General features: G+C 60.9%; 65 protein-coding genes (2 of these 65 cut by a window edge). 37 read left to right on the top strand and 28 right to left on the bottom strand.

The features are described 5' to 3' along the window. Positions 1 to 82, bottom strand: the start of a protein-coding gene (gor, locus tag ACR0NB_RS02230; protein ID WP_480774827.1) for a glutathione-disulfide reductase. It extends 1,277 nt beyond the left edge of the window; the window shows 82 of its 1,359 coding nt (coding positions 1-82); the start codon lies at positions 80 to 82; its stop codon lies off the left edge, out of view. A gap of 119 nt (positions 83 to 201) precedes the next feature. Continuing rightward, entirely contained in the window at positions 202 to 987 is a 786-nt protein-coding gene (rpiA, locus tag ACR0NB_RS02225; RefSeq protein ID WP_170438000.1) for a ribose-5-phosphate isomerase RpiA, read from the bottom strand. Positions 988 to 1,229: 242 nt separating this feature from the next. Here rpiA and ACR0NB_RS02220 point away from each other — a divergent pair, with 242 nt between their 5' ends. Genes ACR0NB_RS02220 through ACR0NB_RS02210 form a run of 3 tightly spaced genes read left to right on the top strand, consistent with a single transcriptional unit; the run spans position 1,230 to position 4,005 of the window. Beyond that, positions 1,230 to 2,603 (top strand): L-serine ammonia-lyase, encoded by a 1,374-nt coding sequence (locus ACR0NB_RS02220; protein WP_480774826.1) that lies wholly within the window; start codon positions 1,230 to 1,232, stop codon positions 2,601 to 2,603. Beyond that, positions 2,536 to 3,045 (top strand): GFA family protein, encoded by a 510-nt coding sequence (locus ACR0NB_RS02215; RefSeq protein WP_480774825.1) that lies wholly within the window; start codon positions 2,536 to 2,538, stop codon positions 3,043 to 3,045. The genes ACR0NB_RS02220 and ACR0NB_RS02215 overlap by 68 nt, the downstream gene beginning before the upstream one ends. Positions 3,046 to 3,090: 45 nt before the next feature. Further along, on the top strand, positions 3,091 to 4,005 hold the full coding sequence (locus ACR0NB_RS02210; RefSeq protein ID WP_170372224.1) for a DMT family transporter: 915 nt from the start codon (positions 3,091 to 3,093) through the stop codon (positions 4,003 to 4,005). Here ACR0NB_RS02210 and ACR0NB_RS02205 read toward each other — a convergent pair. Continuing rightward, a complete protein-coding gene (locus ACR0NB_RS02205; RefSeq protein ID WP_170455839.1) occupies positions 3,950 to 4,657 on the bottom strand; it encodes a thiamine diphosphokinase in 708 nt (235 codons plus the stop codon). The genes ACR0NB_RS02210 and ACR0NB_RS02205 overlap by 56 nt on opposite strands. 124 nt (positions 4,658 to 4,781) lie before the next feature. On the opposite strand from ACR0NB_RS02205, the gene ACR0NB_RS02200 reads away from it, so the two are divergent. Next, complete coding sequence (locus tag ACR0NB_RS02200; protein ID WP_480774824.1) at positions 4,782 to 6,545, top strand: hypothetical protein; 1,764 nt, start codon at positions 4,782 to 4,784, stop codon at positions 6,543 to 6,545. Between the two features lie 69 nt (positions 6,546 to 6,614). Here ACR0NB_RS02200 and ACR0NB_RS02195 read toward each other — a convergent pair whose 3' ends face one another. The 6 genes from ACR0NB_RS02195 to nthA form a co-directional block, all read right to left on the bottom strand. After that, a complete protein-coding gene (locus ACR0NB_RS02195) occupies positions 6,615 to 7,328 on the bottom strand; it encodes a porin family protein (protein ID WP_480774823.1) in 714 nt (237 codons plus the stop codon). Positions 7,329 to 7,414: 86 nt separating this feature from the next. After that, positions 7,415 to 7,657 (bottom strand): DUF2842 domain-containing protein, encoded by a 243-nt coding sequence (locus ACR0NB_RS02190; RefSeq protein ID WP_480774822.1) that lies wholly within the window; start codon positions 7,655 to 7,657, stop codon positions 7,415 to 7,417. Then, a complete protein-coding gene (locus tag ACR0NB_RS02185) occupies positions 7,657 to 8,952 on the bottom strand; it encodes an adenylosuccinate synthase (protein ID WP_480774821.1) in 1,296 nt (431 codons plus the stop codon). Before ACR0NB_RS02185 ends, ACR0NB_RS02190 begins: the two co-directional genes overlap by 1 nt. Positions 8,953 to 9,170: 218 nt before the next feature. After that, positions 9,171 to 9,497 (bottom strand): nitrile hydratase accessory protein, encoded by a 327-nt coding sequence (locus ACR0NB_RS02180; RefSeq protein ID WP_170363116.1) that lies wholly within the window; start codon positions 9,495 to 9,497, stop codon positions 9,171 to 9,173. After that, positions 9,494 to 10,171, bottom strand: coding sequence for a nitrile hydratase subunit beta (gene nthB / locus ACR0NB_RS02175; protein ID WP_480774820.1), 678 nt, complete (start codon positions 10,169 to 10,171; stop codon positions 9,494 to 9,496). Before nthB ends, ACR0NB_RS02180 begins: the two co-directional genes overlap by 4 nt. After that, on the bottom strand, positions 10,168 to 10,782 hold the full coding sequence (gene nthA, locus ACR0NB_RS02170; RefSeq protein ID WP_480774819.1) for a nitrile hydratase subunit alpha: 615 nt from the start codon (positions 10,780 to 10,782) through the stop codon (positions 10,168 to 10,170). Before nthA ends, nthB begins: the two co-directional genes overlap by 4 nt. 150 nt (positions 10,783 to 10,932) lie before the next feature. Here nthA and secG point away from each other — a divergent pair, with 150 nt between their 5' ends. From secG to ACR0NB_RS02120, 10 genes are all read left to right on the top strand, one after another. Continuing rightward, positions 10,933 to 11,298 (top strand): preprotein translocase subunit SecG, encoded by a 366-nt coding sequence (gene secG / locus ACR0NB_RS02165; RefSeq protein WP_093962537.1) that lies wholly within the window; start codon positions 10,933 to 10,935, stop codon positions 11,296 to 11,298. 160 nt (positions 11,299 to 11,458) lie between these two features. After that, positions 11,459 to 13,102 (top strand): CTP synthase, encoded by a 1,644-nt coding sequence (locus tag ACR0NB_RS02160; RefSeq protein ID WP_480774818.1) that lies wholly within the window; start codon positions 11,459 to 11,461, stop codon positions 13,100 to 13,102. A gap of 80 nt (positions 13,103 to 13,182) precedes the next feature. Beyond that, positions 13,183 to 13,476 carry a DUF1330 domain-containing protein gene (locus ACR0NB_RS02155; protein WP_170337844.1) on the top strand — a complete coding sequence of 98 codons (294 nt, stop codon included), beginning with the start codon at positions 13,183 to 13,185 and terminating at the stop codon, positions 13,474 to 13,476. A gap of 39 nt (positions 13,477 to 13,515) precedes the next feature. Beyond that, positions 13,516 to 13,965, top strand: a complete 450-nt coding sequence (locus ACR0NB_RS02150; RefSeq protein ID WP_170340012.1) for a tellurite resistance TerB family protein — start codon at positions 13,516 to 13,518, stop codon at positions 13,963 to 13,965. Between the two features lie 20 nt (positions 13,966 to 13,985). Beyond that, positions 13,986 to 14,423 (top strand): tellurite resistance TerB family protein, encoded by a 438-nt coding sequence (locus ACR0NB_RS02145; RefSeq protein WP_093962539.1) that lies wholly within the window; start codon positions 13,986 to 13,988, stop codon positions 14,421 to 14,423. Beyond that, positions 14,420 to 15,175, top strand: coding sequence for a phosphate/phosphite/phosphonate ABC transporter substrate-binding protein (locus tag ACR0NB_RS02140; RefSeq protein WP_480774817.1), 756 nt, complete (start codon positions 14,420 to 14,422; stop codon positions 15,173 to 15,175). Before ACR0NB_RS02145 ends, ACR0NB_RS02140 begins: the two co-directional genes overlap by 4 nt. Before the next feature lie 128 nt (positions 15,176 to 15,303). Beyond that, positions 15,304 to 16,080 carry an ABC transporter ATP-binding protein gene (locus ACR0NB_RS02135; RefSeq protein ID WP_480774816.1) on the top strand — a complete coding sequence of 259 codons (777 nt, stop codon included), beginning with the start codon at positions 15,304 to 15,306 and terminating at the stop codon, positions 16,078 to 16,080. A 32-nt stretch (positions 16,081 to 16,112) separates the two neighbouring features. Continuing rightward, a complete protein-coding gene (locus ACR0NB_RS02130; RefSeq protein WP_093962541.1) occupies positions 16,113 to 16,862 on the top strand; it encodes a transporter substrate-binding domain-containing protein in 750 nt (249 codons plus the stop codon). An 80-nt stretch (positions 16,863 to 16,942) separates the two neighbouring features. Next, complete coding sequence (locus ACR0NB_RS02125) at positions 16,943 to 17,830, top strand: ABC transporter permease (RefSeq protein ID WP_170358530.1); 888 nt, start codon at positions 16,943 to 16,945, stop codon at positions 17,828 to 17,830. Continuing rightward, the gene (locus ACR0NB_RS02120) at positions 17,827 to 18,633 is read left to right on the top strand and encodes an ABC transporter permease (protein WP_170358529.1); all 807 of its coding nucleotides are present in this window, start codon (positions 17,827 to 17,829) and stop codon (positions 18,631 to 18,633) included. The genes ACR0NB_RS02125 and ACR0NB_RS02120 overlap by 4 nt, the downstream gene beginning before the upstream one ends. A gap of 11 nt (positions 18,634 to 18,644) precedes the next feature. On the opposite strand, the gene ACR0NB_RS02115 is transcribed toward ACR0NB_RS02120, so the two are convergent. Further along, the gene (locus ACR0NB_RS02115) at positions 18,645 to 19,034 is read right to left on the bottom strand and encodes a MerR family transcriptional regulator (RefSeq protein ID WP_480774815.1); all 390 of its coding nucleotides are present in this window, start codon (positions 19,032 to 19,034) and stop codon (positions 18,645 to 18,647) included. A 98-nt stretch (positions 19,035 to 19,132) separates the two neighbouring features. On the opposite strand from ACR0NB_RS02115, the gene ACR0NB_RS02110 reads away from it, so the two are divergent. From ACR0NB_RS02110 to ACR0NB_RS02080, 7 genes are all read left to right on the top strand, one after another. Beyond that, the gene (locus ACR0NB_RS02110; RefSeq protein ID WP_170443229.1) at positions 19,133 to 19,456 is read left to right on the top strand and encodes a hypothetical protein; all 324 of its coding nucleotides are present in this window, start codon (positions 19,133 to 19,135) and stop codon (positions 19,454 to 19,456) included. A 4-nt stretch (positions 19,457 to 19,460) separates the two neighbouring features. Then, on the top strand, positions 19,461 to 19,679 hold the full coding sequence (locus ACR0NB_RS02105; RefSeq protein WP_170358525.1) for a GDCCVxC domain-containing (seleno)protein: 219 nt from the start codon (positions 19,461 to 19,463) through the stop codon (positions 19,677 to 19,679). Between the two features lie 70 nt (positions 19,680 to 19,749). Next, positions 19,750 to 21,069 carry a glutamine synthetase family protein gene (locus tag ACR0NB_RS02100; protein ID WP_480774814.1) on the top strand — a complete coding sequence of 440 codons (1,320 nt, stop codon included), beginning with the start codon at positions 19,750 to 19,752 and terminating at the stop codon, positions 21,067 to 21,069. Positions 21,070 to 21,127: 58 nt separating this feature from the next. Further along, the gene (locus tag ACR0NB_RS02095) at positions 21,128 to 21,808 is read left to right on the top strand and encodes a type 1 glutamine amidotransferase (protein ID WP_480774813.1); all 681 of its coding nucleotides are present in this window, start codon (positions 21,128 to 21,130) and stop codon (positions 21,806 to 21,808) included. Next, on the top strand, positions 21,808 to 23,166 hold the full coding sequence (locus tag ACR0NB_RS02090) for a glutamine synthetase family protein (RefSeq protein ID WP_170368725.1): 1,359 nt from the start codon (positions 21,808 to 21,810) through the stop codon (positions 23,164 to 23,166). The genes ACR0NB_RS02095 and ACR0NB_RS02090 overlap by 1 nt, the downstream gene beginning before the upstream one ends. Positions 23,167 to 23,178: 12 nt before the next feature. Beyond that, positions 23,179 to 24,483 carry an NAD(P)/FAD-dependent oxidoreductase gene (locus tag ACR0NB_RS02085; RefSeq protein WP_480774812.1) on the top strand — a complete coding sequence of 435 codons (1,305 nt, stop codon included), beginning with the start codon at positions 23,179 to 23,181 and terminating at the stop codon, positions 24,481 to 24,483. A gap of 111 nt (positions 24,484 to 24,594) precedes the next feature. Next, entirely contained in the window at positions 24,595 to 25,809 is a 1,215-nt protein-coding gene (locus tag ACR0NB_RS02080; protein WP_480774811.1) for a DegT/DnrJ/EryC1/StrS family aminotransferase, read from the top strand. Between the two features lie 48 nt (positions 25,810 to 25,857). On the opposite strand, the gene phaR is transcribed toward ACR0NB_RS02080, so the two are convergent. The 3 genes from phaR to ACR0NB_RS02065 form a co-directional block, all read right to left on the bottom strand. Further along, a complete protein-coding gene (gene phaR, locus ACR0NB_RS02075; protein WP_170337829.1) occupies positions 25,858 to 26,412 on the bottom strand; it encodes a polyhydroxyalkanoate synthesis repressor PhaR in 555 nt (184 codons plus the stop codon). A 136-nt stretch (positions 26,413 to 26,548) separates the two neighbouring features. Next, a complete protein-coding gene (locus ACR0NB_RS02070; protein WP_170338288.1) occupies positions 26,549 to 26,995 on the bottom strand; it encodes a phasin, PhaP in 447 nt (148 codons plus the stop codon). 129 nt (positions 26,996 to 27,124) lie between these two features. Continuing rightward, entirely contained in the window at positions 27,125 to 28,927 is a 1,803-nt protein-coding gene (locus ACR0NB_RS02065) for a PHA/PHB synthase family protein (protein WP_480774810.1), read from the bottom strand. Positions 28,928 to 29,038: 111 nt separating this feature from the next. Between ACR0NB_RS02065 and phaZ the strand changes: the two genes are divergently transcribed. Together phaZ and ACR0NB_RS02055 are read left to right on the top strand one after the other, a co-directional pair. Next, positions 29,039 to 30,310, top strand: coding sequence for a polyhydroxyalkanoate depolymerase (gene phaZ, locus ACR0NB_RS02060; RefSeq protein ID WP_170337826.1), 1,272 nt, complete (start codon positions 29,039 to 29,041; stop codon positions 30,308 to 30,310). Continuing rightward, positions 30,310 to 30,894 (top strand): DUF6151 family protein, encoded by a 585-nt coding sequence (locus ACR0NB_RS02055; RefSeq protein WP_480774809.1) that lies wholly within the window; start codon positions 30,310 to 30,312, stop codon positions 30,892 to 30,894. Before phaZ ends, ACR0NB_RS02055 begins: the two co-directional genes overlap by 1 nt. On the opposite strand, the gene ACR0NB_RS02050 is transcribed toward ACR0NB_RS02055, so the two are convergent. The 5 genes from ACR0NB_RS02050 to ACR0NB_RS02030 form a co-directional block, all read right to left on the bottom strand. After that, positions 30,891 to 31,601 carry an alpha/beta fold hydrolase gene (locus tag ACR0NB_RS02050; protein WP_170358510.1) on the bottom strand — a complete coding sequence of 237 codons (711 nt, stop codon included), beginning with the start codon at positions 31,599 to 31,601 and terminating at the stop codon, positions 30,891 to 30,893. The genes ACR0NB_RS02055 and ACR0NB_RS02050 overlap by 4 nt on opposite strands. 84 nt (positions 31,602 to 31,685) lie before the next feature. Then, on the bottom strand, positions 31,686 to 32,318 hold the full coding sequence (locus ACR0NB_RS02045; protein WP_480774808.1) for a hypothetical protein: 633 nt from the start codon (positions 32,316 to 32,318) through the stop codon (positions 31,686 to 31,688). 2 nt (positions 32,319 to 32,320) lie between these two features. Continuing rightward, positions 32,321 to 32,746, bottom strand: coding sequence for a VOC family protein (locus tag ACR0NB_RS02040; RefSeq protein ID WP_170390722.1), 426 nt, complete (start codon positions 32,744 to 32,746; stop codon positions 32,321 to 32,323). Beyond that, positions 32,746 to 33,738 (bottom strand): alpha/beta hydrolase, encoded by a 993-nt coding sequence (locus ACR0NB_RS02035; RefSeq protein ID WP_480774807.1) that lies wholly within the window; start codon positions 33,736 to 33,738, stop codon positions 32,746 to 32,748. Before ACR0NB_RS02035 ends, ACR0NB_RS02040 begins: the two co-directional genes overlap by 1 nt. Beyond that, a complete protein-coding gene (locus ACR0NB_RS02030; RefSeq protein ID WP_170581183.1) occupies positions 33,738 to 34,487 on the bottom strand; it encodes an alpha/beta fold hydrolase in 750 nt (249 codons plus the stop codon). The genes ACR0NB_RS02035 and ACR0NB_RS02030 overlap by 1 nt, the downstream gene beginning before the upstream one ends. Before the next feature lie 219 nt (positions 34,488 to 34,706). On the opposite strand from ACR0NB_RS02030, the gene thrS reads away from it, so the two are divergent. The 5 genes from thrS (at position 34,707) to ACR0NB_RS02005 (ending at position 39,406) form a co-directional block, all read left to right on the top strand. Beyond that, positions 34,707 to 36,665 carry a threonine--tRNA ligase gene (gene thrS, locus ACR0NB_RS02025; RefSeq protein WP_093962560.1) on the top strand — a complete coding sequence of 653 codons (1,959 nt, stop codon included), beginning with the start codon at positions 34,707 to 34,709 and terminating at the stop codon, positions 36,663 to 36,665. 222 nt (positions 36,666 to 36,887) lie between these two features. Further along, positions 36,888 to 37,190 (top strand): BufA1 family periplasmic bufferin-type metallophore, encoded by a 303-nt coding sequence (locus tag ACR0NB_RS02020; RefSeq protein WP_005982123.1) that lies wholly within the window; start codon positions 36,888 to 36,890, stop codon positions 37,188 to 37,190. A gap of 73 nt (positions 37,191 to 37,263) precedes the next feature. Further along, positions 37,264 to 38,121 carry an MNIO family bufferin maturase gene (gene bufB / locus ACR0NB_RS02015; protein WP_480774806.1) on the top strand — a complete coding sequence of 286 codons (858 nt, stop codon included), beginning with the start codon at positions 37,264 to 37,266 and terminating at the stop codon, positions 38,119 to 38,121. After that, positions 38,118 to 38,882 (top strand): HvfC/BufC family peptide modification chaperone, encoded by a 765-nt coding sequence (locus ACR0NB_RS02010; protein ID WP_480774805.1) that lies wholly within the window; start codon positions 38,118 to 38,120, stop codon positions 38,880 to 38,882. Before bufB ends, ACR0NB_RS02010 begins: the two co-directional genes overlap by 4 nt. Continuing rightward, a complete protein-coding gene (locus ACR0NB_RS02005) occupies positions 38,879 to 39,406 on the top strand; it encodes a DoxX family membrane protein (RefSeq protein ID WP_170366513.1) in 528 nt (175 codons plus the stop codon). Before ACR0NB_RS02010 ends, ACR0NB_RS02005 begins: the two co-directional genes overlap by 4 nt. Before the next feature lies 1 nt (position 39,407). Here ACR0NB_RS02005 and ACR0NB_RS02000 read toward each other — a convergent pair whose 3' ends face one another. Together ACR0NB_RS02000 and ACR0NB_RS01995 are read right to left on the bottom strand one after the other, a co-directional pair. Next, positions 39,408 to 39,776: a hypothetical protein gene (locus ACR0NB_RS02000; protein WP_480774804.1), complete on the bottom strand. Its 369-nt coding sequence runs from the start codon at positions 39,774 to 39,776 to the stop codon at positions 39,408 to 39,410. Between the two features lie 42 nt (positions 39,777 to 39,818). Next, positions 39,819 to 40,136, bottom strand: coding sequence for an ArsC/Spx/MgsR family protein (locus ACR0NB_RS01995; RefSeq protein WP_480774803.1), 318 nt, complete (start codon positions 40,134 to 40,136; stop codon positions 39,819 to 39,821). Positions 40,137 to 40,349: 213 nt separating this feature from the next. Between ACR0NB_RS01995 and ACR0NB_RS01990 the strand changes: the two genes are divergently transcribed. Continuing rightward, complete coding sequence (locus ACR0NB_RS01990; protein WP_008758035.1) at positions 40,350 to 40,556, top strand: cold-shock protein; 207 nt, start codon at positions 40,350 to 40,352, stop codon at positions 40,554 to 40,556. Between the two features lie 82 nt (positions 40,557 to 40,638). Here the strand turns inward: ACR0NB_RS01990 and ACR0NB_RS01985 are convergent, their stop codons facing one another. Together ACR0NB_RS01985 and thyX are read right to left on the bottom strand one after the other, a co-directional pair. Beyond that, positions 40,639 to 40,947 carry a hypothetical protein gene (locus ACR0NB_RS01985; RefSeq protein ID WP_480774802.1) on the bottom strand — a complete coding sequence of 103 codons (309 nt, stop codon included), beginning with the start codon at positions 40,945 to 40,947 and terminating at the stop codon, positions 40,639 to 40,641. Between the two features lie 43 nt (positions 40,948 to 40,990). Further along, positions 40,991 to 41,902: an FAD-dependent thymidylate synthase gene (gene thyX, locus ACR0NB_RS01980; protein ID WP_480774801.1), complete on the bottom strand. Its 912-nt coding sequence runs from the start codon at positions 41,900 to 41,902 to the stop codon at positions 40,991 to 40,993. A 178-nt stretch (positions 41,903 to 42,080) separates the two neighbouring features. Between thyX and ACR0NB_RS01975 the strand changes: the two genes are divergently transcribed. Genes ACR0NB_RS01975 through ACR0NB_RS01965 form a run of 3 tightly spaced genes read left to right on the top strand, consistent with a single transcriptional unit; the run spans position 42,081 to position 43,935 of the window. After that, positions 42,081 to 42,509 (top strand): VOC family protein, encoded by a 429-nt coding sequence (locus tag ACR0NB_RS01975; protein WP_170529062.1) that lies wholly within the window; start codon positions 42,081 to 42,083, stop codon positions 42,507 to 42,509. Next, a complete protein-coding gene (locus ACR0NB_RS01970) occupies positions 42,506 to 43,207 on the top strand; it encodes a DUF1194 domain-containing protein (protein WP_170529065.1) in 702 nt (233 codons plus the stop codon). Before ACR0NB_RS01975 ends, ACR0NB_RS01970 begins: the two co-directional genes overlap by 4 nt. Next, positions 43,204 to 43,935, top strand: a complete 732-nt coding sequence (locus ACR0NB_RS01965) for a DUF1194 domain-containing protein (RefSeq protein ID WP_170529067.1) — start codon at positions 43,204 to 43,206, stop codon at positions 43,933 to 43,935. Before ACR0NB_RS01970 ends, ACR0NB_RS01965 begins: the two co-directional genes overlap by 4 nt. Here ACR0NB_RS01965 and ACR0NB_RS01960 read toward each other — a convergent pair. The 3 genes from ACR0NB_RS01960 to ACR0NB_RS01950 all read right to left on the bottom strand — a co-directional run bounded on the left by ACR0NB_RS01960 (position 43,929) and on the right by ACR0NB_RS01950 (position 45,142). After that, a complete protein-coding gene (locus tag ACR0NB_RS01960; protein ID WP_170363092.1) occupies positions 43,929 to 44,426 on the bottom strand; it encodes a MarR family winged helix-turn-helix transcriptional regulator in 498 nt (165 codons plus the stop codon). The two genes, ACR0NB_RS01965 and ACR0NB_RS01960, sit on opposite strands and share 7 nt — an antisense overlap. A 78-nt stretch (positions 44,427 to 44,504) precedes the next feature. Continuing rightward, positions 44,505 to 44,753: a succinate dehydrogenase assembly factor 2 gene (locus ACR0NB_RS01955; protein WP_170337799.1), complete on the bottom strand. Its 249-nt coding sequence runs from the start codon at positions 44,751 to 44,753 to the stop codon at positions 44,505 to 44,507. After that, positions 44,750 to 45,142 (bottom strand): helix-turn-helix domain-containing protein, encoded by a 393-nt coding sequence (locus tag ACR0NB_RS01950; protein WP_170337797.1) that lies wholly within the window; start codon positions 45,140 to 45,142, stop codon positions 44,750 to 44,752. Before ACR0NB_RS01950 ends, ACR0NB_RS01955 begins: the two co-directional genes overlap by 4 nt. Positions 45,143 to 45,234: 92 nt before the next feature. Between ACR0NB_RS01950 and ACR0NB_RS01945 the strand changes: the two genes are divergently transcribed. Further along, positions 45,235 to 46,437, top strand: a complete 1,203-nt coding sequence (locus tag ACR0NB_RS01945; protein WP_480774800.1) for a pyridoxal phosphate-dependent aminotransferase — start codon at positions 45,235 to 45,237, stop codon at positions 46,435 to 46,437. A gap of 14 nt (positions 46,438 to 46,451) precedes the next feature. After that, a complete protein-coding gene (locus ACR0NB_RS01940; protein WP_170370763.1) occupies positions 46,452 to 46,853 on the top strand; it encodes a hypothetical protein in 402 nt (133 codons plus the stop codon). Between the two features lie 15 nt (positions 46,854 to 46,868). Here the strand turns inward: ACR0NB_RS01940 and ACR0NB_RS01935 are convergent, their stop codons facing one another. After that, a complete protein-coding gene (locus ACR0NB_RS01935) occupies positions 46,869 to 48,221 on the bottom strand; it encodes an MATE family efflux transporter (RefSeq protein WP_170358487.1) in 1,353 nt (450 codons plus the stop codon). A 101-nt stretch (positions 48,222 to 48,322) separates the two neighbouring features. Then, a complete protein-coding gene (gene ppk2, locus ACR0NB_RS01930) occupies positions 48,323 to 49,204 on the bottom strand; it encodes a polyphosphate kinase 2 (RefSeq protein WP_480775616.1) in 882 nt (293 codons plus the stop codon). A gap of 182 nt (positions 49,205 to 49,386) precedes the next feature. Between ppk2 and ACR0NB_RS01925 the strand changes: the two genes are divergently transcribed. Continuing rightward, positions 49,387 to 50,265, top strand: coding sequence for an alpha/beta fold hydrolase (locus tag ACR0NB_RS01925; RefSeq protein ID WP_170338247.1), 879 nt, complete (start codon positions 49,387 to 49,389; stop codon positions 50,263 to 50,265). Positions 50,266 to 50,310: 45 nt separating this feature from the next. Here ACR0NB_RS01925 and ACR0NB_RS01920 read toward each other — a convergent pair whose 3' ends face one another. Continuing rightward, on the bottom strand, positions 50,311 to 50,919 hold the full coding sequence (locus tag ACR0NB_RS01920) for a carboxymuconolactone decarboxylase family protein (protein WP_170358483.1): 609 nt from the start codon (positions 50,917 to 50,919) through the stop codon (positions 50,311 to 50,313). A 156-nt stretch (positions 50,920 to 51,075) separates the two neighbouring features. Between ACR0NB_RS01920 and parE the strand changes: the two genes are divergently transcribed. After that, positions 51,076 to 53,034, top strand: coding sequence for a DNA topoisomerase IV subunit B (gene parE, locus ACR0NB_RS01915; RefSeq protein ID WP_170417968.1), 1,959 nt, complete (start codon positions 51,076 to 51,078; stop codon positions 53,032 to 53,034). Positions 53,035 to 53,049: 15 nt separating this feature from the next. Further along, positions 53,050 to 53,771, top strand: the 5' portion of a protein-coding gene (locus tag ACR0NB_RS01910; RefSeq protein ID WP_480725987.1) for an abortive infection family protein. Its footprint extends 193 nt past the window's final position; 722 of the gene's 915 nt are visible here — the first part of the coding sequence; the start codon lies at positions 53,050 to 53,052; its stop codon lies off the right edge, out of view.

Here is a 53,771-nt window from a genome sequence, read left to right as displayed (position 1 = left end):
CGTTTTCGCCCGCCGCCACACGCGCCGCGCGGACACCGCCCGAGCCGCCTCCAATGACGAAAAGATCATAGTCAAAGCTCATGCCGCGTTCCTTTTGTCAGCCTGCCTGAAATTGCCCTGAGTATTTGGGGGCGTGAATGATCGTGCCAACCCCTTGGCCCGGAAATCGCACACCGCTGTGAAGCCGGGTGCGCGGTTGGCTCAGTCGGCCAGGTCCGAAAACAGGTTGTCGTGTTCGTCGCCCAACCGATCCAGCTCGATCGTACCGCTGTTGAAATCGCGCAGCTCGACCCGGCCGTCGCCGTGGCCGATCACGACCTTGTCGCAGATGTCGATGAACAGCCCGTTTTCGACCACCCCCGGTATCTGGTTCAGCACCAGTGCAAGTTGCCTCGGGTTGCCGATGCGTTGCAGGTGCAGGTCGAGTATGTGATTGCCCTCATCCGTCACGGTCGGCGCCTCGCTGTTCATCCGCAGGGTCGCCGACGTGCCCAGCACGTCCATCGTGTCCAGCAACTCCTCGATCAGGGTGCGCGTGGTCTGCCAGCCAAAGGGAATGACCTCGACCGGCAGCGGGAACGCGCCCAGCGCCTCGACCTCTTTCCCTGCATCGGCGATCACGATCATCTGGTCGCTGGCCGTGGCCACGATCTTTTCCTGCAGCAATGCCGCGCCGCCGCCCTTGATCAGGTTCAGCTCGCCGTCGAACTCGTCGGCGCCATCGATCGTCACGTCCAGCCAACCCGCCTGATCCAGCGAAACAACCTCGATCCCGACCTCGCGCGCAAGCTGCGCCGTAGCCGTCGACGTCGGAACGCCTTTTATCCGCAGACCTTCGTCCCGCACCCGCTCTCCCAGACGACGCACCAACCATGCCGCGGTCGAACCGGTGCCCAGACCCACGCGCATCCCGTCTTCGACCATCTCGGCCGCGCGATAGGCGGCGACACTCTTGGCCCGGTCGATGGGTGACAACTCTGCTGTCATTGCGGCTTCCCCTCAGTTCTTTGGGGAACTTATACGGAAAGCCCTGCCCGACTGCGAGGCCCAAAATCCGCGGGACAGGCGCAATAATCGATACATGAATACGCGTTTCCCATCGGAAACGTCGCAATCAAATCTTCAGTGCTCGGCTCGGTTGTGTAAATAAAGCGCATACAGATTCCCAGCGGTTCGGGCGGTTCAAATCGGCCCGGCCGCCAACTCGCCACAAGGCTCCGCGACCAGACATGTTTCTATCCGTCTTCGATATGTTCAAAGTGGGCGTTGGCCCATCCTCGTCCCACACGATGGGGCCGATGGTGGCGGCCGCGCGGTTCCTCGATCTGATGCGCGCTTCGCCGTTCGAATTTGCCGGCTTGCGCGCTTCGCTGCATGGATCGTTGGCCTTCACCGGCGTCGGCCACGCCACGGACCGCGCCACGATCCTTGGGCTGGCTGGGTTTGTCCCCGACAGCTATGACCACGACCGTGCCGAAGCGGCATTGGCTGCAATTGCCGAAACCGGCACTGTCACACCCGAGGGTCTGTCGACCCTTCAGTTCGATCCAAAGGCCGATCTGGTCTTCGACTACGACAACACCCTTCCCGGCCACGCCAACGGCATGATCCTTATGGCCACCGACGCCCAGGGCGACGTGATCTTGCGGCAGGTCTATTACTCGGTCGGCGGCGGCTTTGTCCTGACCGAAGACGAACTGGCCGAAGGCAAGGACACCAATGACGGCCCGCCCGTGCCCTTCCCGTTCAAGACCGCCGCCGAAATGCTGGAAATGGCGCGCAGCAGCGGCAAGACCATCGCCGAGATGAAACGCGCCAACGAGATCGCGCGTGGTTGCGCCGACAGTTTCGCGAAGGGCACCGCTCGACTGTGGGAGGTGATGAACTCCTGTATCGAGCGCGGATTGCGCACCGAAGGCATCCTGCCCGGCGGCCTCAAGGTGCGGCGCCGGGCCAAGGCGATCCACGATGCACTGATGGCCGAGCGCGGCATGAACCTGAACGCGCCGCACACGATCAACGACTGGATGAGCGTCTATGCGATGGCGGTGAACGAGGAAAACGCCGCCGGCGGTCAGGTCGTCACCGCCCCCACCAACGGCGCTGCGGGCGTACTGCCGGCGGTGCTGCGCTATTACCTCGACCACGTTCCCGGCGCATCGGAAAGCCATATCGAGGATTTCCTGCTGACCGCCGCCGCGATTGGTGGGTTGGTGAAGTACAACGCCTCGATCTCAGGCGCCGAAGCCGGCTGTCAGGCCGAGGTCGGCAGCGCGGCCGCAATGGCCGCGGCGGGTCTTTGCGCAGTGATGGGCGGCACACCAGAACAAGTGGAAAACGCCGCCGAGATCGCACTGGAACATCATTTGGGCATGACCTGCGACCCGGTCGCCGGGCTGGTGCAGGTTCCTTGCATCGAGCGCAACGGGCTGGGCGCGATCAAGGCGGTTTCGGCGGCGTCGCTGGCCCTGCGCGGGGACGGGCAGCATTTCGTGCCGCTGGATGCGGTGATCGAGACCATGCGCCAGACCGGCCATGACATGCACGAAAAGTACAAGGAAACCTCACTGGGCGGACTGGCCGTCAACGTGCCAAACTGCTGAGGGATCAAACCGGGAGGGCAGCTCAATGCGCGGACATTGCCTGTGCGGCAGAATCGGGTTCGAGGTCGACCCTCCGGTCCTGTCTTGTGTTTCCTGCCATTGTGATAGCTGCCGCCGCCAGTGTGCCGCGCCGATGACCACATATTTTGGGGTGCGCGACGGTCAGTGGCGTTGGACCGGAAAGGAACCGAAGCGGTTCAATTCTTCTCCCGGTGTCGAGCGCAGCTTTTGCCCGCATTGCGGAACGCCGATCTCGTTCCGATCCACTACGATGTCCAACGTTTTGCACCTTTATGTAGCGACACTGGAGAACCCCGAAGCCCTGCGGCCAACGCTGCATGTCGCCTATGAAGAGAAACTGACGTGGCTCGAACTGGGTGACGGGCTGCCCACTTGCATCGGTCCGGACTACACAAAGGTTCAGCCTTTGCCCGAGGACTGACGACGGGCCTTTCCCATTCTTCGGGAAACGTCTAGCGTCGCGCCCATGACACAGGATCGTCCCGTCTTCGGCATCGTTTTGATGCTTGGTTTCTGCGTGCTCGCACCGCTGGGCGATGCCTTGGCCAAGCTGTTGGGAGAAACCACTCCGCTTGGCGTTCTTGTGCTGGTGCGTTTTGCGGTGCAGGCGGCCATCCTGATCCCGCTGGTGGCGCTGACGGGTCGGACCTGGCGAATGCGCGGGCGCGTGCTGCGGCTGACCGTGCTGCGCACTCTACTGCACATTGTCGGAATAGCCGCGATGTTCAGTGCGCTGCAATATCTGCCGCTGGCCGATGCCGTCGCCATCGCCTTTGTCATGCCATTCATCATGCTGCTGCTGGGCAAGTATGTGCTGGGTGAAGAAGTCGGGCATCGTCGTCTGATCGCCTGCATTGTCGGTTTTGCTGGCACGTTGCTGGTCATCCAACCCAGCTTTGCCGAGGTTGGTGCTCCGGCCCTTTTGCCGCTGATCGTGGCTGTCGTCTTTGCCCTGTTCATGCTGGTGACCCGGCAGATTGCCAAAGAAACCGATCCAATTGCCCTGCAGGCTGTGTCAGGGCTGCTGGCCACCGCGGTCCTGGCTCCAGTGCTTGCGATCGGGGCCCTGACAGGTCTTCCGGATCTGGCATTGACCCTGCCGCAAGACAACGCTCATTGGTTGCTGTTGGCGATCGGTGTTCTGGGAACCGTGGCACATCTGCTGATGACATGGGCGCTTCGGTTCGCGCCTTCGGCAACGCTGGCGCCGATGCAATATCTGGAGATTCCGGTGGCGACGTTGATCGGCTGGCTCATCTTTCACGATCTGCCAAACGGCCTGGCGGCCCTGGGGATCGCCATCACGATCGCGGCCGGGCTTTATGTCATCCTGCGCGAGCGGGCCAGCGCCCGGTCTGCGCCGACGCAAACGCCCGCATGACAGCATCAAGAGCGTCGCGCGGCACCATGACCAGCAACCCGGGTCCGTCGACCTCGAGGGTAACCTGAGCCAGCGCACGGTTCGATGTTCCGACTCGCCCGTCCGGCTCAAGCACCAGACCGTCGATCGGCCACTCCAACCCCGAACTGCGTCCGGTTACACGCTGAAATGGAAACAATGACACTGTGTCGCCCGGCGTGAGAGACAGTGATACGCTGGGCGGGGCGTGAAAGACCACTTCGCGTGCGCCCAGCAGGACGCACGGCCTGTCTTGGTGGCAAACCAGCGTATTGAGCACCGCCAGTTGGTGGTCCAGCCGACCTCCGAGAAACCCGACGCCCAAGACCAGCGGCGCGCGGATATTGCGTAAGGCCTTGTCGAAATCAGTGCTGTCCTGTTCCCGGATCGGAAACAAACGGTCCTCTGGTATCCGTGCAAGATAGGCGCGTTCCAACGAATCGAAGTCGCCTATTACCGCATCCGGAACGCGCCCCGATTCGATCAACGCGGCGGCCCCGCCATCCGCAGCTACAGCGCCATTGACGCGATTCAGCGCCAGATTCAGGTCATCGGGGCCGATTTCCCCTCCGCCGAACAGGGCAATTGGTCTTTTGGAATGAACAATTTCGCCGTTTTTTCCAAGATTGACCATTTTTCCCGCTTTTGGACACATTGAGACCACAAAATGGTAGGTTCTTTAGAACAGGTTCGAGCTGACAGACGCGCCCAGCGTCGCGCGGGTTGGCTCTGTGTAGTTTGTAGAGGACGTGCGTCTGATGGTACAGAACAACAAGGTATTGACCGTTTCCTACGGAACCTTCTCATGCACTTTGGAAGGCTTTGACGATTCCTTTGAGACGATGAAGGCGATTGCCGAATACTTCCGCGATCTTGCTGCGGATGACAGGTATTTCGGCTCCGAGCCTCCGCAACCAGACGCAGAAATGTTGACCCGTATCGCTCAGCGTGACGCTTCGCGCCGTGTGGAAGCCAAGCAGAACGACACCGGACTGCTGCTGCGCGCCACGGATGAAGCCCATGATGCGGCCCCGCAACAAACCGCACCCGCAGCCAGCACACCGGCGCCCGCCAGCCCTGATCTGAGCGTGGTCGACACGGCACCGGCGGCTGGTGCTGCCGCATTCTTTGCCGATGCCGAGCAGGTCGAATCCGCAGCCCCCCAAGGCGCCGACAGCATCGCCGCCAAGCTGCAGCGCATCCGCGCGGTCGTCTCGCACAATGACCAGACGCCCCCCGCCTACAGCGAAGACGAAGACAGCGGTTTTCTAGCGTCGCCCGAGCCCCAGATTGACGCCATCTCGGCCGCATTCGAAGCCGGAGCGCTCAGCCCCGACGATTTGGATGCAACCGAAGAGTTGACGCAGGAAGATGCTGAAGATGCTCCGGTAGAAGCCACACAACAGCCCACGGACCCGTTTGTCGACCTGGCCGAGGAAGAACCTCAGGCCGCGGTCGAATTCGAAGCGGCAGAAGAATTCCCGGCAGCACCGGAAGTTGAAGCGGAGGCTGAAGTTGAAGCGGAGGCTGATGAAGCTGCCGAGGATGCTCCGGAAGTTGAAGCTGATCTGGAAGAGGCTGAGGAAGCCGCGGCGGAAGAAACGTCCGAAGACGACCAGGCCGCCAGTGATGAAGAAGGCTCGTCCGAGATTCTCTTCGCGGATCTTGAAGAGGACACCGACTCGGAGCCCGAGGCTGACGACATCCTCAACATTCTGGGTGACCAGCCCGAAGATGCCGATGAGGAAGTCTCTGAACTCGCGGAAGACGGCGTCCTGACCGCCGAAGACGAAGAGAGCATCCTGGGTGAGATCTCGGAAATCGAGGCGGAAATGGATGCGCGCTCGAAACGCGACGCAAACAAGCCTCAGGACATGGACTCGGACGTGTTGCGCCTGATGGAGAAGGCCGACGCCCAAATGGACGACCCGGCCACTTCGGACAAGCGGGAAACTTATTCCCACCTGCGCACAGCTGTAGCAGCCACCGAAGCTGAAGGCGGCAAGGCCCGCGATGCGGATGAGGACGAAAACCAGAAATATCGTGGAGACCTGGCCTCGGTCGTCAGCCCCCGTCGCCCCGAAATCCATGTCACCAGCATGCGCCCCGAGTCGGATACGGCCGCGCCGCTCAAGCTGGTTGCCGAGCAGCGCATCGATACGCAGGACGCGGACGCCGGTCCGGTCACCCCACGCCGCGTGACCGCAGCACAAGACGACGACGCATCCGAAGAAGGCGGCTTTGCCCATTTCGCTCAGGAGCAGGGCGCACAATCCCTGCCCGACCTGCTGGAGGCGGCGGCGGCCTACCTGTCTTTCATCGAAGGTCAGGAGCAGTTCTCGCGTCCGCAGCTGATGAACAAGGTGCGGTCACTCAAGCAGGATGAGTTCAACCGCGAAGAAAGCTTGCGTTCGTTCGGCCAGCTTCTGCGCGATGGAAAGATCGAAAAAGCCGGCGGAGGGCGCTTTGCCGCCTCGAACCAGATCGGCTTCCGCCCCGACGACAAGCGCGCCGCGGGCTGACAAGCCCCCCCAACTGCCCAAGACAGGCCGGAGATCCTCTCCGGCCTTTTTTGCATTTTGCGTAAAAGCTCAGAACTTGAACGCCAACGCCACGTACGGGCCGGTCAGTATAAGGTCGACAACGTTGCGGCCGTCCTCAAAATCAACGCTCAGATGACGGTAGCCGGCTGCAACATCGATGGTCTCGGTCCAGCTCCAATTGGCTTGAACCAGGGCTTCCCACTGGAATTTCGACCCATAGCCAAAACCACCGATGTTGCCCATGGCCGCAAGTTTCCACCGCTCATTCAGCGCACGAGAGTATCGCGCCCCGACGATTGGATCTGTCCAGCTTTGGTCAGTGCTTGCCGTGAAACCGGCCACGGTTGTCGACAGATCAAGATCCCAATGGCGCAGCCCGCCCAGCACCTCAATCCGGGACTGGCTGTCCTCTGCCACCGCGTAGCTGCCCGCAAGCGAGGTCATGATCCCGTCCAGCTCCCAGCTCGCGGCGTTGCTGAATGGTCCGATGGAAACGGTGTCGCCCAAATTCAGATAGTTGAACTCGCCTCCGATCGTCCAACGCCCTTTCCGGGCCTCGCCCGCGATCAGGAAAGCACTGTTTAGAATGTCGAAGATGGATTTGCTGCCATCAACCGGAGGGTTCGGCCCAATATCCAGAGAGGTTCTGAAATCCGGTCCCCAGAGGTAAGGTGCAATGACGAACTCCCAATCATCAGCCCAGACGGCGCCTGAACTCAGGGTTGAGAGGCTGGTCAATGTGACCAAAACAGCATTTTTCATCAAGGATCCACCTGCCGAGTTGTGCTTACCGAAACTGTTTTTCGGACAAGCCTGTCACGTCGGCAGGTTTCTTACAACGGTCCGGTCTATTGCTCATCTTGATCCGGGTCTTCTTTGCCAACGCCACGAAACACAAATTTGAATGGCAGCGCCCACAGAACACCCAAAACCACATAGACCAGTAGTTCGACCAAGATTGATGGTCGGTCCAGCCAGTTCACGATGGTGACCACCGCCACAATGTACAGCGGCAGCCCCACCAGCAACAGAACCAGTGACCACCGCCTGCGGGCCTTGTAGCTGAGGCTGGGTTTGTCCGCGCCTGCCATCAGTCGGCAAACGGGTCGGTCACCAGGATGGTGTCGTCCCGCTCCGGGCTGGTAGACAGCAGCGCCACCGGGCATTCGATCAGTTCTTCCACCCGGCGGACATATTTGATGGCGTTTGCCGGCAAGTCTGCCCAGCTGCGCGCGCCTTCGGTGGACTCGCTCCAGCCCGGCAGTTCTTCATAGATCGGTGTGCACCGCGCCTGCTGATCCGCAGCCGTCGGCAAATAGTCCAAACGCTGGCCGTCCAGTTCGTAGGCGACACAGATTTTCAGCGTCTCGAACCCGTCCAGAACATCGAGCTTGGTCAGGGAAATGCCGTTGACGCCGCTTGTGGCGCAGGTTTGCCGCACGAGGCAGGCGTCAAACCAGCCGCAGCGCCGCTTGCGGCCTGTCGTGGTGCCGAATTCATGTCCGCGCTCTCCCAGTCGCTGCCCGTCGGCGTCGTGCAGTTCGGTCGGGAATGGGCCCTCGCCGACGCGAGTGGTATAGGCCTTGACGATACCCAAGACGAAGTCGATCGAGCCCGGGCCGATCCCCACGCCCGTCGCCGCTTGCCCTGCAATCACGTTCGACGAGGTCACAAACGGATACGTGCCGAAATCGATATCCAGCAAGGCTCCCTGAGCGCCTTCGAACAGGATGCGCTTGCCCGCTTTGCGCTTTTCGTTCAGCACTTTCCAGACGGGGGCCGCAAAAGGCAGGATCTGCGGCGCGATTTCCTTCAATTGGGCGATCAGTGCGTCACGATCCACGGCGTCGATACCCAAACCCTTGCGCAGCGGGTCGTGGTGTTGCAACGCCCTATCGACCCGGGCCTCGAGAGTCGCCTCATCCGCAAGATCGGCCACACGCACCGAGCGGCGACCGACCTTGTCTTCATAGGCCGGGCCGATCCCGCGTCCGGTCGTGCCAATCTTGGTGCCCTTGCTCGCTGCTTCCTCGCGTGCGCGGTCCAGCTCGCCGTGGATCGGTAGGATCAAGGGTGTGTTTTCGGCGATCATCAGCGTTTCAGGCGTAATCTCGACGCCTTGCGCACGGATCGTTTCGATCTCTCTCAGCAGATGCCAGGGATCCAGGACAACGCCGTTGCCGATCACGCTCAGCTTGCCACCACGCACCACACCAGACGGCAGTGCATGCAGCTTGTAGACCTCACCATCGATGACCAGCGTATGCCCGGCGTTGTGCCCGCCCTGAAAACGCGCGATCACGTCTGCCCGCTCGCTGAGCCAGTCGACGATCTTGCCTTTTCCTTCGTCACCCCATTGGGCGCCGACAACAACCACATTGGCCATATCCGGTCCTTTTTGCGCTGAATTACCAAACCCGGCTCATATAGCGGGGCGCAGGCAACAGGGAAACCGGTAATTCGCCGCAGCCACCAATCGCGCCGACGCGCAATGCTGTTGTCGGGGATCATGGCCACCGGACGGAGTCCGCGCCGCTGTTCATTTGGCTAAAAAGATGCCGGGATACCCCCCGGAACGGGCAGCACCTTGAAAGCCAACTTGCGCTACAGGCGTACCGGCATTCCGTGAGGCGTCTTCAGATACGCCTCCTCCCAAGCTGCGCGCATTTCGTGGACTTCTTCGGGCAATGCCGTTTCCTGCTCTGCCAAAACCGACTCGAGCGTTTCGAGCCAGGCCATGAAATAGTCATCGCCCCCGTCCAGCTCGCGGTTCAGCCCGTGGCGCCGCAAAGTCTCGGAGAACCGGGCGGCCCAATCGGTCCAGGAAATCCGACCGGCTTCGTTCAACGCCACCGTCACCGCAAACACCTGAGCGTGCCAGGGGTTCTCAAAAACCGGACTTGGGGCGTTGTGATCGGGACAGATGCTCATGCGGGTTCCAGATAGCTTTGCCAGAGATCCAGAATCACCTCGTCATCCGGGTGTTCGGGATTGGCCCACAGTTCCGACGCGGGAAAAGCAACGGCATAAAGCGGCTCGGGCGCTTCACCCAGACCATGCGCGCTGGAGTCCGGCAAGACATGTGTGCCGTGAAACCGCAAAATGCGTCCGGTCGCGCCCGCTCCGTATGCGGGCAGCCGCGTGTGTCCCCCTTCAACAAGACGATTGGCAGAAGGGCGCAGCGTGCGAACGGTCTGGCCGACCTCAAAAGCGACAGGGATGTTCGACGGGCGATCGGCCGGTCCACCTTTGGCCAGAACTCTGGCCACCGCATCTGCCGGCAGCTTTCGCGGAGCGAGTGGATGTGGCCCGTCAACGCCCTGCCCGCGCAGATCCTCGATCCGCAGAACCCCGGTCTCGACCAACAGGTCGGCCAGGGCCGAAATCCATTTCTCGTAATAGCTGTACAGGGCATAGTCCTTGGGGGACAGCCTTTCCCGCGCATGGCGCGAAGTGTCGATGTTCCATTGGCCCAACGCGCCCGCAGCCAGCGTCACGGCAAGGGCCCGCGCGTGCCAGTCTTCTGCGAAAACCGGCGCGTCCTCAGGCTCGGGGCGTACCGGCCCGTCACCGAACCGCCCGCCCATGTCGTGGACACGGGTCATGCCGACACCTTCGGCAAACCCGTGCCGATCATGCTGTCGCGCGTGACCAGCGCGGCCAAGTCCTCTTCGCTCAGACCGTCAGTGCCTTCTGGGCGCATGGGCAAGACCAGATACCGTATTTCGGCGGTCGAATCCCAGACACGAACTGCGGTACCCTTGGGCAGTTCAACTCCGAACTCAGCCAGGACGCGGCGCGGCTCGCGCACAGCTCGGGCGCGGTATGCGTCAGATTTGTACCAACCCGGGGGGATACCCAACAGCGGCCATGGGTAACAGCTGCACAAGGTGCAGACGACCATGTTGTGTGTCTGGGGAGTATTCTCGACCACGACCATATGTTCGCCCTGCCGGCCATAAAACCCCATCTCAGAGAGCGAAGGCGTAGCGTCGTCGAGCAGGGCGCGTTTGAACTCCGGGTCCGACCAAGCTTTGGCAACAACCTTCGCACCGTTCTGCGGACCGATCCGGTTCTGATAGGTGTCGATGATCTCGTCCAGAGCGGCCGGATCGATCAAACCCTTGCGGGTCAGGATCGTCTCAAGCGCTTTGACGCGCAAAGCGGGGTCCGGGGGCAGCAACGCGTGCGGGTGGTCGTGGTCGTCATGTGGCATGGCCGCAGCCTGAGCCAGGCACCGCCGGGTGTCCAGCCCCATTTGGCCTGTTCGGCACAATCCCCTGCGGTGATGGCAACTCGTGGCTTGCCCCCGGCCTCAAACTTGCTTAAGTACCCGGCGATACACGCCACGCCGCACAGGAACACCATGGAAAACGTCGTTCTCATCATCCACCTTCTTTTGGCTTTGGGCCTGATCGCCGTTGTTCTGCTGCAGCGGTCCGAAGGCGGTGGCCTGGGCATGGGTGGCGGCGGTGGTGGCGCCATTGCAGGACGTTCGGCAACGACGGCACTGGCAAAGGTGACCTGGATCCTTGCAGCCTGCTTCATCGTCACCTCGATCACCCTGACGATTCTTGCCGCGGAAAAATCGGCTGGAAGCTCGGTCATCGACCGACTTGGCGTTCCGGCTCAGGACGCGACCGAAGAGAGCACACCTGCTGTTCCCTCGGCCGAGGACCTGCTGCCGCCGGCGCAGGGCGACAACGCGCCGCTGATCCCACAGGCCGACTGATCCACAAAACCTAGAAATCTGAAAGAGAACCACAACAGCATCTTGCGGTTCTCTTGCGCTTTTTGCGCGAATCCTTTATACGTAAAGTCCCGTGATGCTGCGGTTTTTTCGAACCGCCGGGCAGTTGATATTGACGTCTCACGGGGGCAGCCGAAGAAACATGGCACGATTTATTTTCATCACTGGTGGTGTTGTTTCATCCTTGGGCAAAGGGCTGGCGTCCGCTGCTCTGGGTTCGCTTCTGCAGGCTCGGGGATACTCGGTTCGGCTGCGCAAGCTGGATCCCTACCTGAATGTCGATCCCGGCACGATGTCGCCGTTCGAACATGGTGAGGTTTTCGTCACCGACGACGGGGCCGAGACCGACCTGGACCTGGGACACTACGAGCGCTTCACGGGTGTTGCCGCACGAAAGACCGACTCGGTCAGTTCGGGGCGGATCTATTCAAACGTTCTGGAAAAGGAACGCCGCGGCGACTATCTGGGCAAGACCATTCAGGTGATCCCGCACGTGACCAACGAGATCAAGGACTTCATCGCCATCGGCGAGGATGAGGTCGATTTCATGCTGTGCGAGATCGGCGGCACCGTGGGCGACATCGAAGGCCTGCCCTTCTTTGAAGCCATCCGCCAGTTCAGCCAGGACAAACCGCGCGGCCAGTGCATTTTCATGCACCTGACCCTGTTGCCTTACATCAAGGCCTCTGGCGAGCTGAAGACCAAGCCCACCCAGCACTCGGTCAAGGAACTGCGCTCAATCGGCCTGGCGCCCGACATTCTGGTCTGCCGTTCCGAAGGACCGATCCCGCAGAAAGAGCGCGAAAAGCTGGCCCTGTTCTGCAACGTGCGCCCCGACGCGGTAATCGCCGCGCAGGATCTCTCGACCATTTACGACGCGCCGCTGGCCTATCACCGCGAAGGTCTCGATCAGGCCGTGCTTGACGCATTCCAGATCAGCCCGGCGCCCAAGCCAGACCTGTCGAAGTGGGAAGACGTCAGCGACCGAATCCACAACGCCGAGGGCGAAGTGAAGGTCGCGATCGTCGGAAAGTACACCCAGCTGGAAGACGCCTATAAGTCCATAGCCGAGGCGCTGACCCATGGCGGTATGGCCAATCGCGTCCGGGTCAAGGTTGAGTGGGTCGATGCCGAGATCTTCGACACCGAAGACCCCGGCCCGCATCTGGAAGGGTTCCATGCCATTCTGGTGCCGGGCGGTTTTGGCGAGCGCGGCACCGAAGGCAAGATCAAGGCTGCGCAATATGCCCGCGAACACAAGGTGCCGTATCTGGGCATCTGTCTGGGCATGCAGATGGCAGTGATCGAAGCCGCGCGCAACGTGGCCGGCATTTCCGGCGCGGGGTCCGAGGAATTCGACCACGAGGCCGGCAAAAAACGCTTTGAACCGGTGGTCTATCACCTCAAGGAATGGGTCCAGGGCAACGCCAAGATCGAACGCAAGGTTGGTGACGACAAGGGCGGCACCATGCGTCTGGGTGCCTACAACGCGGTTCTGACCGAAGGCTCGAAAGTGGCCGAGGTCTACGGCAGCACCCAGATCGAAGAACGACACCGCCACCGCTATGAGGTGGACACCAAGTATCGCGAACAGCTTGAGAAAGCTGGCCTTAACTTCTCGGGGATGTCACCCGATGGACGCCTGCCCGAGATCGTCGAATGGTCGGATCACCCGTGGTTCATCGGCGTGCAGTACCACCCGGAACTGAAATCCAAACCTTTCGATCCGCACCCGTTGTTCCGCGACTTCGTTCGCGCGGCCAAGGTCACGTCACGTCTGGTCTGAAGCGGACTGTACGGCTTGGTCTTGCTTTGCAAAGCGTTCCGGTTCAGTTTGAGCCGGAACGGACAAAAGGAGCAGACCGCGTGAGCAAAGGATACTGGGTGGCCCATGTCGATGTAGACGACATGGAGACCTACAAGACCTACATCGCTGCCAATGGCGAGGCGTTTGCCGAATACGGTGCCCGTTTTCTGGTACGCGGTGGAGATCGGCAGGTGCGGGAAGGCGCAGCGCGGGCGCGAACCGTCGTTATCGAATTTCCCAGCTACGAGGCCGCCCTGGCCTGCTATGACAGCGACCTGTACCAAAAGGCTAAAGCCTTGCGCGATCCTGTTTCATCCGGTGATCTGGTGATCATCGAAGGGTATGACGCCTAGCACTGACACGGTGACAGAAATACGGATTCCCCAATGCCACTGCTAAAGAACTTCCTGCAGGCTTTGCGCCCTCCTCAGCAGACCACGCTGCCGGACCCTGATGCGGAACTGGCGCTTGGCGCCTTGCTGGTGCGTGTCGCGCAGGCCGACCGCGACTACAAGATCGAGGAAATCAGCCTGATAGACCGCATCCTGGCACGGCTGTACCAGCACAACGCGATCGAGGCCGCCAAGGTCCGCGCCACCTGCGAGAAGCTGCACGCCGCAGCCCCCGACACGGATACGTTCGGCAAACTGATCCGCGAAACGACGGATTTGCACGAACGTCTGGCCGCGATGGAGGCCCTTTGGGAGGTTGTGCTGGCCGACGGCAATTCGGACGAGGGCGAGATCAAGATCGTCGAAGAAGCGCGTATCGCAATGGGCCTCAGCTACAATGACAGCCAGGCCGCGCGCGAACGGGTGCAAAGCCGCTTGGACGCGGGCTGAGTGACGGCTATATCTAGGCCATGTTCAACGCCTTCCTGTCCCGGCTGACCCAGCCGCAACCCGACCCACTGACCGATGACGACGCCCGGCTGGCCTTGGCCGCCCTGCTGGTTCGCCTTGCCCGGTCCGATGATGACTATGCCGATACCGAGATGTCGCGCATCGACAAGGTTCTGGCCGAGCGCTACGGCCTGTCCCCGTTTGAGGCCGCAGGGCTGCGCGCCCAGGCCGAAGATCTGGAGGCCGAGGCCCCTGATACCGTCCGCTTTACCCGTGCGATCAAGGATGCGGTGCCGTACGACCATCGCCTCGGCGTGGTTCAGGCGCTGTGGTCGGTGGCGCTGGCTGACGGTCAGCGCTCGCAGGACGAGGACTCGCTGCTGCGGCTGGTCGTCAGCCTCCTGGGCGTCAGCGACGTGGATTCAGCTCTAGCCCGGCAGAAGGCCGCCAAATCGTGACGGCGATGCTGGGCATGTACGACATGCCCGCATTGCAACCGGCCAACGATCGCTTTTGGAGTTTGATTCGCGCACATTTGGGCGAAGGTCCGAACCATCTGACCCGTGATCGCGATTTCTGGGAGATCTGGCAGGACCCTGACCTTGTCTTTGCCCAGACCTGCGGCATGCCTTATCGCACGCGCCTGCACGGCAAGGTGCATCTGGTCGGCACTCCAGATTATGACCTGCCGGGCTGTCCGCCAGGACACTACTGCTCGGTTTTCGTGGCCCGCGCTGAAGACGCGCGCGATCTGCCTGAACTGGCGGCCGGTTTTTTTGCTTTTAACGAGGCGCTATCCCAATCGGGTTGGGCCGCCCCGGTCACGCATCTGTCCGAACTGGGCCTTGCTCCGGCGCGCCTGCTGGAAACCGGTGGACACGCTTTGTCGGCGCAGGCCGTGGCCGATGGACATGCCGATTTCGCATCGCTGGACGCGCTGACATGGGTGCTGCTGCAAGAGCAGCATACCGATCTGGGCAAGCGCCTGCGCCCGGTGGAAAGCACGCGCCCCACCCCGGCGTTGCCCTACATCACCGCGATCAAGCGCGATCCGGGCCTGGTCGCCTCTGCGGTTCGCGCCGCGATCTCAGACCTTTCCCCGGCTGATCGGGCAGCGCTGCACATCCGCGGGTTGATCGACATTGCAGCTGATCTCTACCTGGCCGTTCCCAACCCGCCATCGCCTGCGGCTTTGCTGCCTGAAAGCTGACCAATTTGACCACTGACCGTGGCCGAATCGGAGGTTTCGGGACTTGAACTTGTCATTTGCGCATTGCATTGCTCTTGTTTTTCGGCCCTAGTACCGCACCAACGCAATCAACAACACCAGGACGACCCGTGACAGACAACACTCCCGTCATCGAGATCAAGAACCTGCACAAAAGCTTTGGCAATCTCGAAGTCCTCAAAGGAGTGGACATCACCGCCCATCGCGGCGACGTGGTGTCGCTGATCGGATCATCCGGGTCGGGCAAGTCCACCCTGCTGCGCTGTTGCAACCTGCTGGAAGACAGCCAGGAGGGCGAGATCCTGTTCAAAGGTGAGCCGGTGCGTTGGACCGGAACCCGCGATCACCGCCGCCCCGCCGATCCCAAACAGGTGCTGCGCATCCGTACCAACCTGTCGATGGTGTTCCAGCAGTTCAACCTTTGGGCCCACATGACCATCTTGCAGAACGTGATGGAAGCCCCGATCACCGTGCTGGGCCGTGACCGGCACGAGGTCGAGGACAGCGCCCGCAAATACCTGGACAAGGTTGGCATCGGCGACAAATGCGACGCCTATCCCGCGCAACTGTCGGGCGGCCAGCAACAGCGCGCCGCGATCGCGCGAGGCCTGTGCATGGAGCCCGAGGCGCTGCTGTTCGACGAGCCGACCTCGGCACTCGATCCCGAGCTGGAACAGGAAGTGATCAAGGTGATCAAGGATCTGGCCGCGGAAGGCCGCACCATGATCATCGTCACGCACGACATGCAGATGGCCGCCGACATCTCAAGCCACGTGGTGTTTCTGCACCAGGGCCTGATTGAAGAAGAAGGCTCGCCCGAAGATATTTTCACTGCTGCCGAATCCGAAAGGCTTCGGGGCTTTCTCTCCGCCACAAAGGCGGCATAAAATCAGGACAGAACCAAACAGGGGAGTTACCAATGAAAAACCTGATTCTGACCACTGCAGCGCTGGCGCTTGGCGCTGGTATGGCCATGGCCGACACGGTCCGCATGGGCACCGAGGGCGCCTATCCTCCGTACAACTTCATCAACGACGCCGGCGAGATCGACGGCTTCGAGCGTGAGGTCGGCGACGAGCTGTGCAAACGCGCCCAGCTGGAATGCGAATGGGTCAAGAACGACTGGGATTCGATCATTCCGAACCTGGTCTCGGGCAACTACGACACCATCATCGCGGGCATGTCGATCACGGCCGAGCGTGATGAGGTCATCGACTTCACCCAGGACTACTATCCGCCGACCGCTTCGGCCTATGTCGCAACCTCGGCGGATGCTGACGTGACCGGCGGCGTCGTCGCCGCACAGACCGCCACCATCCAGGCCGGCCACGTGGCCGAGTCGGGCGCAACTCTGGTTGAGTTCGCGACGCCCGAGGAAACCATCGCCGCCGTGCGCAACGGTGAGGCTGATGCCGTTCTGGCCGACCGCGACTACCTGGTGCCGCTGGTCGAGGAATCGAATGGCGAACTGGTCTTTGTCGGCGATCCGGTTCCGCTGGGCGGTGGCGTCGGCATGGGCCTGCGCGAAAGCGATGCCGAACTGCGCGGCAAGTTCGATGCCGCCATCACCTCGATGAAAGAGGACGGCACCCTGAACGAGATGCTGAAAAAGTGGTTTGGTGAAGACACCGCCACCTACGCACCTGACGGCTCGGTCGTCACCAACTAAGCATCCGGTCCTGCGGTTCGGCGCCACGCGCGCCGAACCCACCCCGGCCCGCGCCGGACCCGACGTTCGAAAGACGCCCCATGTTTTCCTACTGCGCTGATCCCGACACGCTCGGCACGTTCCGCTGGTTTTCATGCTATCTGACCAACGGCGTGCACTGGTCGTTCTACCTGTCGTTCATCAAGGTTCTGGCCTTGCTGGCGGTGACGGCCCCGGTGGCGTTGGCTTTCGGCTTTGCGGGGGCCATGGCGGCGCGGTCGCATGTCCCGCCACTCGGTTGGCTGGGCAAGGGCTATATCGCCATCGTGCGCGGTGTGCCCGACATTGCGTTTTTCCTGTTTTTCGTGATCGCCCTGGACCAGGGGTTCGAGTGGATGCGACATCAGGTGCTGTGTCCCGACTGGACCGATCCGATCCGCCAGGGCAACGATTTCCTCGTCTGCCCCCAGGCCAAGCTGCCGCTGGGCACCGCACCGGAATGGGTGCACGAAACCTACGGCTTTTTCCTGGCCGTCATCACCTTCTCGATCGTGTTTGGTGCCTTCGCCGCCAACGTGCTGTTCGGCGGCATGCGCGCCGTGCCGCTGGCGCAGCTTGAAACCGCCGAGGCCTATGGCATGACGCGCCGCCAGACCTTCTGGCGCATTCTCGTGCCGCAGATGTGGGTCTATGCCCTGCCCGGCCTGTCGAACCTGTGGATGGTGCTGATCAAGGCCACGCCGCTGCTGTTCCTGCTGGGGGTCGAAGACATCGTCTATTGGGCGCGCGAGCTGGGCGGCACCAAGACCTCGAAATTCACCGCCTATCCGCATGGCGACTGGCGCATGTGGTACTTCCTGTTCCTGCTGGTTTTCTACCTTGGCATGACCCGCGTTTCCGAGATCGGCCTCGAACGGCTGATGCGCCGCCTGTCGCATGGCCAGGCCACATCGGGCGGAGAGTTGCTGCGCAAGGAGACCACCGCATGAGCTGCCTGCAGACCATCCAGGACTACGGCCTGCGTTCGATCGGGTTTGGTGAGCGCCTGCTGCCGCGCAGCGATTTCACCCTGTGCGAACAGTTCACCCTGATCGGCTCAGGGATGATCTGGAACATCTATTTCGGCGTGATGGCACTGGCCACCGGGTTCTTCCTGGCCACGGCCGTGGCCCTTGGCAAGGCGTCCAGCCGCAAGTGGCTGCGCAAACCGTCCGAGTGGTTCATCTTCATCTTCCGCGGCTCGCCGCTGTTCATCCAGTTCTTCTTTGCGTACTTCCTGTTCCTGTCGCTCAAAAAGACCTACCCGATGTTCGACGCCTTCACCTCGGCCTGGCTGGGGGCGCTGATCGTGCTGTTCCTGAACACCGCCGCCTATTCGGGCGAGATCTTCTATGGCGCGCTGCGGTCGATCCCCAAGGGTGATATCGAGGCCGCCGATGCCTATGGCATGTCTGGCTGGTCGCGCTTCCGCCGGATCGTGTGGCCCACCATGCTGCGACTGGCCTGGCCCGCCTACACGAACGAGGCGATTTTCCTGTTCCATGCCACCACCCTGGTCTTCTTCTCGGCCTTTCCGGCCTGGCAGCAACGCGGGGACGCGCTGTACTATGCCAGCTATTTCGCCGACAAGACGTTCAACCCGTTCGTTCCCTACCCGATCTTGGCGTTCTATTTCATCCTGCTGACGCTGGTGATCGTGGGCGTGTTCGGCCTGATCAACAAGCGGCTGAACCGGCACCTGCCGGTGGCGCGCAAGGCCAAGATGCGGTTTCGCCTGAACCTGGCGCGCTGAGGCGCCGGGGCTCAGGCCATCCGCAACCGGCCCAGCATCGGGCAGTCCACCGACCCTTCGGCGCAGTTTGCCGTCAGCTCGCTTAGGGCGGCCTCCAGCCGTTGCAGCTCGGCGATCTTGCGGCGGACGCTGTCCATGTGGCGTTGGGCCAATGCACTGACCTCGGCACAATCGGCCGCGCCGCCCTCGGACAGGTCCAACAAGGCCTTTGCATCGCCCAGCGAAAACCCAAGGTCACGGCAGCGTTTCAGAAACCGCAACCGCCCCACATCCTGCGCGGAATACAGCCGCCGATTGTTGGCCGCCCGCGCCGGGCGCGGCACGATGCCTTCACGCTCGTAATACCGGATGGTTTCGATTCCCACGCCGCTTTGACGGGCCGCTTCACCGATCGCAATCATGTGACCTCGTTTCGCTTGATCCTGCAGTGGCTACAGGATTTATACCTCTGCCCACACGCTGCGGCAATGCTGCGGCCCCTGAATGACGGAGGAACAAAATGCGCGGATTTCTCGGCCTCAGCTTTGCCGGATCCCTGTCGGCCCTGGGCGTGGGCGCATGCTGCGTGCTGCCGATGACGATGATGTTGCTGGGCCTTGGCGGCAATTGGCTGGCCGTCTTTGGTCAGATCGCGGCGCTCAGCTACTATGTTCTGGCGGCCTCGACGGTGCTTATCGCGGTGGCGTGGCTGGTGGCCTATCGGCGCGACAAGATGCGCCATCTGAAATGGGGCTTGGCGGCCAGCACCGCGATGACCGCCCTCGCCTGGGTCGTCGTGTTCAACGAGGCCCGCATCAACGAATTTCTGATCCAACAGATGTGAGACCATGACAGACACGCCCGTAACGCTTGAAAGCACTCTGACCTGCCCCGCCTGCGGCCACGCGCAGACCGAGACCATGCCCACCGACGCCTGCCAGTGGTTTTATGAATGCAGCGCCTGTCACACGGTACTGAAACCCAAGCCGGGTGATTGCTGTGTCTATTGCTCGTACGGAACCGTAGCCTGCCCGCCCATTCAGCAAGGCGACAGCTGCTGCGGATAATTTGATCAAATATCGTGACAAGGGCATAAAGCTCGACTAGGTTTGCCGCAGCACAGCTACGGAGCCCCAGATGGACCTTGCCGCCCTGCATACATTTCGCGTCGCCGCCTGTGACCTGAACGGCCAGATGCGCGGCAAACGCGTGCCCCCGTCTTACGCCGACAAGCTGGACAGCGGCGCGGTGCGCATGCCGTTTTCGGCGCTGAACGTCGATCTGTGGGGCGCCGATATCGAGGGCAGCCCACTGGTGTTCGAAACCGGCGACGCCGATGGAGTGCTGCGCCCGACCGAGCGCGGCCCGGTGTCGATGCCCTGGCTGACCACACCCACGGCGCTGGTGCCGATGTGCCTGTACGACGATCACGGCACACCCTTTGCCGGCGATCCCCGCCATGCGCTGGCCGCGGTCCTGTCACGCTATGCCAAGCGCGGATGGAAAGTTGTTGCCGCGACCGAACTAGAATTCACCCTGCTTGATTCCTCGGACGCGCAACCAAAGCCCCCGCATAACCCGGTTACCGGTCGTCGGCTGCGCGGCGAGGCGGTGTTGTCGATGGCCGAAATGGACGCCTTCGACGCCTTCTTCACCGAGCTCTATGACGGGTGCGCCGAAATGGGGATTCCCGCCCAGACGGCAATTTCCGAAAGCGGTATCGGCCAGTTCGAGATCAACCTGAACCATCAGGACGCCATGCGCTGCGCCGATGATACGTGGCTTTTCAAGGCATTGACCCGTGGGCTGGCCCGCAAGCATGGCTTTACCGCAACCTTCATGGCCAAACCCTATGCTGATGATGCGGGGAACGGGATGCATGTGCATTTCTCGGTGCTGGATGGCCAGGGCCGCAACGTCTTTGACAATGGCGGGCGTGAAGGGACCGAAATCCTGCGCTCTGCCGTCGCCGGCTGTCTGGCCGCCATGCCCGGCAGCACGCTGATCTTTGCTCCGCATGGCAATTCGTACACGCGACTCGTGCCCGGTGCCCATGCCCCCACAGGCGCGGCCTGGGCCTATGAGAACCGGACCGCCGCGATCCGCATTCCGGGCGGTGCGCCCGCCGCCCGCCGGATCGAGCACCGCGTGGCCGGCGGCGACATCAACCCCTATCTGATGCTGGCCGCGGTTCTGGGCGCGGCTCTGATCGGCATCGAGGACGGCCTTCAACCCCCGCCCCCGATCACGGGAAATGCCTACGAGATCGAAGGGCTTCCGCAATTGGCAGGGGACTGGGATTCGGCCATTTCGGCATTCGAGACGGACCCGATCATCGCGCGCATCTTCTCCGGGGATCTGATCCGAAACATGGTGATGACCAAAAGGCAGGAATCCGCACGCTTTGCCGACATGGACCCCGACAGTCACTGGTTGAGCTATCTGGAGTCCGTATGATCCTCTTGCCCGTGGATCGAGACTCGGGTAGATTGAATTTGATCAAATTTGGTGACTCATGAAAATCGGCATACTGCAGACCGGCCACGCGCCCGAACCGCTGGAACGATCGTTCGGCGACTACGACCTGATGTTTCAACAGCTTCTGGACGGCAACGATTTCGAGTTCGTGACCTATGCGGTGGTGGATGATGTGTTCCCCGACAGCGCAAGCGACTGCGGTGGATGGGTGATTACCGGCTCGCGGCATGGCGCCTACGAAGATCATCCTTGGATCCCCAAGCTCGAGCAACTGATCCGCGAGATCCAAGCGGCACGGAAACCGTTGATCGGGGTCTGTTTCGGCCACCAGATCATCGCTCAGGCGTTGGGCGGCAAGGTTGAAAAGTTCGACAAGGGTTGGGCGATCGGACGCACGGAGTATGACTATGACGGGCGCAAGGTTTCGTTGAACGCATGGCACCAGGATCAGGTGACGGCCTTGCCCGACGGCGCCCAGCTATTGGGTAGCAACGCGTTCTGCAAGAACGCGATGGTTGCCTACGGGGACACGATTTGGACGGTGCAGGCACATCCCGAATACTCCAACGATTTCATTCAGGGCCTCATGGAGACACGCGGTAAAGGCGTGGTGCCCGACGCCCTGATGGACGACGCAAAAACCCGATGGAACGCTCCGGATGACAACGCCAATATCGGGCGTTTCATGGCAGAGTTCCTGAAGAAAGAGAGGGCCTGATGGCCGACTGGACAGACCAACTTCCACAAGCAGCACGGGATTACATCGACGGGCACCGGCTGGACGAGGTCGAGTGCATCATCTCGGACCTGCCGGGGATTGCCCGCGGCAAGGCGGTTCCGGCATCGAAATTCGCCAAGCAGGCCTATTTCCATCTACCCGACAGCATTTTCTACCAAACCATCACTGGTGACTGGGGCGAGGCCGCGGGCGAGGATGGGTTCATCGAACGCGACATGATCCTCAAGCCCGATTTCAGCACGGCCTCGGCGGCACCGTGGACCGGTGACTGGACCCTTCAGGTGATCCATGACGCCTATGACCGCGACGGCGATCCGATTCCGTTCAGCCCGCGCAACGTGCTGAAACGCGTTGTCCAGCTGTACAAGGACAAAGGGTGGAAACCGGTTGTCGCGCCCGAGATGGAGTTCTTTCTGGTTGCCCGCAACGTGGACCCGGCCAAGGGGATCGAGCCGATGATGGGCCGCTCGGGCCGTCCGGCTGCCGCGCGGCAGGCCTATTCCATGACCGCCGTGGATGAATTCGGCCCCGTGATCGACGACATCTACGATTTCGCCGAGGCGCAAGGGTTCGAGATCGACGGCATCACCCAGGAGGGCGGCGCCGGTCAGCTTGAGATCAACCTACGCCATGGCGATCCGGTCAAGCTGGCCGACGAGGTGTTTTATTTCAAACGCCTGATCCGCGAGGCCGCGTTGCGTCACAACTGCTTTGCCACCTTCATGGCCAAACCGATCGAGGACGAGCCGGGATCGGCCATGCACATCCATCACTCGATCATCGACATGGAGACGGGCAAGAACCTGTTCTCGGGGCCTCAGGGCGGCGAGACGGACGCGTTCTACAACTTCATCGCCGGTCTGCAGCTGCACCTGCCCGCCGGGCTGGCGGTGATGGCGCCCTACGTCAACTCGTACCGGCGCTACGTCAAGGACCATGCCGCCCCGATCAACCTGGAATGGGCGCGCGACAATCGCACCACGGGGATACGTGTGCCGCTATCGGGTCCCGACAGCCGCCGGGTGGAAAACCGCATCGCCGGGATGGATTGCAACCCCTATCTGGGCATCGCCGTGTCGCTGGCCTGTGGCTATCTTGGTCTGGTCAATCAGGACCGCCCGCGCCGTCAGTTCTATGGCGACGCTTACGAAGGTGACGGCGACATCCCGCAGGTCATGGGCAACGCGCTGGATCTGTTCGACGAGGCCGAAGCCTTGCATCAGGTTCTGGGCCCCGAGTTCGCACGGGTCTACAGCATCGTAAAACGCGCCGAGTACGAGGAGTTCCTGCAGGTGATTTCGCCGTGGGAGCGTGAACACCTGCTGCTGAACGTCTGAGCCATGTGCGCCATGAACCTGCTGTACAGCAATGACAAACGCGGCACCTACCCGCCCAGCTGGTATGCCGCCACCGCGCACCCGCGAACCCCGACCGAGCCGCTGCGCGGCGATGTCACTGCCGACGTTTGTGTCGTGGGTGGAGGGTATACGGGCCTTTCGACCGCGCTGCACCTGGCCGAGGCCGGTTTCAGGGTGGTCCTGCTTGAAGCGCATCGCGTGGGTTTCGGCGCCTCGGGGCGCAACGGCGGGCAACTGGGCAGCGCCCAGCGCATGGATCAGGAGGACCTGGAAAAGCTGGTCGGGCGCGACGACGCGGCCAAGCTGTGGGATCTGGCCGAAGACGCAAAGACGCTGACCAAATCCCTGATCGAACGCTACGGCATCGATTGCGACTTGAAACCGGGCATCGCCACACTGGGCTTCAGCGACGGCGAACGGGGCGAATTGCACGCCCACGCCAAGCACCTGAAAACCGCCTACGGCTATGACCAATTCGAGCTGCTGGATGCCGAAGCCGGGCGCGTGCTTTGCCCCTCGCCGGCCTATGCAGGCGGATATCTGGACATGGGCGCGGCCCATCTGCACCCGTTGAACTATGCGCTGGGTCTGGCCGAGGCCGCCTTGGCCGCCGGCCTGACGCTACACGAAAACACCGAGGTTCTGGGCATCGAGGAAGGCCCACGCGTCACCGTTCGCACCGAACATGGCTCGGTCACAGCCGACCATCTGGTTCTGGCCTGCAATGGCTATCTGGGGAACTTGAACCGCAAGGTCGCCGCGCGGGTCATGCCAATCAACAATTTCATCGCCGCGACCGAGCCGCTGGGTGCCGAGGCCGCAAAGGTTCTGACGCAGGACGTAGCCGTTGCCGACACGAAATTCGTGGTGAACTATTTCCGCCTCAGCGCCGATGGGCGGCTGTTGTTTGGCGGTGGCGAGAGCTATGGATATCGCTTTCCATCCGACATCGCCGCCAAGGTCCACAAACCGATGACCGAGATCTTTCCACATCTGCGCGACGTTCGGATCGACTATGCTTGGGGCGGCACGCTGGCCATCACCATGCGGCGAATGCCCTACCTGACACGCCTGGCGCCGAACATCCTGTCGGCCTCGGGCTATTCCGGTCATGGGGTCGGCACTGCGACCCATGCCGGACAGTTGATGGCGCTGGCCATCCAGGGCCAGGCCGAAGGGTTCGACACGATGGCCCGCGTGCCCGCTCTGCCCTTCCCCGGAGGCTCGGCCCTGCGCAGCCCTCTGCTGGTGCTGGCGATGACTTGGTATGCCCTGCGTGATCGGCTGGGCTTTTGACCCACCACTTGTGACGGTTCGGTGAAATTTCGCCCAGCAGGCGAATGAAGGCTTGGTTTGCTCAGCTTTTCATTTTATCTTTTCCAAACATAGAATTTGGGATTATCAAATATGACGCTGCCACCCAACGTCCATGACGCCGAACCCATCCCTGCCGCTGCCAAAGACGCGATCGAGTCCCTGATGCAATCCGGGGACCTGTTCCGCTATACCGCGCCGCAGGACGCGCCGGTCGCTTTGCTTGAGGCAGAGTTCGCCGAGTTGCTGGGCAGCAAATACGCGCTGGCGGTGTCGTCCTGTTCGGCGGCTCTGTTCCTGTCGCTCAAGGCGCTGGGGCTGCCGCGGGACGCGCGGGTGCTGATCCCGGGCTTTACCTTTGCGGCGGTGCCCTCGTCGGTGGTGCATGCCGACTGCGTTCCGGTCCTGTGCGAGGTGGGCGACAATTACCGCATCGACATCGACGATTTCGCGGCCAAGCTCGACGACGTTCAAGCGGTGATCATCAGCCACATGCGCGGCCATACCTCGGACATGGACGCGATCATGGCGTTGTGCGACGCGCGCGACATCCCGGTGATCGAGGACGCGGCCCATTCGCTGGGCACCACCTGGCATGGCCGCAATATCGGCACCATCGGCAAGGTGGGCTGTTTCTCGTTCCAGTCCTACAAGATGATCAACGCGGGCGAAGGGGGCATCCTTGTCACCGACGACGCCGACCTGGTCGCCCGCGCCGTGATCATGTCGGGCGCCTATGAGCACAATTGGAAGAAGCACAAAGGCCCGCACGGCCAGAATACGCCTGATCTGGAGCAAGCCTTTGCCCGCTGGCAGAACAAGCTGCCGCTTTACAATCTACGTATGAGCAATCTCAGCGCCGCGGTGGTCCGCCCGCAACTGCCTGAACTGGCGCGGCGGGTGCGGGACGGGCTGGCCAACCACGATTATGTCGCGCAGCGCCTGAACAGCTCACCGCACGTCCACGTACCCGACCCGCTGACACCGGAACGGCGTGCGCCGGACTCGATCCAGTTCAACCTGGTCGACCTGGACAAAGACCAGATCAAGGCATTTGCCGCTGCCGCCGAGGGCCGCGGCGTCAAGGTGCAGGTCTTTGGTCTGAGCGAGGACAACGCCCGCGCCTTCTGGAACTGGCAGTTTCTGCCAGAGCAGGTCGAGCTGCCTCGAACACGAGCAATGCTGATGTCGGCCTGTGACGTGCGCCTGCCGGTGCGCCTGACCCGTGCGGAACTGGATGTAATCGCTGACATCATCCTGGCCTCGGTCGGCGAGGTTACCGCGCCCGAAGTGGCCTTCGGCACCTGACCCCAACGCCAGAAAGAAAAGGCCCGGATTGTCCGGGCCTATCTGGTATCAGCTGAGCTTGGAAAGCTTCTGCTGCAATTCAGCCAGTTGTTTCTTGATGTCGTCCAGGTCTTCTTTGGACTCGGACTTGCCTTCTTCGTCCTTGTCCGGCCCGGACCAATTGCCCGACAGCCCGCCTGTCATGGCCTTCAGGAACGCCTGCTGCTGCGCCTGCATTGCTTCGAACCCGGGCATGCTGCTCATGGGGTTCATCGCACTCATGTTTTCCATCATCTTGGCCTGGCTTTCGCGCAGCATCTCAAAGCTGGATTGCAGGAATTGAGGCATCATGCCCCCGCCCGGCACCATGTAGCTGCGCACCAGGTCATTCAGAACGTTCACAGGCAGGACGTTCTCACCCCGGCTTTCATGTTCGGCAATGATTTGAAGTAGATACTGTCGTGTCAGGTCGTCGCCGGTTTTCAGGTCGATGATCTGAACCTCGCGCCCGTCACGGATGAACCCAGCGATGTCCTCAAGCGTGACGTAGTCGCTGGTCTCGGTGTTATACAGCCGACGGCTGGCATACCGCTTGATCAGCAGAGGTTTATCTTTGTCCGACACCGTTTACCCTCCCCAAGGATGATGCGTTGCAGCAGAGGTTATGCGACTGCAGAACAAAAAGAAAGGGCAGGTCAATGGACCTGCCCTTAGCGATTGCACCAATTTGGGAGGGATGGGTGCGTTTCGCGGATCTTGCTTACTTGGCAGCCGTTGCTTTCTTGGCAGCAGCGGTCACTTCGTTGGTGGCTTTCTTGACGGCCGCGGTGGTTTCTTCCGCAGCTTCTTTGCCAGCAGCCATCAGCAGCTCGACAGTTTCCGACTGAACTTTCTTGGCGATTTCAGCGAAAGCAGCCAGGTTCTCGGCAGCAACTTCAGCCGAAGCGCTGGCGAAATCGGTTGCTGCTTTGGCGTAGTCGGCCGGCTCTGCTTTGGCTTTCGACATCTCGCTCAGCTTGGCCAGAGTTTCCTTGGTCCACTTGTTCGAGATTTCAGCCGATTTCTCGGCAGCTTCCAGAGCAACGCCCGACAGCTTTTCGTTCAGCGAAGCGGTCGATTTGAATGCATTTTCAACGGCGGAGGTGTCCACCGGGAACGCGCCCATCATGTCTTTCATGATCGCGGTAAAGTCTTGGGTCTTTGCCATTGTCCTAATCCTTTCAGCCGGTCCGGGCCCACCCCGGGTTTCATCAGCTTGAGGACAATATGATTGCTGCGGCGCAGCATTTCAAGTTTTTTTTGCTGCGACGCAGAATTTTTTAGTTTCAATGTGAAATCAAGACTTTGGTTTGACGACTACATAGGTTCCCGGCGCCGGAGCCAACGGTGGGTGGCTCGAATCACCCGGTTCGCGTGCCGGAACCTGCTTGCCAGACCGCTTCTTCAACCAAGCCTCCCAGCGGGGCCACCACGAGCCTTCGTGGAAGCTTGCCTCTTTCATCCAGGTGTCGGCATCCGCCTTGAGATCGGTGTTGGTATAGTGACCGTATTTCTTTTTGCTAGGCGGATTGACGATGCCTGCAATATGTCCCGATTCCGAAACGATGAAGGTTTTGCTGCGCGACCCCATTTTCTGCACGCCGCGATAGCAGTCTTTCCAAGCGGCGATATGGTCCGTCTCGCAGGTGATCGCCATCAACGGCACATCCACGTCGCGAACATGCAGCTTGTGGCCCATCAATTCGAACCCGTCCGAGGCGAACTCGTTGCGCTGACACAAGCCACGTAAATACTGCACAGCCATTTTCGCGGGCAGGTTCGCGCCGTCCCCATTCCAGTACAACAGGTCAAAGGCGGGTGGCGTCTCGCCCAGCATGTAGCTGCGGATCGCCGGTCCATAGACCAGGTCGCGAGACCGAAGGAACGACATCGTGCGCGCCATGATCCATGACCGCAGCACACCTTCCTTGTTCACCTCTTCCTCGATCCCGTCGATGAAATCATTCTGCAGGAAGGGGGTAAACTCGCCCTGATCCGAAAAATCGGTCAGCGCCGTAAAGAACGTGGCGGATTTGATCGACTTGTCACCGCGCTGCTTCAAAAGCGACAGAGTGAGGCTCAAGGTCGTTCCGGCAATGCAGTACCCGACCGCATTGACTTGTTTGACCTTGCAGATCTTCTTGGCCTCTTCGACCGCCGTCAGGAATCCGTCCTGAACGTAGTCTTCCATTCCCGTTTCGGCATAGCTGGCATCCGGATTGACCCAGCTGACGACGAACAAGGTATAGCCCTGATCGGTGATCCACTTGATCAGGCTGTTCTGTGCCTTCAGATCCAGGATGTAGAACTTGTTGATCCAGGGCGGGAACAGAACGACGGGGGTTTCATAAACCGTCTCAGTCGCAGGACTGTACTGGATCAGTTCCATCATCCGATTTCGATAGACGACTTCTCCGGGTGTTGTGGCCAGGTTGCCGCCCACCTTGAACGCGTTTTCATCCGCCAGCTTGACGATCAGCTCGCCATCATTGGCTTCGAGATCGGCAACAAGATTCTCCAGCCCCTGGATCAGCGACTGGCCATCGGTTTCTATCGCCTTCTGCAGAGCGTCGGGGTTGGTCGGCAGGAAATTCGTCGGCGACATCATGTCGACAATCTGCTGCGAGAAGTATTTCAGCCGCCGCTTGTCCTTGGCGTCCAAGTCCTCGACCGACTCCACCGCGTTCGCGATGGCTTCGGCATTGGTCAGGTATTGCTGTCGGACGAGACGGAAATAGGGGTTCGTATCCCACAGCGGGTTCGAGAAACGTTTATCCTTGCTCGGAGCCTCGTCCGCTTCTCCTTCACCCGCCATCAGGGCCTGCTGCGCCGCAGCAAAATTCAGGACGGACTTGCCCCAGTATTCCAGCTGTTGTTCCAACAACTTGGCCGGATTTTGCAGGGCCTCGGCCCAATAAGCTGTTGCTGCTCTTGCAAAAAGTTCCTGATTCGGGCCGTCCAGCGCGGGAGTATGAGCTTTTTTCGACGCCATCACCTCGATCAGCCGCTTGGACAGATCTTCGACTTTCAGCATGTTTTCCTTAAGGCGTTCAACGTGTTCGTCACTTAAGTCGGGCATGTGGCCTTCACTTGTTGTCATTTTAACAAATCCCCCCTAACCTCGCTGCTGTGCAGAATATCGTCGTGGGCACCGGGGGGCAAAGCGACGAATGGTCCGAACTCTCAGGCTGACATTTAGGAGGCCATTCCCGTGCGTTACATGATGACCTACGACCTGATGGAAACCATGCGCAACACCAACCAATGGCTTGGTGCAACCGCAAGCGCGATGGCGTCCTACCCCCAGTTTTCCATGATCCCCAATCCGGCATTCAACTGGATGGCCGCGTGGGGCGAAGTAACCGAACGCACGTTTCAACGCATGGTCGTGAAACCCGATTGGGGTATCCGAACGTTTACCTGCGAAGACGGCAAAGATCATCTGGTGGATGTCACCTCCGTGCTTGAACGCCCGTTTGGCGATCTGGTCCACTTTCGCGTGAATGGCCGCAAAGAGCAACCGCGCAAGGTGCTGTTGGTTGCGCCGATGTCCGGACACTACGCCACCCTGCTGCGCTCGACCGTCAAGAGCCTGCTGGTCAATTGCGAAGTCTATGTGACCGATTGGCATAACGCGCGCGACATCCCCGTGTCCGAAGGCAAGTTCGATGTCGAGGACTACACCCTGTACCTTGTCGATTTCATGAAGGAGCTGGGGCCGGACACGCATGTCGTCGCTGTCTGCCAGCCCGCGCCCCTGACCCTTGCGGCGACGGCGTACCTTGCCGAAACCGACCCCAAGGCGCAGCCCAGCACGCTGACGCTGATCGGTGGCCCGGTTGACCCTGACGCAACCCCGACCGAAGTCACCGATTTCGGCCGCCGGGTGACCATGGGCCAGCTTGAGGAAACGATGATCCAGCGGGTGGGCTTCAAATACAAGGGCGTGGGACGCATGGTTTATCCCGGGCTTCTTCAATTGGCATCCTTCATGTCGATGAATGCCGAGCGCCATGGCAAGGCGTTCTCCGACCAGATCCAGCGCGTCATGCGGGGTGAGGCGTCGGATCATGACGCCCACAACCGTTTCTACGATGAATATCTGGCCGTGATGGACATGACGGCAGAGTTCTACCTCTCGACGGTCGAGCGGGTGTTCAAGAACCGTGAGATCGCCCGGAATGAGTTCATCGTGGCTGGCCACAAAGTCGACATCGGCAAAATCACGGATGTGGCGGTCAAGACGGTCGAAGGCGCCAATGACGACATCTCGGCCCCCGGTCAGTGTATCGCGGCGCTGGACTTGTGCACCGGCCTGCCCGACAGCAAGAAGGCCAGCCATGTCGAACCCGGCGCGGGCCATTACGGTATCTTCGCCGGACGCAGTTGGCGTGACAATATCCGCCCGCTGGTCATAGACTTCATGAACGAAAACAGCCGCAAACCGCGCCGCCGCGCGGCCAACAGCAACAAGGTTGCTTGATGTCCGCAGACCCGGCGCCTGCCCTTCCGTTCGCCTGCAACTGCGGTGAGCTTAGCGGCGAGATCACGGCCAAAGGGGTGTCCAGTGGCACCCATGTCGTCTGTTTCTGCCCAGATTGCCGCGCCGGACAGCTGTATTTCGGTCAACCTGACCCCGCACCGGGGCCGGTAGACATTTTTCAGATGTCGCCCGAATATATCCGCATCACCAAAGGCGCCGAGAACCTGGCCGTGATGCGGCTGGGACCCAAAGGTCTGTTTCGATGGTACGCCAAATGCTGCAACGCGCCGTTGGCGACCACCACCAGCAGCATGAAATTCCCCTTTGCCGGATTTGATGTCGCCAGGTTTTCCGATCCATCCCCTCTCGGGCCTGCGAAGACCCGCGCCCATGTCCCGCAGGCGAATGGCAAATGGAAGCACGAGAATGTGGCTCCTGCTGTTCTCGGCATGATCCGCAGAGTCATTGCGGCGCGCCTTTCCGGTCGTTGGAAGCAAACTCCGTTCTTCGACGTCGTAACCGGCGATCCGGTCGTGGCTCCGCATGTCATCAGCCTTGAAGAACGCAAGGCGCTGTACGACTAGAAAGCCCGCACGGGTATGTTCAACCAGTCGGACAGCGCGTCGGTGGTTTCACCCGGCGCTTCAAGCGTCGGAAGATGCCCCGCCATGTCCACCACATGCAAGGCTGCACCGGGGATCAACTCGGCCATGAAACTGTGTTTTCTGACCGGCGTCAGAGTGTCGTGTGCCCCGCACAGAACCAATGTCGGCACCTTTATTCGCCGCAATGTGCCCTGCTGATCCGGGCGGCGCTGCAGAGCGCGCATTTGGCGCACGAACAGTTCCGGTCCCAGCTCCAGCGCCATTTCCAGCATGTCGTTCAATATCGGGATCCGCTGCGGTCCGGGGGCCAGCGTGTCCGAACCCAGAACCTTGCGCATGACATCCTCAAGACGGCCAGCCTGTGCCGCAACGATCAGCTCTTCGCGGTCAGCGGCGATCTGGGGGGTATCGGCCTGCGCATCCGTCGCCATGAGGCAAAGGCGGGTCACGCGTTCCGGGGCGCGGCGCACCAGTTCCAACGCAACAATGCCCCCCATGCTCAGACCAGCCAACGCAAAGCGGTGCGGCAACTGGTCCAAAAGCGCCGAGGCAATCTCTTCGATCCGATCACCGCCGCCGATCGGCGCGACCATTACCGGCCTGGTCTGAGACAGCCGGGTTGTCTGTGGCTGAAACAGCCGTGCATCGCACATCAATCCTGGCAACAAGACCAGCGGCTCGATCACGCAGGGCCTCCTTGTACTGGCCGATCGGCTCGGCCGTTTTGTTGATCAGGATGAGAGTTTCGGCGCAGACGGGCAAGAAAAACTTTAAGGATAGCGGATTGCGCGAAATTCGGGAAAGTCCGCATAGCGCCGACGGCGTTCACGCAGGGTCTCATCCGGATCGGCACCGGCCCTTAGCAGACTGCCCCGCGGCGCAATGTAGCTGTCGATCCGGCGCAACGGGGTGGGCCGCCACACCAGATTGAAGGCGCAGAGTTTGGGAAAGAACCAGATCTCGGAATAATCCAGATGATCGTGCATCCACCAGGCCAGATCGCGCCAGTCCCTGCCTTGTGCGTAACGGTCGGCAAACCATGGGATCACGATCGAGGCTCCGGCAATTCGCGCCTCGCCTGTGCCGCGATCCCAGATGTGGCATTCAAGTGGATGATCGTTGCGGGCGCAGTTCAACTTGTTCTCGTTTCCAAACCGGTTCAGCGCGGGTGACCGGTATCCAGACCGGACGGCAACACGCCCGAATGTTTCCTCCAACGGGTCCAGCAGGGTTTCGCAAAACGCACGGCCGGTTTCGACGGCCAGATCCGGGTTGTCCGGCAGGTTCTGTTTTTCGTGAAAGTTCCCGATCTCGGAATACAGGAAATCGCGCATGAAGAAATGGCGCGACAGGCGCACGCGGCCCAGGGTCTCGAGGCTCCAAATGCTGCCCGGTCTGCGCATATTCAGTACCCGTTCCAACGAAAGGCCCCATCCGGCGCGAGGGCCGAGTACGGGTTGAAAGCAACTTCCCAGATCGTGCCATCCGGTGCCCGAAAGTACCCATGGTGCCCGCCCCAGAACACGTCTGAGGCTGGTTTCAGGATTTTGGCCCCCGCTGCCTCGGCAGCTTGCAATAGTTCGGCGACACCCTCCTTGGATCGGCAATTGTGGCTGATCGTCATCGCGCCGCGACCCAGGGTTTCAACGCCAACCCCGATTTCTTCGGCCAGCGCGGTCAATGGGTACAGACCCAGCGTCTGGCCGATCAGGTCAAAAACGATCACCCCGTCCGGGCTGTCGGTGCGGCGCCAGCCCAGCGCCTCGTAAAAGCGGGCTGCGGCTTCGGGATCTTCGGCCCCGATCGTGATCAGGCTGACGCGTTGCTCCATCACTCCACCCCAAAACCGTTCAGCCATTGCAGAATACCTGCCACCGTCGCATCGGTCTGCCCCGGCGACATCAGCCGTCCGGCAATGACGTGCGATTGCGGGTCGTCACCCGACCCCATAGTTACGGTCTGAACGGTCGCAGGTGCCCCCCAGTCTTCTGCAACTTTGTGAGTCAGGTCGGGCCGAACCACCTGATCGTCATCCGAGAACCAGAACAGAGCCGGCACCAGTGCGCCTGAAAAATCCAGCTCGTAGACGGTATCGACCAGCACTGACATCGGAACCACCGCCTCCCACGGATAAGAGGACGACCAGTACAGATTCTTTTCCGGATCAGGGCCCGACACGTCGCGGGTTTCGCCCATCAGCAACGGCAGCCAGCTGCGCGCCCACGGCAGCGACGGGATCCAGGATCCGGCCGCCTGCACCCCGAAATTGGGCGAGATGAACACCATCGCGACCACGTCCTTGCTCAGTTCGGGGTCCAGCGCCGCGGCTGCCGCCAGGGTCCCCCCGGTCGAGGTCGAGACCACGATGACCTTGTCGCCCACGGCGCGGGCGGCGGCCAGGCCTTCGGCCATGTCCCGCATCCAGCCCGAGGCCGTGCCTTCGGCCATTGCCAGCCCGTCGCGCCCGTGCCCCTGCAGGCGCGTATAGACCAGATTGGCCCCGAGCGCGTCGGCGATCCTGTCGGGCACCGGGCGGATTTCCTCGGACGAGGCCGAGAACCCGTGCACATAAAGCACAGAATAGGGTGTGCGCCGTTCCTTGAATCCGTCCCGCCAGATCACCCGCTTTTCGACACCCGGCACGATATCGTCATAGGCGGACTCGATGCTTTCGAAATAGACCTGAATCCCCTCGCCGAACTTGCGCGGATCGAACCGCGGGTGCAGATCCACCTCTTCGCGCGGGCCCAACCAGTAGATCATCCCGCCGACCACCACCAACGCCAGCAAGGCCCGCCCGAGAAACCGCCCCAGCCGCCGCATCAGTTGCCCCCCATCACGTCGCGAACCGCATCTTCGATCAGCCCCAGACACGGCCCGTCCGAGAACCGGTGGTCGGCATCCTTGACCAACAACAGCCGCATGTCCGGACCGCTGGCATGGTCGAGCAGCCGTACCGCCGTCTCGGTGGAAACCGCCGTATCCGCCGTGCCTTGCAGGAACCGCACCGGAAACGGCAGGTTCAAGGGCGACCGCAACACCAGCCGCGTCCGCCCATCCTCGATCATCCGCTTGGTGATGATGTAGGGCTCCATGTAGTCCGAGGGCAGTTCAACATGCCCGACCGTCTCCAGCGCCTGTTTCTGTTCGTCGCTGAACGAGGCCCAATAGCCGTCCTCGGTGAAATCCGGCGCTGCCGCAATCGTGACCATGCCGGCGATCCGCTCGGGCATGGCCCGCGCCAGCAACAGCGCCTGCCACCCGCCCATGGACGAACCCACCACGATCAGCGGCCCTTCGGTCAGCGCTGAAACCGCCGCAACCGTGTCCTCATGCCAATCCCCGATGCACCCCTCCTCGAACCGGCCGGAGCTTTCCCCATGCCCGGAATAGTCGAACCGCAGATAGGCCTGCCCACGTGCCCGCGCCCAGTCCTCGAGATGCACCGCCTTGGTGCCCTCCATGTCCGACTTGAGGCCACCCAAGAAAACGACCGTGGGACCCGCCCCTTCGCTCTTGTGATAGGCCAGCCGCCGCCCCTGCGGCGTTTCCAGAAATGTCGTTGCTGCCATGAAATCCTCACATGCTTTTCCAGCATCATGCACGCGCCGCGCCCAAGTGCAATTCCCGCCCCTCCGTCATCTGGCGGCAGATATCCCGCGGCACGCTTGGAGCAGAGCCCTCTGCCCGCCAACGCTTGACACAGCCACCACCACCTGCCAAACGGACCCGACACCATAACCCGCAACCGGGCGTTCAGTGGGCGCCAAACCGACGAGGAGAGCCAGACCATGGCCCTGGATTCAAAATCCGTCTCTCTTACCTTCCCCGATGGCAATTCCCGATCCTACGCGGCAGGCGTCACGCCGGCAGAGGTCGCTGCCGACATCTCCACCTCGCTGGCGAAAAAGGCCATCTCGGCCACCGTCAACGGCCAGCATTGGGACCTGCAGTGGCCCATCGAACAGGATGCCGAAATCGCTCTCCATACGATGAAGGACGAGGCCCAGGCCAACGAGTTGATCCGCCACGACTTCGCCCACGTGATGGCCCGCGCGGTGCAGGAAATCTGGCCCGACACCAAGGTCACCATCGGCCCGGTCATCGAAAACGGCTGGTATTACGACTTTGACCGCGCAGAGCCCTTCACGCCCGAAGATCTCGGCCTCATCGAGAAAAAGATGAAAGAGATCATCAACAAGCGCGATCCCGTCACCACCGAGATCTGGGACCGCGAGCGTGCCATCGCGTTCTACAAGGCCAACAACGAGCCCTACAAGGTCGAGCTGATCGAGGCGATTCCGGGTGACGAGCCGGTGCGCATGTATTGGCACGGCCATTGGCAGGATCTCTGCCGCGGCCCGCACCTACAGCATACCGGCCAACTGCCCGGCGACGCGTTCAAGCTGATGTCCATCGCCGGCGCCTACTGGCGTGGCGACAGCAACCGCCCGATGCTGCAGCGTATCTATGGCGTTGCCTTCACCGGCAAGGAAAAGCTCAAGGCGCACCTGCACATGCTGGAAGAGGCCGCCAAGCGCGACCACCGCAAGCTGGGCCGCGAAATGGACCTGTTCCATATGCAGGAAGAGGCCCCGGGCCAGATCTTCTGGCACCCCAACGGCTGGACAATCTACACCCAGCTTCAGGACTATATGCGGCGTGCCCAGCACCGCGGCGGCTATGTCGAGGTCAACACCCCTCAGGTGGTCGACCGCAAGCTGTGGGAACGCTCGGGCCACTGGGACAAGTACCAGGAAAACATGTTCATCGTCGAAGTTGACGAGGAACACGCCCGCGAAAAGGCAGTAAACGCGCTCAAACCGATGAACTGTCCGTGCCACGTGGAGATCTTCAAGCAGGGCCTGAAATCCTACCGCGACCTGCCGCTGCGCATGGCCGAGTTCGGATCCTGCGCGCGCTACGAACCCTCGGGCGCGCTGCATGGCATCATGCGGGTCCGGGGTTTTGCCCAGGACGACGCGCATATCTTCTCGACCGAGGACCAGATCGGCGACGAATGTGCCCGCTTCATCGGGTTTCTGACCGATGTCTACAAAGATCTGGGCTTTGACAGTTTCAAGGTCAAATTCTCGGATCGCCCCGAACAGCGCGCCGGCTCTGACGAGGTCTGGGACAAGGCCGAAGAAGCCCTGCTGACCGCCACCCGCGCTGCAGGGGTCGAGCCGGAACTGAACCCCGGCGAAGGCGCCTTCTATGGGCCGAAGCTGGAATTCGTCCTGACCGACGCAATCGGGCGTGACTGGCAGTGCGGCACCTTCCAGGTGGATTTCGTCCTGCCCGAACGGCTGGACGCCACCTATATCGGCGCCGATGGGGCCAAACACCGTCCGGTGATGCTGCACCGCGCCTGCCTGGGGTCGTTCGAACGGTTCATCGGCATCCTGATCGAAGAACACGCCGGCAAACTGCCTTTCTGGCTGGCGCCGCGCCAGGTCGTCGTGGCCTCGATCACCTCCGAGGCCGATGACTATGTTCTGGAAGTGGTCGAAACGCTCAAGGCTGCCGGTGTCCGGGCCGAGGCCGACATCCGCAACGAGAAGATCAACTACAAGGTCCGCGAGCATTCGGTCGGCAAGGTGCCGGTGATCCTGGCCGTCGGCCACCGCGAGGTCGAAGAGCGCACCGTCAGTGTCCGCCGCCTGGGCGAGAAGCAGACCCAGGTCCAGCCGCTTGACGCTGTAACAAAAGAGCTGGCGCACGCAGCAACGCCCCCCGATCTTCTGTAACAATCGGCACAGTCTTGCCGCCAATCCGGCCCCCAGCACGGGGCCGGATTGAAACATTTCTGGATTTCCTAATTTATTACAGTGTGTTAACCTGCAAGGGGCATTAACGCTCCCTGACACAGCCGTGAGACACGGGCTCGTGAATTCAACAGAGCAGTGTCAGCCGTTACCTTTGTCACTGTCACAAGCAGACATACGCAATCACGAAAAGGATTACCTGAGATGTCGAACACCGCCAAAACCCTCGTAATCGCAAGCGCCGTTGCCGCAGCCGTTGCGGGCTCTGCAACCACCGCCGCCGCTCAGGCCAAAGAAAAATGCTATGGCGTATCGCTGGCAGGCCAGAACGACTGCGCCGCCGGACCGGGCACCACATGTGCCGGCACCTCGACCGTGGACTACCAAGGCAACGCCTGGACGTTGGTCGATGCGGGCACCTGCGCCGACATCGAACTGCCTAAATCCGCGGATGGAACGCCCCGCAAAGGCTCGCTCGAGCCGCTGGAACGCGATCTGCCGGCATAAGGCACGGGAAGGAATGTCAGGGGCGGGCTAAACCAAACAGCCCGCCCTGTTTCTTGCTGAGAAGGATCACGCGATGTTGGATGACGCCCGCAGAATGCAACGGCTGCCCGCCGCGCCCGGGGTCGGCTACAAGCCGCAGCACTATGCCGAGATCCTTGACCAGCCCGACCCCGTCGGTTGGCTGGAAATCCATGCCGAAAACTACATGGGCGACGGCGGCCGACCGCTGGCGCAGCTGCGTCACCTGTCCGAACGGTTTCCCATCTCGGTGCACGGCGTGGGCCTGTCCATCGGTGGCGAAGGCCCGCTGGACGCCGAGCACCTGGCCCGCCTGAAGAATCTTGTCGGCTGGCTGAACCCGGCCAGCTTTTCGGAGCATCTGGCATGGTCCACCCATGACAGCCAGTTCTTGAACGATCTGCTGCCCCTGCCCTATACCGACGCCACACTGGCCCGCATCTGCGATCATATCGATCAGGTGCAAGAGACCGTGGGCCGGCAGATGCTGCTGGAGAACCCTTCCAGCTATCTCGCTTTTGCCGAAAGCACGTGGTCTGAACCCGACTTCTTGCGCGAGGTTGCGCGCCGGACCGGATGTGGCCTGCTGCTGGACGTCAACAACGTGTTCGTCTCGGCCACCAATCTGAATTACAGCCCGCAGGCCTATATTGACGCCTACCCTCTGGACCACGTTGGCGAGATCCACCTTGGCGGCCATGACGAGGACGAGGACGATCACGGCCAACCCCTGCTGATCGACAGCCACGGCCGCGCCGTCGTCGATCCGGTCTGGGCGTTGCTGGATTATGTGCTCGACCGGTCAGGCCCCAAACCCGTGCTGATCGAATGGGACAACGACGTGCCCGACTGGCCCACCTTGCGCGCCGAGGCCGAACGCGCGCAATCCGCTCTGGACCGGATCCCGGCATGAGCGTTTCGCAATCAGAATTCCGGACGGCCCTGCTGGACCCGGCAGCGCCCGTGCCCGAGGGGCTGCTGGACGACCAGGCCCGCCCCGCCGGGCGCCGCTTCAGCGTCTATCGCAACAACGTGGCCGTGTCGCTGACCGAGGCCATGCACCAGGCCTTTCCCGTCATCGCCAAGCTGCTGGGCCCGCGGAACATGGATGGTCTGGCCGGAATCTATCTGCGTCAGCACCCGCCTAGCTCTCCGCTGATGATGTTCTATGGCGAGAACTTCCCCGAGTTCCTAGCCGGCACCGAACAGCTGGCGCATCTTGGCTATCTGCCCGACGTGGCACGGCTGGAACTGGCCTTGCGCCGGTCCTACCACGCCGCCGACAGCCAACCGATCGCGCCCGAACCGCTGACCGCCCTGCCGCCCGAAGACCTGATGCAGGCCCGGTTGGGCTTTGCCCCGGCCATGCAGCTGATCCGGTCTGACTGGCCCATCCATGCCATCTGGCGGTTCAACACCGAAGACGGCGCGCCAAAGCCCCAGCCCGGTGCCCAGGACGTGATGATCACGCGCCCCGAATTCGACCCGTCGCCGCACCTGCTGCCCCCCGGCGGGTTTGACTGGATCACCGCCATGCAGGCCGGCCAGACCATTGGTCAGGCCTTCGAGGCAACCACCACTCGGACGCCCGCGTTCGACCTGGGTGCCACCCTGGCACTGCTGTTGCAGGGCAGTGCAATTACTTCAGTGACTATCGAAAGGCCGGAAACATGACTGCCCTGATCTCTATGCACAATTCCGCACTTGGAAAGCTGGACCACACCTCGAACTGGCTGACACCGACCGTGGCGCGGCTGACTTTCATAGCGGTTCTTCTGGTCTATTACTGGAACTCGGCCATGACCAAGCTGGGCAGCGGGTTTTTCGGGTTTCTCTTCCCCTCGGATGGGGCCTATGTCCAGATCTTCCCCAAGGCCATGGAGGCCGTCGGCTACGACAGCTCGCAGCTAGGGTTCTTTACCTGGCCCGTTGCCGTCGCCGGAACCTGGGCCGAATTCATCCTGCCTGCATTGCTTCTGGTGGGGCTGCTGACCCGCCTTGCCGCCCTGGGCATGATCGGGTTCGTCTGGGTCCAGACCTTCACCGATGTCACCGGGCACGGGGTCAAACTGGGCGGTCTGTTCGACAACACCATCACCCTGATGGATCAGCGGGTCATGTGGACCTTCCTCTTCGTTGTGATCGTGATCAACGGCGCGGGCCCGCTCTCGCTCGATCGGGTTCTGCGCCTGAAATGATCTAGAAATGCGCCTTGGGTTCGTCCGGCTTGCCTGCGGCGATCCCAAGCAGTCCGGCCACGCCGGCGAAGGCAATCGGGAACATGGTGAACACGCCAAAGCCGAAGGCGTAGTACATCCCCGCCGCGGAAATCAGCAACAACACACCGGCCAGCAGCGCACGCGCATGCGCCATGGCACCCCCAGAAATCGCCAGCAACGGCGCCAGAAGCGATGCTGTCTTGATAAGCTGGGGGTTTTCCACCTGCTCTGCCAAACCCTCGATCTCGCCGTAACGATCCACAAGCTCGACAAACCCGTACCCAAAAAAACCGACGATCATTCCGACCAGACCGGCAATGACACCCAATATCATGGCTGCGTTTCGCATGAAGTATTCCTGATTGTTGCGCCGGCTCAGATAGTCACCCGATCAAGCAATGCCAAGGGCTGTGCGGGTTTGCGGGGTCCAGCCCAGGAACAAGTGCCCGTCACGTTCGATCAGCGGACGCTTCATCAGGGCAGGATGATCCGCCAGCAGTTCCAGCGGTGGGCGCGAGCGTTGATCGTCGTCCAATCCACGCCAGGTTGTCGAGCGGGTGTTGAGCAAGGCTTCGCCGAACTGGTCAAACGCTTTGGCCAACATCTCCGAAGGAACACCGGCGCCTCGGACATCAATGAATTCGGCATCAGGCAGTGATTTCAGTGCCTTACGGCAGGTATCGCAGGTCTTCAGGCCAAAAAGGCGCATGATGTATCTACTCCGGTCGTTGCAGCAATTTCGGGCAAAACGAATAGGTTAACCCAGTATTCCTTGATTTTTTACTTCACCGTGCAATGTTGAAAAAGGCGAAACACACAATTTACGCCGTCTCGTTCGTTCGGAACTGCGTGGGTTTGTGGTCGCTTTGACTATGCCCTGCCGATTTGCTGGGTGACGCGCAAGGAGAAGGAGACACGGGAAATGCCAACCGGCACCGTGAAGTGGTTCAATACGACCAAAGGCTATGGTTTTATTGCCCCCGATGAAGGGGGTAAGGATGTGTTTGTGCATATCTCGGCCGTAGAACGATCCGGCCTGACCGGACTCGCCGACAATCAGAAAGTCTCGTACGAGTTGCAGGACGGACGTGACGGCCGCCAAATGGCGGCTGATTTGAAGCCATTGTAAAAGGGCCCGCCAACTGGCGGGTGCGACGAAACAAGGTCAACGGCCAATTGACAGGCCGTTGTCCACCCTCTTCCCAGATAGTCTAACCTCGCGTCGGGTCGGCCTCGATGCGGCTTGTCCAGTTGTTGCCCATGGCCACAATGCAGGACGTCCCGGTCGCATAGGTTACGACAAGGGTCCAGTCGCCGCGACGGCTGGTCCACACTTCCATGATCTGCTCGGGTCCGCGAACACCAGAGGCGGTCTGCTGCGCGCCGAATTGGTGGCGCAGTTTGTCATGCATCCGCGCCGTGGGCTCACAGATCACTTCAGCGATCGGTGACTTTGCGTAGGCCTGCTGGCCCAGCAACAAAGCGATCGCCGCAGTTTTAAACTTAAAGCTGAACGTCATGCTCAAAGTGTAACAGGATCATGACAATCCGAACAGGTGGCGATCAACTTTCGCGGATTACCGCTTCGAACTCGCGCCATTCGCGCGCGGTCATGCCCGAGTTTTCCTGCGTCACCTGCTCGCCCTTAAGCATCCGACGCAGCGCTTCGACCATCTGCGCCGACAGGTTGACCGCACCCAGGCGATAGTCTTCGAACGCCTTGTACGCGAATGGTACCCAGTCGGCCACGATCTTGCACATGGTTTCGGCATAGACGCGGATCTCGTATTGCGCATGCGGATCTGCCCGCAGGCGCAGGAAGTGGAACAGATTGTGCAGGTCCACCTTCCAATACCACTGCGTGTAGATGTTTGCCGGCAGGTTCATCCGCGCCAGTTCGCGCGCCAGCCCGTGCTGGCCATCATGGCCGATCATCGCTTCGTAATTGTCGTAGCAGCGGGCGCTGTCGGCCTTGAGAATGTCCAGCACGCGCGCAGCCTCTTCGCCCTGCAGCGCCTCGCCCCGCCCCTGATTGTTGATCGCTGATTGCGCAGCCAATTGATCCGGCGCGGGAATGTAGAATTCCCGGTCAAGGATCGAATAACGGGCCGAGTATTCGTTCACGTTCGCCGTGCGGTGGCGGATCCACTGACGAGCCACGAAGACCGGCAGTTTCACGTGCAGTTTCACTTCGCACATCTCGAACGGGGTCGAATGCCAGTGGCGCATCAGGTAGCGGATCAACCCCTCGTCATTCTGTACGGACTTCGTACCTTTGCCGTAGGACACGCGGGCCGCTTGGCAGATCGCAGCATCATCGCCCATATAGTCGATGACCCGCACGAACCCGTGGTCCAGAACAGGATGCGCAGTGTAGAGGTGCTGTTCCATACCCGGAGCCACAACACGGCGGGTCGACTGCGTTTGTGCGCGTTGTTCTTCGATCTCGGCCAGTTGTTCGGCGGACAGCGGCATGGACATACCTCGTTTTTGAAATGAGTCGCCGACCACTATATATCGGCAACATCAGCACTGAAACCGCCATATGTGTGCTGCGTCGCGCATTTTTCGGTTTCTCTGCGACCGCCCCCTCGACACGCCCCTGCAGCGCGCTAAGCTGCACACAATCATCAACACCGAAAGGATCGCCGAGATGGGGCTGAGATACCTCCACACCATGGTGCGCGTGAAGGATTTGGAAGAATCCATGGCCTTCTACAAGCTGCTGGGACTCCAGGAAACCCGCCGTTACGACAGCGAGGAAGGGCGGTTTTCGCTGATCTTCATGGCCCCTCCGGGTCAGGAGGACAGGCCGATCGAGCTGACATGGAACTGGGATGGCGATGAGGGTTTGCCAAGCGACAGCCGCCATTTCGGCCACCTGGCCTATGGGGTCGACAACATTTACGAGACCTGTCAGCACCTTGCCGACAATGGTGTCGTCATCAACCGCCCTCCGCGCGATGGGCGCATGGCGTTCGTGCGCTCGCCTGACAACATTTCGGTTGAACTGCTGCAGAATGGCGATGCCCTGCCCCCGGCCGAACCTTGGGCCAGCATGGAAAGCACCGGCCACTGGTGATCCGCTGGCTGACAGGATTGGGGCTGGCCGTTCTGGCCAGCTCTGCTGAGGCCCAAAACTGCCGGCTGGCCTTGGCGCTTGCCTTGGACATCTCCGTTTCGGTCGACGCCAAAGAAGACGCCCTGCAGCGGCAGGGCCTGGCTTCAGCCTTGATCGCACCGGAAGTCCGGAAGGCGTTCTTTTCCTCGCCGCTGCCCGTAGCCCTGGCGGTTTATGAGTGGAGCGGTCGCGACGCCCAGTACATCGTCCTTCCCTGGCGCTTGATCGAGACCGAGGCTGATCTGCTTGTTGCAGCGACACAGGTGAGCGAGTCCCAAAGATCTGACAGCGGCTCGGCCACCGCCATGGGATATGCCCTGGCTTTCGGGGCCTCTCTGATGGAGCAGGCTCCGCAATGCCTGTTTCAAACGATTGACCTGTCCGGGGACGGCTCGAACAATGACGGCTACGGTCCGCAGATCGCCTATCGCCACTTTCCCTTCGACCGCATAACCGTGAATGGGTTGGTCATAAATGCGGCGGATTTCGAAGGGGAGCTGTTCCTCATCCCGTTTTTTGAGAACAACGTCTTGCATGGGCCAAACGCCTTTTTGGAAATCGCGCAAGGGTTCGAAGACTTTGAGCGCGCCATGCGACGCAAGCTGGAACGGGAATTGACCAGCCTTCAGGTCGGCGCGTTGGGGCGCAACGCAAAATGATTACCCGTGCGCTGGCTCTGTGTTGTTTGGCCTTGGGCAGCCCGGCCGCTGCTCAATGCCGGCAAGCCCTGGCGCTTGGGTTGGATGTTTCAGGCTCAGTCGACAGCAACGAATACCGACTTCAATTGGACGGCTTGGCCGCTGCATTGCAACGGCCGGAGGTGGAACGGCTGATCCTGTCGAATCCCGAAGCCCCCGTTCGGATCGCCGTTTTCGAATGGAGCGAAGCAGGTTTCCAGCGGCTGTTGGTCGGCTGGACCGACATTCGGTCCCCGACCGATTTGTCCGGGATTGCGCAAAGTCTGCAATCCACGCGTCGGTCATCGGCACCTCAGGGCACAGCGGTGGGGTCTGCCATGCAGTACGGGGCTGATTTGTTGGATGCCCAAGCCGCCTGCTTGAAGCGGACGCTGGACCTCTCAGGAGATGGCAAGCACAATGTCGGCCTCCATCCCAGAGAAGCTAAAGCCCAACTGCAGGCAACCGGCATCACGATCAATGGGCTCGTGATCGGAGCCGATGATCCCAGCACCGGGGACAAGCGGTATGTACAAATCGGAGAGTTGTCGGCCTATTACAACGCTTGGGTCATTCTGGGGCCCGGAGCCTTCGTCGAAACCGCTTTGGGATTTGAAGCCTACGAAGACGCGATGACGCGCAAGCTGATCAGAGAGCTGGATTCGCTGACCCTGTCCCAAGTTTTGCCATTGAACGGCGGTAGTCAGTAGATGTACCGGATCTGATCCGTCCAATACCGTTCAACCCGGCGCAAAGCGCTGGTAATCTCTTCGATCCCTTCGATGCCAAGGACACCTTTGGCCTGTAGCCCTTCGGCGTGCCGCGAGAAGAGATCGGCCACGATGTCACGGATTTCCCGCCCCCGAGGTGTCAGACGCACCCGCACCGAACGTCGGTCAATCTCGCATCTCTGGTGATGCATGAACCCCATCTCGACCAGTTTCTTGAGGTTGTAACTGACATTGCTGCCTTGATAATAGCCGCGGCTTTTGAGTTCACCGGCAGTCACCTCGTGGTCGCCGATGTTGAACAGCAGCAGCGCCTGCACCGCGTTGATTTCCAGAACGCCGACCCGCTCGAACTCGTCCTTGATGACGTCCAGAAGCAACCGATGCAGACGTTCAACCAATGCCAGCGCCTCGAGATAGCTGGACATGAACCCCTTGGTTCCGGGTGCGGAGACCTGCAATTCCAAACTCATCCGATCCTCCGATTCAATCGCGCCGTTCAGGAAACTCTGACGCGAAATCCCGAAGAATCAGTTAAGTCTGTTTTCCCATTACTTTTGAAATACTTGCGAGATATCGAAGATCATGCTCGCGTAGTGTTCAGGGGCGGCGACCTGCCCGGTTACCCATTGGTAGAGGTCCTGATCGTTTTCGTGCAACAAAGCTTCGTACAGGTCCAATTCGGCCGCTGACATCCGCTCAAGCCGCTGGTCGGCATAGGCAGACAGAATGATGTCCATTTCCTTGATGCCGCGCCGCATCGACCGCATCTTCAGCCGCTTGATCCGGATGTCGTTCATTCGCCTTTCTCCAGCTTCAGCCGCAGCGTTTTCTCGACCCGCGCAAGGCGCTCGGAACTGGCGCGCATCTCGCCTCGGATGGCGCGCAACTCCGCGACCAGCGGTGCCAGTTCCATATCCGCGGCTTCCGCGACGTCCGGAGCATCCATCCCCTCGCCTTCACCGGTCAGCAGCCACATGATCGACACGTTCAACATGCCTGCCATCATCGACAGCTTGTTGGCGCGCGGTTCTGACAGGTCATTCTCCCAGGCCACCACAGTGGACTTCTTGACACCCAGCCGACGGGCCAGTTGGGTCTGGGTCATGCCGGCGGCTTCGCGTGCGCCTGCAACGCGGTCTCCGAATGTCGCGGCCTCGGGTCCGAACCAGTCGGTTTCGTCGCTCATCAAACTCTCCAGTTCTTCAAAAGCATATCGCTTGATCGTGTTTCGGCGGCACCCTATGACAGTCCTGAGCAACATACAAACCGGGGCCCGCCATGAGCTTTCTGTCTGCGACACTGTCGCGCGTCAAACCTTCGCCGACCATTGCCATGACGGCCAAAGCCGCCGAGTTGAAGGCCGCTGGACGTGACGTCATCGGCCTCAGCGCAGGTGAGCCCGATTTCGACACGCCGCAGAACATCAAGGACGCAGCCGTAGCCGCAATCGCCGCCGGCAAAACAAAATACACCGCGCCGGACGGCATTCCCGAGCTGAAACAGGCCGCTTGCGCCAAGATGAAACGTGACCACGGGCTGGACTACACGCCCGCACAGATCTCGGTCGGAACAGGTGGCAAGCAGACGCTTTACAATGCGCTGATGGCGACGATGAACCCGGGCGACGAAGTTATCATTCCCGCCCCCTACTGGGTCAGCTATCCGGACATGGTGCTGCTTGCGGGCGGTTCGCCTGTCGTGGTTGAGACCACACTGGAAAACAGCTTCAAGCTGACCCCAGACCAGTTGGAAGCCGCAATCACGCCAAACACCAAATGGTTCATCTTCAACTCGCCATCGAACCCGACCGGCGCCGGGTACAGCCGCGCCGAACTCAAGGCTCTGACCGATGTTCTGATGCGGCATCCTCATGTCTGGATCATGTCGGACGACATGTATGAACACCTGGCCTATGACGGGTTCGAGTTCTGCACGCCAGCCGAAGTCGAACCCGGGCTGTATGATCGCACGCTCACGTGCAACGGTGTCTCCAAGGCCTATGCCATGACCGGCTGGCGTATCGGCTATGCCGCAGGCCCTGTCGAGCTGATCGCGGCCATGCGCAAGATCCAGTCGCAATCCACGTCGAATCCGTGCTCGATCAGCCAGTGGGCCGCGGTCGAGGCCCTGAACGGCACCCAAGACTTCCTTGCCCCGAACAATGAAACCTTCAAACGCCGGCGCGATCTTGTGGTCGGGATGCTGAACCAGATTGACGGCATCACCTGCCCCACTCCCGAGGGCGCATTCTACGTCTATCCGTCCATCGCCGGGTTGATCGGCAAGACCACACCGGCAGGCACGGTCATCGACACGGACGAAGCCTTCGCAACCGCCCTATTGGAGGAAGCCAACGTAGCCGTAGTGTTTGGAGCGGCGTTCGGCCTCAGCCCCAATTTCCGCGTCAGCTACGCGACGTCGGACGAAGCCTTGACCGAGGCCTGCACCCGCATCCAGCGGTTCTGCGCGTCCCTGAGCTAAGACCGAGGTTCAACATGTCCGCAGCACTGCCCGAATATTACTTTCGCGTTCGCGAGAACGGCGCGGTCGTGTTCAAGATCGACACGGAGAACCGGCAGCGCCGGATCGAAATGGACCAGATTGCGGTGATCAACATCCGCAACGGCGAGGTCAAGCCGCATGGTCAGGGTACCCTGACCGAAGCCGACAAAACCGAAATCGCCCGTTGGATGGACGAACGCAAAGCCCTGCTTGCGCGGCGCGACGTCGACGACATCCACCGCACGATCGATCACCTGAACCTGACCACGCAATGGGCCCAGTCCAAGGCGACCGATACCCAGTTGGAAGACATCACGGACCGGTTGCTGCTGGCGATGCACGACTTGCGCACGGTACTGGTGCGCAAGAAGGCCGACCGGCTGGACAAGGGTTGAGCCTGCCGGTTGTCGCTATGCGGCGGGCGCACCAACCACGCGGACGGATCGCAGCCAGAACCGTCCCATCAGCATGACCGCCGCGCAGGCAAGGCCCAGAACAAGGCCAAGCCAGACTCCGATCCCGGCCATGCCTTGCACGAAACCAAAGTAGTAGGATGCGGGGATCCCCACGACCCAATAGCTGAGGCCTGCCATAACCATGGGCACCTTGGCGTCTTGCAACCCGCGCAGAAGGCCCAGAGCGATTACCTGCGCGCCGTCCACCAGCTGGAACAGGGCCGCCATGGCCAGCAGACCGGTCCCGATGGCCAGAATCTGGGGACGCTGCGGGTCGTCCGGTTCGACAAATACCGAGATGAGCGGCTCGGCGCAGGTCAGGAACAGGATGATTGTCAGCACGGACACCACAAGGGACATGCCCGTGACCGCGATTGCGCCTTTCTCGAGATGCGGTCGATCCTTGCGCCCCAGCGCATTGCCGGCCCGGATCGTTGCTGCATTCGACAGGCCCAGATGCACCATGAAAGTGGCCGAGGCCAGGTTCAGCGCAATCCCGTGCGCCGCCAGCGGCACCTGTCCGATCCAACCCATCATGAAGGCGGACATGGCGAACAGAGACACTTCGGCCAACAAGGTCAGACCGATGGGCACACCCAGCTTCAGGACGCTCAGCAACATTTCCCAATCCGGGCGCCAGAACCGCTGGAACAGGTTATGCTCCGGCAGGACTTTCACCGCGTAAATGATCACCGCCACCAGCGACACGGTCTGCGTGACCACCGACGCAATCGCGGCACCCATCACGCCCAGTTCCGGCGCGCCCCAGTTGCCGAAGATCAGCGCATAATTCGTAAGTCCATTGACCACTGCCGCCGCGACGGTAATCCACAGCACGATCTGCGTGCGCTCCAGAGCGGCCAGATAGGATTTAAGAACCATCACCACCAGCGCCGGGAACAGGCCCCAGCCCGCAACCCGCAGATACTCGGACGCGGTTTGCGCCACTTGTGGATCCTGATCCGTGGCGATCAGAATCGGGTAGGACCACCACAGCAGCGGCATGATCAGCATGCCATACAGCAGCGACAGCCACAGACCCATTCGGGTGCTGCGCCGAATGCTGGTTTCATCCTCCTCGGCGGCCGCGGTCGCGACCATCGGCATGACGGCTAGGCCAAATCCGCCTCCGAAAAGAAACAGAACAAAGTAAAAGCTGCTGGCCAGCGTCACCGCGGCCAGTGCCTCGACGCCATACCAGCCCAGCATGATCGTATCCGTCAGGCCAATGGCGAATTGCGCCAGATGACCACCGATCAACGGCAGCCCCAGCACAGCAATGGCCCGGAAATGGGCGGGATATGTCATGACCTTTCTCATCCCGCCAGCCATATGCGCGGCCCCGAGCCGGGGCAAGGGGAGATCTCTGAAATTTCACTTCGAGACCTCGGTGACGCCCGTCGGGCCAATCAGGTGACGCGCGCCTCGGGGTGCATCGCCGTACCAAGGATGTGATCCGACCGGTGGACCACATGATGTGCCTGCCCCACGATCAATGGATCGGGCTGGCCCACGATGTCATGATCCTTGTCCGGGTAATCCAGCGTCGACAGGAAATGCCGCATGCAGTTCAGCCGGGCGCGTTTCTTGTCGTTCGACTTGACGATGGTCCAGGGCGCGTCGGCGGTGTCGGTATAGAAGAACATCGCCTCTTTCGCCTCGGTGTAGTCGTCCCATTTGTCCAGACTGGCTTTGTCGATGGGCGACAATTTCCATTGCTTCAGCGGGTCGGTCTCGCGGCTCTTGAAGCGGCGCAGCTGCTCATCCCGCGTCACCGAAAACCAGTACTTGTATAACTGGATTCCCGACCGAACCATCATGCGCTCCAACTCGGGCGTCTGGCGCATGAACTCGAGGTATTCGTTCGGGGTGCAGAACCCCATCACCCGCTCGACCCCGGCCCGGTTGTACCAGGACCGGTCATAGAACACCATTTCGCCTACGGTGGGCAATTCCTTGATATAGCGCTGGTAATACCACTGGCCCTTCTCTTCCCAGGTCGGTTTGTTCAGCGCCACCACCCGGGCCTGACGCGGGTTCAGATGCTCCATGAACCGCTTGATGGTGCCGCCCTTGCCGGCGGCGTCGCGACCCTCGAACAGCAGCACGAACTTCTGCCCGGTCTCTTGCGCCCACAATTGCACCTTCAACAATTCGGCCTGCAACTGGGCCTTCTGCTTTTCATAAGCCGCCCGCGACAGTTTCGAGCGATACGGATACTCCCCGCTTTCAAAGGCTTGCCGGATCTTTTCGCGGGTGGGCGCTTCGGTGTCCGCGTTCGGTTTGGCCATGACGGCCACGGGGGCTGCGGTCGTCTTTTTTCGGATCACTGCGTCCATATGCTCTCTCCTGTGTCACTGTCTGCCGAAACGCCTAGCAGATCTGCATCTTTTCCGCGTTGATCCGTATCAAGTTGACTTCGGCGACGGCTCCGAAAACTCTGCAGGTGTGAACTCAGTCAGGGGCATCCCGCATGGACAGCGAATTCTTCGACCTCAACGGCCACCCGTTCTTCGTCCGCCGCTGGGGCGATCCCAACCTGCCTACGCTTTTGATGTTGCACGGTTTCCCGGAGTATGGCGGCGCGTGGTCCGACCTGGCCCCGCACCTGTCGGACCGCTTTCACTGCATCGCGCCGGACCAGCGTGGCTATGGTCAAAGCTGGGCCCCCGAGGGTATTTCGAACTATGCGCTGTCAAAGCTGGTGTCGGACATGGCCGTGCTGATCGAGCAGGTTGGCGACCCCGTCACTGTGCTGGGACATGATTGGGGCGCCTCGGTGGCTTACGGAATTGCCATGTTCCACCCCAAGTTGGTCAGCCGCCTGATCATCGCCAACGGTGTTCACCCTGTCCCGTTCCAGCGCGAACTTGCGGCAGGAGGCAAACAATCCGAGGCCTCTCAATACATCAACCGCCTGCGCGCGCCCGATGCAGCCGAATTTCTTTCGGCCGACAACTTCGCCAAGCTCGAACAATTCTTTCGGCATGGCATGGGGTTGGACTGGATGAGCGACGCGCGCATGGGCGACTATCGCACCGAATGGGCCCGCCCGGAACGGCTCGACGCCATGCTGAACTGGTACCGGGCCTCACCCCTTGTGGTGGCTGAGCCGGGCGCGCCGTGCACGGACCTTCCGGAACTGCCCGTTGACAGATTGAGAGTCCGCTGCCCGCATTTGCTTCTGTGGGGGCCGCGGGACAAAGCCTTGCTTCCCGAATGCACCGATGGGCTGGAGGAGTTCGCACCCAACCTGACCCGCATGCAGATCGACGGTACAGACCATTGGCTGCATCACCAGAAACCTCAGGCGGTGGCCGACGCTATTCTCGATTGGGTTCAGGACAACTGAGCCAACTCTTCGCCCTGCACTAAAGGACGCAAGAGGCAGCGCCTTTCACCGATGGCCCCAGTCATCCGGATTGTCCGAATTGTTCGGAGACAACCCCAGAATGTCGCCCTTGGTCGAACAGCCAAGCCCCAGAACGGTCCGGTTGGCATAGGAGAAATAGGCGCAGACCTGATTGATCTCCAGGATCTCACCATCGTCCCAACCAACAGATCGCAACGCGTCGATATCCGCCGCCGCCAGGCCAGCCGGGTTCTCGGTCAGTTTTCGGGCATATTCCATCGCCGCCATCTGTGCGGGGTCCAACGGCGCCGTCTCGGGTGTTTCCGCCTCGACCGCCGCGCGGATGGCCAAGCCGCGCTGCTCGTCGCCCAAGAGTCGCTGCAACCCGCTGAAATGATGCTCGACACAATAGCCGCAGCGATTCAACGAGCTGACCCAGACCCCGAGCACTTCCAGAAACCACTTGGGAACCGAGTTTCCTGAATGGTGCAGCACATTCTTGTAGAGCGCCATGTGACCTTCCATCGAATGTGGACGCAGGGAATGCACCATCATGATGTTGTCCACATTGTTCCCAGGCCCCGTGACCCGGTCATACAGCGTCTTCAACCGACCGCGTGCCTCGTCAAATGGTATCGTCTTGATCCAGCTCATCACCTGCTCCTCCACGATTTCCGCAACTCAGCGGCAAAACCACCCGTTTTGCAACCCGCCACCGCCCGCAAGATTGATACAACACCTCGCGTCCCTCTTCCCCCGACCCACATCACCTGCCATAATGGACCAAACCCAAAAACAAGAGCAGCACCCATGCCCGACGACCTGTTGACGCCCGAATCCGCCACCACCTACGACGCCTCCTCGATCGAGGTCCTCGAAGGTCTGGAGCCCGTGCGCAAACGCCCCGGCATGTATATCGGCGGCACCGACGAACGGGCACTGCACCACATGGTGGCCGAAATCCTCGACAACTCGATGGACGAGGCCGTTGCCGGCCATGCCAACCGTATCGAGGTGGAACTGCACGACGATTACGCCCTGACCGTGCGCGACAACGGCCGCGGTATTCCGATCGACCCGCACCCGAAGTTCCCCGACAAATCCGCGCTCGAGGTGATCCTGTGCACCCTGCACGCGGGCGGCAAGTTCTCGGGCAAGGCCTACCAGACCTCGGGCGGTCTGCACGGCGTGGGCGCCTCGGTGGTCAACGCGCTGTCTGATTCGATGGTTGTACAGGTGGCTCGCAACAAGGAGCTGTACGAACAGCGCTTTTCGCGCGGCATCCCGCTGGGTCCGGTCGAAAAGGTGGGCTCGGCTCCCAACCGGCGCGGCACCACCGTCACCTTCCACGCCGACCCCGAAATCTTCGGCCACCACCGGTTCAAACCCGCCCGCCTGTTCAAATCGATCCGCTCCAAGGCCTACCTGTTCTCGGGCGTTGAAATCCGCTGGAAAACCGCCATCGACGACGGCGAGACGCCCACCGAGGCCACCTTCCACTTCCCGGGTGGCTTGTCGGACTACCTCAAGGAGACGATGAACGGCTCCTCGACCTATTCCGAACAGCCCTTCGCCGGAACCGTCGATTTCAACGAGAAATTCGGCACCCCCGGCAAGGTGGAATGGGCGATCAACTGGACGCCGTCGCGCGATGGCTTCATCCAGTCCTACTGCAACACCGTGCCCACGCCCGAGGGCGGTACCCACGTCGCGGGCTTCTGGGCCGCGATCCTCAAGGGCATCAAGGCCTACGGTGAACTGATTAACAACAAGAAAGCCGCCCAGATCACCCGCGATGACCTGATCACCGGGGGCTGCGCGCTGGTCTCGTGCTTCATCCGTGAACCCGAATTCGTCGGCCAGACCAAGGACCGCCTCGCCACGGTCGAGGCGCAGCGGCTGGTCGAAAACTCGGTCCGCGACCATTTCGACAACTGGCTGGCTGCCGACACCAAATCCGCCGGCGCCATTCTGGATTTCCTCATCCTGCGGGCCGAGGAACGCCTGCGCCGACGGGCCGAGAAGGAAACACAACGCAAGTCCGCCACTAAGAAACTCCGTCTTCCCGGCAAGTTGGTGGACTGTAGTAGTTCAACACGCGACGGCACCGAATTATTCATCGTCGAGGGCGACTCGGCTGGCGGCTCGGCCAAGATGGCCCGCGACCGAAAGACACAGGCCCTGCTGCCCCTGCGCGGCAAGATCCTGAACGTACTGGGCGCTGCCAGCTCGAAACTGGGCACCAACGCCGAGATCAATGATCTGACGCAGGCGCTTGGCGTAGGACTGGGCACCAAGTTCAACATCGACGACCTGCGCTATGACAAGGTCATCATCATGACCGACGCCGACGTGGACGGCGCGCATATCGCCTCGCTGTTGATGACCTTCTTCTTCACCCAGATGCGCCCGATGATCGACGCGGGCCACCTGTACCTGGCCTGCCCGCCGCTCTACCGCCTGACCCAAGGCGCCAAGCGTGTCTATTGCCTGGACGAAGCCGAGCGCGACGAATGGCTGGAGAAAGGTCTGGGCGGCAAAGGCAAAATCGACGTCAGCCGCTTCAAGGGTCTGGGTGAAATGGACGCCAAGGACCTGAAAGAGACCACGATGGACCCCAAGTCGCGGAAATTGATCCGCGTCACCATCGACGAGGACGAACCCGGCGAGACCGGCGACCTGGTCGAGCGTCTGATGGGCAAGAAACCCGAACTGCGGTTCCAGTACATTCAGGAGAACGCGCGCTTCGTGGAGGAGTTGGATGTTTGAGTTGGAAGGTGTCGATTGGAAAAAATCACTAGGCAAATTCGAAACAACATATTTGATGGCCTGCGCCTAGAAAAAGTATTTTATGCTGGTGAGTTGGGTGACGTTGATTTCTTGGGCCGCCTCTATGATCTACGTGCGCTTCCCAGTTACGATCAAAGATTCAAGACTGCTGATCAGGACATCTGGCAGCATTGCGAAAACAACGATGACTGGCCGATTGACTGGGTGTTTACGGACGCAAGGTTCAATTTACTTGGTTGTTCCGATGATGTTTTTCTGAGCTTCTTGTGCGAGACAGTTCACCCAGTTGTTCGACCAGACGTTTTTGAAGCTTCAAAGATCGTTGGCCACTACAATGATCAATTGGCCAGATCGGGTTGGAAACTAGTTGAGTCTCAAAAAATCGCAGGAAGAGCCGTATTCATTGCGCAACGAACTACAGAATTCCACAGCCAAATTCAGCGCGCTAGTACGGTTGCAGAGAAGCTTTCTTCGAATTGGATGCAGACGGAAATTAGGCGCATCCAAGACTCAATTGAAACCGATCCTGCTTTAGCAATCGGAACAGCGAAAGACTTAGTAGAATCTTGCTGTAAGACCATTCTTGCTCAATTGCCAGACGCAGAGATCCCCCAGAAGTCTGACGATTTGCCGACACTATCAAAGAAAATGTGCAAAGCATTGTCACTAGTTCCTGAGGGTATTCCGAATGAAGCAAAAGGCGCAGAGAGCATCAA

This window comes from Ruegeria sp. CG3, assembly GCF_056537205.1.
The sequence above is the reverse complement of the archived record's forward strand: the minus strand, read 5'-3'. Positions and strand labels throughout refer to the sequence as shown.

Bases quoted from the DNA above. Each gene is read 5' to 3' on its own strand.
- rpiA (WP_170438000.1), bottom strand. From the start codon at position 987: ATGACAGCAGAGTTGTCACCCATCGACCGGGCCAAGAGTGTCGCCGCC.
- ACR0NB_RS02220 (WP_480774826.1), top strand. From the start codon at position 1,230: ATGTTTCTATCCGTCTTCGATATGTTCAAAGTGGGCGTTGGCCCATCC.
- ACR0NB_RS02215 (WP_480774825.1), top strand. From the start codon at position 2,536: ATGACATGCACGAAAAGTACAAGGAAACCTCACTGGGCGGACTGGCCG.
- ACR0NB_RS02210 (WP_170372224.1), top strand. From the start codon at position 3,091: ATGACACAGGATCGTCCCGTCTTCGGCATCGTTTTGATGCTTGGTTTC.
- ACR0NB_RS02205 (WP_170455839.1), bottom strand. From the start codon at position 4,657: ATGGTCAATCTTGGAAAAAACGGCGAAATTGTTCATTCCAAAAGACCA.
- ACR0NB_RS02200 (WP_480774824.1), top strand. From the start codon at position 4,782: ATGGTACAGAACAACAAGGTATTGACCGTTTCCTACGGAACCTTCTCA.
- ACR0NB_RS02195 (WP_480774823.1), bottom strand. From the start codon at position 7,328: ATGAAAAATGCTGTTTTGGTCACATTGACCAGCCTCTCAACCCTGAGT.
- ACR0NB_RS02190 (WP_480774822.1), bottom strand. From the start codon at position 7,657: ATGGCAGGCGCGGACAAACCCAGCCTCAGCTACAAGGCCCGCAGGCGG.
- ACR0NB_RS02185 (WP_480774821.1), bottom strand. From the start codon at position 8,952: ATGGCCAATGTGGTTGTTGTCGGCGCCCAATGGGGTGACGAAGGAAAA.
- ACR0NB_RS02180 (WP_170363116.1), bottom strand. From the start codon at position 9,497: ATGAGCATCTGTCCCGATCACAACGCCCCAAGTCCGGTTTTTGAGAAC.
- nthB (WP_480774820.1), bottom strand. From the start codon at position 10,171: ATGACCCGTGTCCACGACATGGGCGGGCGGTTCGGTGACGGGCCGGTA.
- nthA (WP_480774819.1), bottom strand. From the start codon at position 10,782: ATGCCACATGACGACCACGACCACCCGCACGCGTTGCTGCCCCCGGAC.
- secG (WP_093962537.1), top strand. From the start codon at position 10,933: ATGGAAAACGTCGTTCTCATCATCCACCTTCTTTTGGCTTTGGGCCTG.
- ACR0NB_RS02160 (WP_480774818.1), top strand. From the start codon at position 11,459: ATGGCACGATTTATTTTCATCACTGGTGGTGTTGTTTCATCCTTGGGC.
- ACR0NB_RS02145 (WP_093962539.1), top strand. From the start codon at position 13,986: ATGTTCAACGCCTTCCTGTCCCGGCTGACCCAGCCGCAACCCGACCCA.
- ACR0NB_RS02130 (WP_093962541.1), top strand. From the start codon at position 16,113: ATGAAAAACCTGATTCTGACCACTGCAGCGCTGGCGCTTGGCGCTGGT.
- ACR0NB_RS02125 (WP_170358530.1), top strand. From the start codon at position 16,943: ATGTTTTCCTACTGCGCTGATCCCGACACGCTCGGCACGTTCCGCTGG.
- ACR0NB_RS02120 (WP_170358529.1), top strand. From the start codon at position 17,827: ATGAGCTGCCTGCAGACCATCCAGGACTACGGCCTGCGTTCGATCGGG.
- ACR0NB_RS02115 (WP_480774815.1), bottom strand. From the start codon at position 19,034: ATGATTGCGATCGGTGAAGCGGCCCGTCAAAGCGGCGTGGGAATCGAA.
- ACR0NB_RS02110 (WP_170443229.1), top strand. From the start codon at position 19,133: ATGCGCGGATTTCTCGGCCTCAGCTTTGCCGGATCCCTGTCGGCCCTG.
- ACR0NB_RS02105 (WP_170358525.1), top strand. From the start codon at position 19,461: ATGACAGACACGCCCGTAACGCTTGAAAGCACTCTGACCTGCCCCGCC.
- ACR0NB_RS02100 (WP_480774814.1), top strand. From the start codon at position 19,750: ATGGACCTTGCCGCCCTGCATACATTTCGCGTCGCCGCCTGTGACCTG.
- ACR0NB_RS02095 (WP_480774813.1), top strand. From the start codon at position 21,128: ATGAAAATCGGCATACTGCAGACCGGCCACGCGCCCGAACCGCTGGAA.
- ACR0NB_RS02090 (WP_170368725.1), top strand. From the start codon at position 21,808: ATGGCCGACTGGACAGACCAACTTCCACAAGCAGCACGGGATTACATC.
- ACR0NB_RS02085 (WP_480774812.1), top strand. From the start codon at position 23,179: ATGAACCTGCTGTACAGCAATGACAAACGCGGCACCTACCCGCCCAGC.
- ACR0NB_RS02080 (WP_480774811.1), top strand. From the start codon at position 24,595: ATGACGCTGCCACCCAACGTCCATGACGCCGAACCCATCCCTGCCGCT.
- ACR0NB_RS02070 (WP_170338288.1), bottom strand. From the start codon at position 26,995: ATGGCAAAGACCCAAGACTTTACCGCGATCATGAAAGACATGATGGGC.
- ACR0NB_RS02065 (WP_480774810.1), bottom strand. From the start codon at position 28,927: ATGACAACAAGTGAAGGCCACATGCCCGACTTAAGTGACGAACACGTT.
- ACR0NB_RS02055 (WP_480774809.1), top strand. From the start codon at position 30,310: ATGTCCGCAGACCCGGCGCCTGCCCTTCCGTTCGCCTGCAACTGCGGT.
- ACR0NB_RS02045 (WP_480774808.1), bottom strand. From the start codon at position 32,318: ATGCGCAGACCGGGCAGCATTTGGAGCCTCGAGACCCTGGGCCGCGTG.
- ACR0NB_RS02040 (WP_170390722.1), bottom strand. From the start codon at position 32,746: ATGGAGCAACGCGTCAGCCTGATCACGATCGGGGCCGAAGATCCCGAA.
- ACR0NB_RS02035 (WP_480774807.1), bottom strand. From the start codon at position 33,738: ATGCGGCGGCTGGGGCGGTTTCTCGGGCGGGCCTTGCTGGCGTTGGTG.
- ACR0NB_RS02030 (WP_170581183.1), bottom strand. From the start codon at position 34,487: ATGGCAGCAACGACATTTCTGGAAACGCCGCAGGGGCGGCGGCTGGCC.
- thrS (WP_093962560.1), top strand. From the start codon at position 34,707: ATGGCCCTGGATTCAAAATCCGTCTCTCTTACCTTCCCCGATGGCAAT.
- ACR0NB_RS02020 (WP_005982123.1), top strand. From the start codon at position 36,888: ATGTCGAACACCGCCAAAACCCTCGTAATCGCAAGCGCCGTTGCCGCA.
- bufB (WP_480774806.1), top strand. From the start codon at position 37,264: ATGTTGGATGACGCCCGCAGAATGCAACGGCTGCCCGCCGCGCCCGGG.
- ACR0NB_RS02010 (WP_480774805.1), top strand. From the start codon at position 38,118: ATGAGCGTTTCGCAATCAGAATTCCGGACGGCCCTGCTGGACCCGGCA.
- ACR0NB_RS02005 (WP_170366513.1), top strand. From the start codon at position 38,879: ATGACTGCCCTGATCTCTATGCACAATTCCGCACTTGGAAAGCTGGAC.
- ACR0NB_RS02000 (WP_480774804.1), bottom strand. From the start codon at position 39,776: ATGCGAAACGCAGCCATGATATTGGGTGTCATTGCCGGTCTGGTCGGA.
- ACR0NB_RS01995 (WP_480774803.1), bottom strand. From the start codon at position 40,136: ATGCGCCTTTTTGGCCTGAAGACCTGCGATACCTGCCGTAAGGCACTG.
- ACR0NB_RS01990 (WP_008758035.1), top strand. From the start codon at position 40,350: ATGCCAACCGGCACCGTGAAGTGGTTCAATACGACCAAAGGCTATGGT.
- ACR0NB_RS01985 (WP_480774802.1), bottom strand. From the start codon at position 40,947: ATGACGTTCAGCTTTAAGTTTAAAACTGCGGCGATCGCTTTGTTGCTG.
- thyX (WP_480774801.1), bottom strand. From the start codon at position 41,902: ATGCCGCTGTCCGCCGAACAACTGGCCGAGATCGAAGAACAACGCGCA.
- ACR0NB_RS01975 (WP_170529062.1), top strand. From the start codon at position 42,081: ATGGGGCTGAGATACCTCCACACCATGGTGCGCGTGAAGGATTTGGAA.
- ACR0NB_RS01965 (WP_170529067.1), top strand. From the start codon at position 43,204: ATGATTACCCGTGCGCTGGCTCTGTGTTGTTTGGCCTTGGGCAGCCCG.
- ACR0NB_RS01960 (WP_170363092.1), bottom strand. From the start codon at position 44,426: ATGAGTTTGGAATTGCAGGTCTCCGCACCCGGAACCAAGGGGTTCATG.
- ACR0NB_RS01955 (WP_170337799.1), bottom strand. From the start codon at position 44,753: ATGAACGACATCCGGATCAAGCGGCTGAAGATGCGGTCGATGCGGCGC.
- ACR0NB_RS01950 (WP_170337797.1), bottom strand. From the start codon at position 45,142: ATGAGCGACGAAACCGACTGGTTCGGACCCGAGGCCGCGACATTCGGA.
- ACR0NB_RS01945 (WP_480774800.1), top strand. From the start codon at position 45,235: ATGAGCTTTCTGTCTGCGACACTGTCGCGCGTCAAACCTTCGCCGACC.
- ACR0NB_RS01940 (WP_170370763.1), top strand. From the start codon at position 46,452: ATGTCCGCAGCACTGCCCGAATATTACTTTCGCGTTCGCGAGAACGGC.
- ACR0NB_RS01935 (WP_170358487.1), bottom strand. From the start codon at position 48,221: ATGACATATCCCGCCCATTTCCGGGCCATTGCTGTGCTGGGGCTGCCG.
- ppk2 (WP_480775616.1), bottom strand. From the start codon at position 49,204: ATGGCCAAACCGAACGCGGACACCGAAGCGCCCACCCGCGAAAAGATC.
- ACR0NB_RS01925 (WP_170338247.1), top strand. From the start codon at position 49,387: ATGGACAGCGAATTCTTCGACCTCAACGGCCACCCGTTCTTCGTCCGC.
- ACR0NB_RS01920 (WP_170358483.1), bottom strand. From the start codon at position 50,919: ATGAGCTGGATCAAGACGATACCATTTGACGAGGCACGCGGTCGGTTG.
- parE (WP_170417968.1), top strand. From the start codon at position 51,076: ATGCCCGACGACCTGTTGACGCCCGAATCCGCCACCACCTACGACGCC.